Source organism: Nonomuraea purpurea (genome assembly GCF_042650645.1).
Classification (GTDB): Bacteria; Actinomycetota; Actinomycetes; order Streptosporangiales; family Streptosporangiaceae; genus Nonomuraea; species Nonomuraea purpurea.
In genome coordinates, this window is record NZ_JBHSBI010000041.1 from 1 (window position 1) to 57,457 (window position 57,457).

47 protein-coding genes and 1 pseudogene (1 of these 48 cut by a window edge) are annotated in these 57,457 nt (G+C 71.2%); 33 read left to right on the forward strand and 15 right to left on the reverse strand.

The window, feature by feature from the left end; genetic code table 11:
* Positions 1-215 precede the first annotated feature (215 nt).
* Positions 216-2,888: a SpoIIE family protein phosphatase gene (locus ACFOY2_RS48580; RefSeq protein WP_379534965.1), complete on the reverse strand. Its 2,673-nt coding sequence runs from the start codon at positions 2,886-2,888 to the stop codon at positions 216-218.
* Between the two features lie 297 nt (positions 2,889-3,185).
* On the opposite strand from ACFOY2_RS48580, the gene ACFOY2_RS48585 reads away from it, so the two are divergent.
* The 23 genes and pseudogenes from ACFOY2_RS48585 (at position 3,186) to ACFOY2_RS48695 (ending at position 31,890) form a co-directional block, all read left to right on the forward strand.
* Positions 3,186-4,682, forward strand: coding sequence for a phage tail sheath family protein (locus ACFOY2_RS48585; RefSeq protein ID WP_379534966.1), 1,497 nt, complete (start codon positions 3,186-3,188; stop codon positions 4,680-4,682).
* Positions 4,683-4,707: 25 nt separating this feature from the next.
* A complete protein-coding gene (locus tag ACFOY2_RS48590) occupies positions 4,708-5,238 on the forward strand; it encodes a phage tail protein (protein WP_357831526.1) in 531 nt (176 codons plus the stop codon).
* An 11-nt stretch (positions 5,239-5,249) separates the two neighbouring features.
* Complete coding sequence (locus ACFOY2_RS48595) at positions 5,250-5,888, forward strand: hypothetical protein (RefSeq protein ID WP_379534967.1); 639 nt, start codon at positions 5,250-5,252, stop codon at positions 5,886-5,888.
* Positions 5,885-6,547 carry a hypothetical protein gene (locus ACFOY2_RS48600; protein ID WP_379534968.1) on the forward strand — a complete coding sequence of 221 codons (663 nt, stop codon included), beginning with the start codon at positions 5,885-5,887 and terminating at the stop codon, positions 6,545-6,547. The genes ACFOY2_RS48595 and ACFOY2_RS48600 overlap by 4 nt, the downstream gene beginning before the upstream one ends.
* Positions 6,548-6,605: 58 nt before the next feature.
* Complete coding sequence (locus tag ACFOY2_RS48605) at positions 6,606-7,787, forward strand: DUF4255 domain-containing protein (protein WP_379534969.1); 1,182 nt, start codon at positions 6,606-6,608, stop codon at positions 7,785-7,787.
* A complete protein-coding gene (locus ACFOY2_RS48610) occupies positions 7,784-9,793 on the forward strand; it encodes an ATP-binding protein (protein ID WP_379534970.1) in 2,010 nt (669 codons plus the stop codon). Before ACFOY2_RS48605 ends, ACFOY2_RS48610 begins: the two co-directional genes overlap by 4 nt.
* Entirely contained in the window at positions 9,790-10,038 is a 249-nt protein-coding gene (locus ACFOY2_RS48615) for a hypothetical protein (protein WP_379534971.1), read from the forward strand. The genes ACFOY2_RS48610 and ACFOY2_RS48615 overlap by 4 nt, the downstream gene beginning before the upstream one ends.
* On the forward strand, positions 10,035-10,715 hold the full coding sequence (locus ACFOY2_RS48620) for a hypothetical protein (protein WP_379534972.1): 681 nt from the start codon (positions 10,035-10,037) through the stop codon (positions 10,713-10,715). The genes ACFOY2_RS48615 and ACFOY2_RS48620 overlap by 4 nt, the downstream gene beginning before the upstream one ends.
* The gene (locus ACFOY2_RS48625; protein WP_379534973.1) at positions 10,715-11,029 is read left to right on the forward strand and encodes a LysM domain-containing protein; all 315 of its coding nucleotides are present in this window, start codon (positions 10,715-10,717) and stop codon (positions 11,027-11,029) included. The genes ACFOY2_RS48620 and ACFOY2_RS48625 overlap by 1 nt, the downstream gene beginning before the upstream one ends.
* The gene (locus ACFOY2_RS48630) at positions 11,019-12,128 is read left to right on the forward strand and encodes a hypothetical protein (protein WP_379534974.1); all 1,110 of its coding nucleotides are present in this window, start codon (positions 11,019-11,021) and stop codon (positions 12,126-12,128) included. Before ACFOY2_RS48625 ends, ACFOY2_RS48630 begins: the two co-directional genes overlap by 11 nt.
* Before the next feature lie 9 nt (positions 12,129-12,137).
* A complete protein-coding gene (locus tag ACFOY2_RS48635) occupies positions 12,138-12,725 on the forward strand; it encodes a phage baseplate assembly protein V (protein WP_379534975.1) in 588 nt (195 codons plus the stop codon).
* Between the two features lie 14 nt (positions 12,726-12,739).
* Positions 12,740-13,084, forward strand: coding sequence for a hypothetical protein (locus ACFOY2_RS48640; RefSeq protein WP_379534976.1), 345 nt, complete (start codon positions 12,740-12,742; stop codon positions 13,082-13,084).
* The gene (locus ACFOY2_RS48645; protein WP_379534977.1) at positions 13,081-13,449 is read left to right on the forward strand and encodes a GPW/gp25 family protein; all 369 of its coding nucleotides are present in this window, start codon (positions 13,081-13,083) and stop codon (positions 13,447-13,449) included. The genes ACFOY2_RS48640 and ACFOY2_RS48645 overlap by 4 nt, the downstream gene beginning before the upstream one ends.
* On the forward strand, positions 13,446-16,088 hold the full coding sequence (locus tag ACFOY2_RS48650) for a putative baseplate assembly protein (protein WP_379534978.1): 2,643 nt from the start codon (positions 13,446-13,448) through the stop codon (positions 16,086-16,088). Before ACFOY2_RS48645 ends, ACFOY2_RS48650 begins: the two co-directional genes overlap by 4 nt.
* A 6-nt stretch (positions 16,089-16,094) precedes the next feature.
* A complete protein-coding gene (locus ACFOY2_RS48655) occupies positions 16,095-18,617 on the forward strand; it encodes a putative baseplate assembly protein (RefSeq protein ID WP_379534979.1) in 2,523 nt (840 codons plus the stop codon).
* Positions 18,614-20,680: a hypothetical protein gene (locus tag ACFOY2_RS48660; RefSeq protein ID WP_379534980.1), complete on the forward strand. Its 2,067-nt coding sequence runs from the start codon at positions 18,614-18,616 to the stop codon at positions 20,678-20,680. The genes ACFOY2_RS48655 and ACFOY2_RS48660 overlap by 4 nt, the downstream gene beginning before the upstream one ends.
* A 10-nt stretch (positions 20,681-20,690) precedes the next feature.
* The gene (locus ACFOY2_RS48665) at positions 20,691-22,013 is read left to right on the forward strand and encodes a DUF6519 domain-containing protein (RefSeq protein ID WP_379534981.1); all 1,323 of its coding nucleotides are present in this window, start codon (positions 20,691-20,693) and stop codon (positions 22,011-22,013) included.
* Positions 22,014-22,020: 7 nt separating this feature from the next.
* Complete coding sequence (locus ACFOY2_RS48670; RefSeq protein WP_379534982.1) at positions 22,021-25,770, forward strand: eCIS core domain-containing protein; 3,750 nt, start codon at positions 22,021-22,023, stop codon at positions 25,768-25,770.
* Positions 25,771-26,088: 318 nt separating this feature from the next.
* Entirely contained in the window at positions 26,089-26,784 is a 696-nt protein-coding gene (locus tag ACFOY2_RS48675; protein ID WP_379534983.1) for an AfsR/SARP family transcriptional regulator, read from the forward strand.
* Between the two features lie 531 nt (positions 26,785-27,315).
* A complete protein-coding gene (locus tag ACFOY2_RS48680) occupies positions 27,316-27,654 on the forward strand; it encodes a histone-like nucleoid-structuring protein Lsr2 (protein ID WP_379534984.1) in 339 nt (112 codons plus the stop codon).
* Positions 27,655-27,969: 315 nt separating this feature from the next.
* Positions 27,970-28,743, forward strand: a complete 774-nt coding sequence (locus tag ACFOY2_RS48685) for an HAD family hydrolase (protein WP_379534985.1) — start codon at positions 27,970-27,972, stop codon at positions 28,741-28,743.
* Positions 28,740-30,953: pseudogene (locus ACFOY2_RS48690) on the forward strand (glycoside hydrolase family 65 protein); the annotation flags it as partial. The gene ACFOY2_RS48685 and the pseudogene ACFOY2_RS48690, both read left to right, overlap by 4 nt.
* Positions 30,954-31,047: 94 nt before the next feature.
* Entirely contained in the window at positions 31,048-31,890 is an 843-nt protein-coding gene (locus ACFOY2_RS48695) for a universal stress protein (RefSeq protein ID WP_379535033.1), read from the forward strand.
* Between the two features lies 1 nt (position 31,891).
* Here the strand turns inward: ACFOY2_RS48695 and ACFOY2_RS48700 are convergent, their stop codons facing one another.
* Complete coding sequence (locus ACFOY2_RS48700; protein ID WP_379534986.1) at positions 31,892-32,533, reverse strand: response regulator; 642 nt, start codon at positions 32,531-32,533, stop codon at positions 31,892-31,894.
* A 176-nt stretch (positions 32,534-32,709) separates the two neighbouring features.
* Here ACFOY2_RS48700 and ACFOY2_RS48705 point away from each other — a divergent pair, with 176 nt between their 5' ends.
* The gene (locus ACFOY2_RS48705; protein ID WP_379535034.1) at positions 32,710-34,380 is read left to right on the forward strand and encodes a sensor histidine kinase; all 1,671 of its coding nucleotides are present in this window, start codon (positions 32,710-32,712) and stop codon (positions 34,378-34,380) included.
* Positions 34,381-34,401: 21 nt separating this feature from the next.
* Here the strand turns inward: ACFOY2_RS48705 and ACFOY2_RS48710 are convergent, their stop codons facing one another.
* Positions 34,402-34,812, reverse strand: a complete 411-nt coding sequence (locus ACFOY2_RS48710; RefSeq protein ID WP_379534987.1) for a pyridoxamine 5'-phosphate oxidase family protein — start codon at positions 34,810-34,812, stop codon at positions 34,402-34,404.
* A gap of 169 nt (positions 34,813-34,981) precedes the next feature.
* Between ACFOY2_RS48710 and ACFOY2_RS48715 the strand changes: the two genes are divergently transcribed.
* On the forward strand, positions 34,982-35,959 hold the full coding sequence (locus ACFOY2_RS48715) for an Acg family FMN-binding oxidoreductase (RefSeq protein ID WP_379534988.1): 978 nt from the start codon (positions 34,982-34,984) through the stop codon (positions 35,957-35,959).
* Between the two features lie 89 nt (positions 35,960-36,048).
* On the forward strand, positions 36,049-36,963 hold the full coding sequence (locus ACFOY2_RS48720) for an SDR family NAD(P)-dependent oxidoreductase (protein ID WP_379534989.1): 915 nt from the start codon (positions 36,049-36,051) through the stop codon (positions 36,961-36,963).
* A gap of 9 nt (positions 36,964-36,972) precedes the next feature.
* Here ACFOY2_RS48720 and ACFOY2_RS48725 read toward each other — a convergent pair whose 3' ends face one another.
* On the reverse strand, positions 36,973-38,472 hold the full coding sequence (locus ACFOY2_RS48725) for a helicase HerA-like domain-containing protein (RefSeq protein WP_379534990.1): 1,500 nt from the start codon (positions 38,470-38,472) through the stop codon (positions 36,973-36,975).
* 106 nt (positions 38,473-38,578) lie between these two features.
* Entirely contained in the window at positions 38,579-39,442 is an 864-nt protein-coding gene (locus tag ACFOY2_RS48730; protein WP_379534991.1) for an aminoglycoside phosphotransferase family protein, read from the reverse strand.
* 73 nt (positions 39,443-39,515) lie between these two features.
* On the opposite strand from ACFOY2_RS48730, the gene ACFOY2_RS48735 reads away from it, so the two are divergent.
* Both ACFOY2_RS48735 and ACFOY2_RS48740 read left to right on the forward strand, forming a co-directional pair.
* Entirely contained in the window at positions 39,516-42,494 is a 2,979-nt protein-coding gene (locus ACFOY2_RS48735; RefSeq protein WP_379534992.1) for a WD40 repeat domain-containing protein, read from the forward strand.
* 129 nt (positions 42,495-42,623) lie between these two features.
* Positions 42,624-44,162 carry a serine/threonine-protein kinase gene (locus tag ACFOY2_RS48740; RefSeq protein ID WP_379534993.1) on the forward strand — a complete coding sequence of 513 codons (1,539 nt, stop codon included), beginning with the start codon at positions 42,624-42,626 and terminating at the stop codon, positions 44,160-44,162.
* A 9-nt stretch (positions 44,163-44,171) separates the two neighbouring features.
* On the opposite strand, the gene ACFOY2_RS48745 is transcribed toward ACFOY2_RS48740, so the two are convergent.
* Positions 44,172-44,858 (reverse strand): SDR family oxidoreductase, encoded by a 687-nt coding sequence (locus tag ACFOY2_RS48745; RefSeq protein WP_379534994.1) that lies wholly within the window; start codon positions 44,856-44,858, stop codon positions 44,172-44,174.
* Between the two features lie 96 nt (positions 44,859-44,954).
* On the opposite strand from ACFOY2_RS48745, the gene ACFOY2_RS48750 reads away from it, so the two are divergent.
* Positions 44,955-45,557: a TetR/AcrR family transcriptional regulator gene (locus ACFOY2_RS48750; RefSeq protein WP_379534995.1), complete on the forward strand. Its 603-nt coding sequence runs from the start codon at positions 44,955-44,957 to the stop codon at positions 45,555-45,557.
* Between the two features lie 38 nt (positions 45,558-45,595).
* On the opposite strand, the gene ACFOY2_RS48755 is transcribed toward ACFOY2_RS48750, so the two are convergent.
* Positions 45,596-46,867, reverse strand: a complete 1,272-nt coding sequence (locus tag ACFOY2_RS48755; RefSeq protein WP_379535035.1) for a M1 family metallopeptidase — start codon at positions 46,865-46,867, stop codon at positions 45,596-45,598.
* Complete coding sequence (locus ACFOY2_RS48760) at positions 46,864-50,703, reverse strand: Pls/PosA family non-ribosomal peptide synthetase (protein ID WP_379534996.1); 3,840 nt, start codon at positions 50,701-50,703, stop codon at positions 46,864-46,866. The genes ACFOY2_RS48755 and ACFOY2_RS48760 overlap by 4 nt, the downstream gene beginning before the upstream one ends.
* Before the next feature lie 13 nt (positions 50,704-50,716).
* Here ACFOY2_RS48760 and ACFOY2_RS48765 point away from each other — a divergent pair, with 13 nt between their 5' ends.
* Positions 50,717-51,385 carry a hypothetical protein gene (locus ACFOY2_RS48765; RefSeq protein WP_379534997.1) on the forward strand — a complete coding sequence of 223 codons (669 nt, stop codon included), beginning with the start codon at positions 50,717-50,719 and terminating at the stop codon, positions 51,383-51,385.
* Positions 51,386-51,433: 48 nt separating this feature from the next.
* Here the strand turns inward: ACFOY2_RS48765 and ACFOY2_RS48770 are convergent, their stop codons facing one another.
* Together ACFOY2_RS48770 and ACFOY2_RS48775 are read right to left on the reverse strand one after the other, a co-directional pair.
* On the reverse strand, positions 51,434-51,892 hold the full coding sequence (locus ACFOY2_RS48770) for an ATP-binding protein (RefSeq protein ID WP_379534998.1): 459 nt from the start codon (positions 51,890-51,892) through the stop codon (positions 51,434-51,436).
* Entirely contained in the window at positions 51,889-52,176 is a 288-nt protein-coding gene (locus ACFOY2_RS48775) for a hypothetical protein (protein WP_379534999.1), read from the reverse strand. The genes ACFOY2_RS48770 and ACFOY2_RS48775 overlap by 4 nt, the downstream gene beginning before the upstream one ends.
* A 277-nt stretch (positions 52,177-52,453) precedes the next feature.
* On the opposite strand from ACFOY2_RS48775, the gene ACFOY2_RS48780 reads away from it, so the two are divergent.
* From ACFOY2_RS48780 to ACFOY2_RS48790, 3 genes are all read left to right on the forward strand, one after another.
* Positions 52,454-53,281, forward strand: coding sequence for a helix-turn-helix domain-containing protein (locus ACFOY2_RS48780; RefSeq protein WP_379535000.1), 828 nt, complete (start codon positions 52,454-52,456; stop codon positions 53,279-53,281).
* The gene (locus ACFOY2_RS48785) at positions 53,272-53,478 is read left to right on the forward strand and encodes a DUF397 domain-containing protein (protein WP_379535001.1); all 207 of its coding nucleotides are present in this window, start codon (positions 53,272-53,274) and stop codon (positions 53,476-53,478) included. The genes ACFOY2_RS48780 and ACFOY2_RS48785 overlap by 10 nt, the downstream gene beginning before the upstream one ends.
* A 253-nt stretch (positions 53,479-53,731) precedes the next feature.
* Entirely contained in the window at positions 53,732-53,938 is a 207-nt protein-coding gene (locus ACFOY2_RS48790; protein ID WP_379535002.1) for a DUF397 domain-containing protein, read from the forward strand.
* Positions 53,939-54,200: 262 nt separating this feature from the next.
* On the opposite strand, the gene ACFOY2_RS48795 is transcribed toward ACFOY2_RS48790, so the two are convergent.
* From ACFOY2_RS48795 to ACFOY2_RS48815, 5 genes are all read right to left on the reverse strand, one after another.
* Positions 54,201-54,782 (reverse strand): MFS transporter, encoded by a 582-nt coding sequence (locus ACFOY2_RS48795; RefSeq protein WP_379535003.1) that lies wholly within the window; start codon positions 54,780-54,782, stop codon positions 54,201-54,203.
* 36 nt (positions 54,783-54,818) lie between these two features.
* Entirely contained in the window at positions 54,819-55,505 is a 687-nt protein-coding gene (locus ACFOY2_RS48800) for an MFS transporter (protein ID WP_379535004.1), read from the reverse strand.
* Positions 55,506-55,797: 292 nt separating this feature from the next.
* On the reverse strand, positions 55,798-55,950 hold the full coding sequence (locus ACFOY2_RS48805) for a hypothetical protein (protein ID WP_379535005.1): 153 nt from the start codon (positions 55,948-55,950) through the stop codon (positions 55,798-55,800).
* Positions 55,951-56,064: 114 nt separating this feature from the next.
* Positions 56,065-56,985, reverse strand: coding sequence for a hypothetical protein (locus ACFOY2_RS48810; protein ID WP_379535006.1), 921 nt, complete (start codon positions 56,983-56,985; stop codon positions 56,065-56,067).
* Positions 56,986-57,178: 193 nt separating this feature from the next.
* On the reverse strand, positions 57,179-57,457 hold the end of the coding sequence (locus ACFOY2_RS48815; RefSeq protein ID WP_379535007.1) for a DUF4145 domain-containing protein. 513 nt of this gene lie beyond the right edge of the window; only the last 279 of its 792 coding nucleotides appear in the window; its start codon lies beyond the right edge, outside the window; the stop codon is at positions 57,179-57,181.

Below are 57,457 nucleotides of genomic sequence, written 5' to 3' on the forward strand. Positions count from 1 at the left end.
AGTCGCTGTGTCTCAACGTCGAGGTGCTGTCCAGCGACGGCATGTCGATCGAGATGCGCGACACCGACGAGGACGTCTTCCGCGCCGCGGAAGAGCTCGGCATCGACCTGTCCCGGCGTGAGCCGAGCAGCGTGGAGGAGATCTGACCGCGACGACGACGGGGGCGCGCGCCTCGCACCGCCCCCGTCATCGGCCGTCCAGGGTGGCCGATCCGGCTACTCCTCCAGCAGGTCGTGCAGGTCGAGGTCGCTCTGTTCTGCGAACAGGCCGGGCTCGACGGGCATGAGCGGCTGCTCGGTCCAGATGCACTTGCCGGTGGGGGTGTAGCGGGTGCCCCAGCGATGCGAGATCGCGGAGACCAACTGCAGCCCACGCCCGCCCTCGTCGGTGTCGGACGCGCGGCGGATGCGCGGCGTGGTGAGGCTGCCGTCGGAGACCTCGCAGGTGAGCACGTTGGTGCGCAGCAGGCGGAGCTGGATGGGGCCCTTGGCGTGCCGGACGACGTTGCCGACCAGTTCGCTGGCCAGCAACTCGGTGGTCATGGACAGGGCGTCCAGGTGCCAGACGCCGAGCTGGGCGCGGACGTGCTCGCGGGCCTGGCCGGCGGCCTTGGGGTGCTCGGGCAGCGGCCACGAGGCCATGTCGTCGCACGACAGCGCGTGGGTGCGGGCGATCAGCAGGGCGGCGTCGTCGTCGCCGCTCCCCTGCTTTCCGGGGACCAGCGCCGAGGTGAGGTGGTCGCACAGGTCGTCCAGGCACTCGGCGCACTCGGGCTGATCCTCGTGCCGGCACGAGACCCGCGCGGAGGTGCCGTTGAGCGTCTCGGCGAGCTGGGCGATGCCCTGGTCGATGTCGAGGACGGAGGACTCGACGAGGCCGTCGGTGTAGAGCACCAGCAGGCTGCCCTCCGGCAGGTCCATCTCCACGGTGTCGAAGGGCGGGGTGGCGGCGCCGAGAGGCGCGTTCGGCTCGGCGTCCGGGAAGTGGACGGTGCCGTCCGGGTAGACGACCGCGGGCGGGGGATGGCCGGCGCGGGTTAGCACGCAGGAGCGGGTGGTGGCGTCGTAGACCAGGTACAGGCAGGTCGCGTAGAAGTCGTCGCCGAGCTCGCTGACCAGGTCGTTGAGGTGGGAGAGCAACTCGTCAGGAGGCAGTTCCAGATCGGCCAGGGTGCGGACGGCGGTGCGCAGGCGGCCCATGGTGACCGCCTCGGCCACCCCGTGGCCCATGACGTCGCCGATGACGATGGCGACGCGGTCGGCCGACAGCGGGATGACGTCGTACCAGTCGCCGCCCGCCTCCATGTCCTTGCCGGCGGGCAGATAGCGGGCCGCGGCGCTGATCGCGGGCAGGCTGGGCAGCCGGCGGGGGAGCAGCCCGCGCTGCAGCTCCTGCGCCCGCGTGTGCTCCCTGTCGAACAGGCGGGCCCGTTCCATGGCCTGGGCGACGAGTCCGCTGAGCGTGGTCAGCAGGTTGCGTTCCTCGCCGGTGAAGCGGCGCGGCTCGGCGAAGGAGACGACACAAGTGCCGACCGGACGTCCGGAGACGACCAGTGGGAGGAAGGCCCAGGCCTTCTTGCCGCCGGCCGCCGGCAGGTCGGCGTTCGTGGGGTAGCGCTCGATGAACTCCTCGACCGAGTTGATGAACATCGGGGTGCGTTCTCGCAGGGACTCCGAGATCGGCAGCCCGCTGGAGGCCGAAATGCGGGCGATCCGCTCGATGAACTCCTTCGAGTAGCCGGTGTACCCGACCGGCCGCAGGTGGTCGCCCTCCAGGAAGGAGAGCAGGAGCCCGGCGGCGCCGAACGACGGCAGGATGTGGTGGGCGGAGGCGTCCACGACGTCCCGCACGGTCACCGCCTCGGCCAGTGCCCTGGTGAGCTGCCCGATGCGAGAGGATCGGGCCACGGCGGCCGGCTCGGTGACCGCCTCCAGGTCCTCGTGGGTCTTGGTGATGTCCCACAGGGTTCCGATCATGCGTGCGGGCTCGCCGTTCTCGTCCACCACCAGCCGGCCGCGGGCCCGCACCCAGCCGGCCGTGCCGTCCGGGCGGCACACCCGGTACTCGGTGCTGTACATCCGCCCGGCGCGGATCGCCTCCTCGAGGTCGGCCAGCACCCACGGGAGGTCTTCGGGGTGGACGACGGCCGTCCAGTCCTCGATCCGGCCGTCGAAGGCACGCGGATCGACGCCCATGATGGTCATCATGGCGTCGTTCCAGATGACCTCGCCCGTACGGATGTCCCAGTCCCACGTGCCGACCCGCAGCTCCTGGCTCAGATGTGAGCCGGCGGGCTGCTCCTGCCAGCCCGCGAGCCCGGCGTTGGACGCGGGCGCGGAAGACCTGCTCAGCCGCTCGCCCGCCCAACGGCCCAGGGTGTCGAGGAAGGCCAGTTGCGTGGGCGACGGCTCCTGCGCGGAGGACGTGACGATCGACAGCGCGCCGATGGGGCCGGTGAGGCCGAGCAGCGGCACCGCAACCATGGCCGTGTCGACCGGCCAGGCCAAGGACTCCTCGGACGGCTCGTCTCCGCTCTGTTGCGGAATTCGGGCGCCAAGATTCGGCAAAGACACCCGGGTGAAGGCGGCGTCCCTGAACGCGCGGGCGGGGGCGAGCGGCCCGTTCCCGTCGAGCTGCTCCCACGCCTGGGTCAGGGTCGGAGGCAGCCCGCTGGCCACTGCCAGGCGCAGCCCGCTGCCGTGCCCCGGACCGCCCAAATGCAGCATGCCTCCCAGCCCGGCGAGGTCGGCCACCGCCTGCTGGACCACGAACCGCAGGAGCTCGATCCCCCAAAGATCGTCACCGACGGCCGCCAGCAGTCGTTTCCGCTCCTCAGAAAGCTGATCCGTACACCTGATCTGTGGATGTCGCGTCCGCTGTCCGCCCATCCCCTTCCCTTCCCCACGTCACCGGGAGCGCGCAGCCCGGTGACTACTCGGGAGAAATCTGCATTTATGGGCCATATGTACTAATTATAGCGATGTGGGTCATACGCGCGCGCTCATGTGACTGCGTTCCGTAATGGCGCCTTGGCCTGGCGTGTACGTGCACAAAAACCCTTCAGGCTCTACGGCCCCATGACCTTCACCGGGTGACGGTGCGGTGATGGCGGGGTGACGCGTGGGTCATGGCTGATCAGGACACTAACGCCAGAGGCTCTGCGGCTACAGGGACGAGGAAGGCCGATGGCGACAAGATTCACCTATCCCGGTGTCTATCTTGAGGAGATCGAGAGCGCGGTCCGGCCGATCGTCGGCGTCGACACGTCCGTGGCGGCCTTCGTGGGCCTGACCCTGGAGGGACCGCGCACCCCGACGACGGTCAACAGCTGGACCGAGTTCGACACCGTCTTCGGCGGGTTGTGGACCGGCAGTGAGCTGAGCTACGCGGTCTACCAGTTCTTCCTCAACGGCGGAGCCAAGGCGATCGTCGTACGGGTCGGCGGCGACACCCAGTACGCCACCATCGACCTCGGCGACGGCGTCAAACTGCGGGCCAGAGCCGCGGGCACGGCGGGCAACACGCTGACGGCGACCGTCAAGCACGACGCCGCCGACTCCAAGCACTACACCCTGACGATCAAGGTGTCCGGCACGTCGGCCGAGACGTACGAGATCTCCATCGACCCGGCCCTGCGCGGCAGGTGGCTGGACCGGGCGCTGGAGACCTCCCGGCTGGTCGAGCCGACCGACGGAAGCCCGGTCGACAAGCGGCCCCCCGAAGGCGACAAAACGGCCACTTCGGCGGCCGACGTGACGCTCAGCGCCACCGACGTGATCGGCGACCCGGTTCGGCGCACCGGCATGCAGGCCCTGCTCGACGTGCCGATCTTCAACCTGCTGGTGATCCCGCCGCAGCTGACGCGCTCCAGCTCCACGACCGACGACAGAGACGCCCGCTGGGCGCCGGTGATCGACGCGGCGGCCAGGCTGTGCGTGGACCGCAGGGCGATGCTCCTGCTCGACCCGCCCTTCGCCTGGGACAGCGTGGCCAGCGCGACGTCCGGGGCGGGCGCGGGGCTGCCGGTCACCGGCGTCGCCGGGCGCAACGTCGCCGTCTTCTTCCCGCGCATCACGATCTCCGACCCGGCCGGAGGCCCCGACCTGACCGTGGGGCCTATCGGCACCGTGGCCGGAGTGTTCGCCCGCACCGACACCCTGCGCGGGGTCTGGAAGGCGCCCGCGGGGGTGGACGCCTCCCTGGCCGGCGTACGGTCGGCGACCGTGGCGATGACCGACGCAGAGAACGGCGGCCTCAACCCGCTGGGCGTCAACTGCCTGCGCAGCTTTCCCGTCTACTCCCACGTGTTGTGGGGGTCGCGCACCTGCAGGGGCAACGACGAGGTGGGCGACCCGTGGAAGTACGTCCCCGTCCGCAGGCTCGCCCTGTTCATCGAGGAGACGCTGTTCCGCGCCACCAAGTGGGTGGTGTTCGAACCCAACGACGAGCCGCTGTGGGCCTCCATCCGGCTGAACGTCGGCGCCTTCATGGACGGTCTGTTCCGCCAGGGCGCCTTCCAGGGCAGAACGGCCCAGGAGGCGTACTTCGTCAAGTGCGACAGGGAGAACAACCCCCAGGCCGACATCGACGTCGGCGTCGTCAACATGGACGTCGGCTTCCAGCCGCTGAAACCCGCCGAGTTCGTGCGCATCCGCATCCAGCAGAAGCGTCCCGACGCCTGATGACCGGCTAGGCCCGAGGAGCGACATGGCCCAGTTCTCCGTCAACACCACCCGCCTGGACCCGTACAAGAACTTCAAGTTCCGGGTGAAGTGGGACAACAAGTACGTCGCCGGGATCAGCAAGGTCAGCGCCCTGCGCCGGACCACCGAAGTGGTCGAGCACCGCGACGGCGGCGACCACTCCAGCGCCCGCAAGTCGCCGGGCCGCACCAAGTACGAGCCGATCACGCTGGAACGCGGCGTCACCCACGACCCCGAGTTCGAGCTGTGGGCCAACAAGGTGTGGAACTACGCCAACGCCCAGGCGGGCCCCGACCAGCGCGACCGCGAGGTGGCGCTGGCCGCCTTCAGAAAGGACCTCATCATCGAGGTCTACAACGAGGCGGGCCAGAAGGTGCTGGCCTACCAGGTCTTCCGCTGCTGGGTGTCGGAGTTCCAGGCGCTGCCCGACCTCGACGCCAACGCCAACGCCATCGCGATCCAGCACCTGAAGCTGGAGAACGAGGGATGGGTGCGCGACCTGAGCGTCACCGAGCCCACCGAGTCGGACTCCTGAGGGGCGGTGCGGTGACAGTGCCGGCCGGTGCCGCCGAGTTGCTCGACGCGTGGGAGACGGGCTGGGACCGCACCCCGCTGGAGCGGGGCCTCGCCCTGCTCTCTGCCGGTACGGGCCGCCCCTCGGCCGAGCTGGCCCGCCTGACCATCGGGCAGCGCGACCGGGCGCTGTTCGAGCTGCGCGCGGCGCTGTTCGGCTCCGGCCTGGACGGGGTCTCGACATGCCCGGAGTGCGGCACGGACGTGGAGGTCTCCTTCGACCAGGGGCAACTGCTCGGCCCGCCGTCCCCGGCGCCGTACCGGCTGCCCACGAGCGCCGACGTCGCCGCCGCGCTGTCCGACCCCGACCCGTGCGGCGCGCTCGTCGACGGCTGCTCGAAAGGAGCGGGCGCCGAGGAGACGGCCGCGTCCTGGGCCCAGGCCGACCCGCTGCTGGACGTCGAACTGTGCCTGTCGTGCCCGGACTGCGGCCATGAGTGGGCCGAGTCCTTCGACATCGTCAGCTACCTGTGGTCGGAGCTGGACGGCTGGTGCCGCAGGACCCTGCTGGAGGTGCACGACCTGGCCACCGCCTACGGGTGGAACGAGCCGCAGGTCCTCGCGCTGAGCCCCTGGCGGCGACAGTGCTACCTGGGCCTGGTGAGATCATGAGCGGCCTGGTCCAGCGCCTGATCGCGCGCAGCCAGGCGCCGGTGAACGGCATCCGCCCCCGCCCGGCCTCGATGTTCGAGGACCGCCGGCCTGGGGCCCACGCGCAGCCGCCTGCCTTGTCCGACCCGCAGGAGGAGGCCCCCGCGCCGGAACTTCCCGCGATCGGGCAGGAACTCCGGCAAGGGGAACGATCCAGGACTCGCTCGACGGCACGACCGCCGACCAGGCCAGACGCGCCGGAGCAAGCCGTCGCCGCGCCGCCCGCCGAGCTCCGCGCCGCCACGCCGCCGCGGCTGCACGCCCATGCGCCGACACCCGCGGCTCTCCGGCTCCCGGGTCACGAGCAGGAGCCGTCAGGCCACCAGGCGGAACCCTCGGAGCACCGGCGGCCGGAGCTTCGCCTCCCGGCCGTCGCGGACGCCGGGCGCGGAACACCGCTGTTGCGGGTCGCCGCGGGCCCCGTGCTCGCCGCGCCGACGCGCGCCCAGGCGCCCCAGGACGCCGCACCCGCGCCCCCGGTGGTCGAGATCTCGATCGGCCGCCTGGAGGTACGCACCCCGCAGGTCCAGCCCGCCCCGCAGGCCAAGCCGGCGCGCAAGGACCACGCCACGGTGCTCAAGGCGTACCTGCGCGGGCGCGGCAAGGGAGAACTGGCATGAGCGAGCTTGTCGAGGTCATCAATAGGCAAGGAATCATGAGGCCGACGAAGGAGGCCGCATGAGCAACTCCCTGGCCATCGCCGCCGTCACCGCCGCGCTGCGCGCCCGGGTCTTCAACCGGCTCGGCGGCCCGCAGGTGACCATCGTGCCGCCGGACCGCGCCCCCGACGAGGTCAACGGCGACCATGTGAACCTGTTCCTGTACCGCACCGACGTACACCCGTCCTTCCGCAACGCCGACCCGCCGGGCTCGCCGCCGGGCGAGTCGCCCAAGCCGCTGCTGCCGCTGGTCCTGCACTATCTGCTGGCCGCCTACAGCAACGACGAGGGCACCGCCCACGAGCTGCTCGGCGCCGCGATGCTGGCCTTGCACGACACCCCGATCCTGCCGCGCGAGGAGATCCTGGCCGCCACGGCGATCCCGCTGGCCGGCAGCGACCTGCACCTGCAGCTCGAACACGTGAAGGTCAGCTTCGAGTCGCTCAGCCAGGACGACATCGCCAAGATGTGGACCGCGTTCGCGACGCCGTACCGGGTCTCGGCCTCTTACCAGGTCTCGACGGTGCTCATCGACAACCCCGCGCCGGGCCTCGCGCCGCTGCCCGTGCTCAAACGCGGCCCCGACGACAGGTCGCCGGTCGCCCACCCCGACGTCGTCTCGCCGTTCCCCGCGATCACCGGCATCCGGTACGGCGTGCCGGGCAGCCCGGTGGCGCTGCCCGGCGAGGCCGTCACGCTGACGGTGCGCAACCCGCCCGAGGGCGCCCTGGTGGCCCACCTGCGTCATCTGCGGGTGCCGGCCACGGCCGAGGTCCAGCTCGCCACCCCGGGGAGCGCCGAGGTAAAGGTCGTACTGCCCGTCTCGGGGCTGCCCGCGGGGCCATGGGCGATCTCGCTCGCGGCCGGCGGCACCTCCACGAACGAGGTCCCCCTGGCCGTCGCCCCCGAGACCGCCGCCCTGGCCGCCATCCCGGCCGGCGGCACCCCGCCCAGAACCACGGTGACCGCCACCGTCTCCCAGCCGGTGCTGGTCGGCCAGCAGACGGCCGTCCTCGTGGGCGGCCTGCACCTGCCGGTGCCCCTGCTGACCGCCGACAGCTACACGCTCTCGGTCACCGCCGAGATCCCGCCGGGCGTCCACAAGGTCCGCGTCCGCGTGGACGGCGTCGACACCGACATCGTCGACCGCGCCACCGGCACCTTCAGGACCGGGCCCACGGCGGAGGTGGTGATTTCGTGATCTGGGAACAGGCCAACGGCGCCTACCTGAAGGCGAGCCTCGACTGGCTGGCCGCCCGTCTCACCGCGCTCGCCCCCCAGCCCGCGATCCCTCCTGCCTCCGCCGCCGAGCCGTCCAAGAGATGGCGCAGAGCCCGTGACCACTCCGGCGCACCCCACGCCGGCGACGCGGACGCGCGGCAGGCCGCGGCTGTGGCGATGGCGGAGCTGGGCGCGCCCGCCCTGGTGCAGGTCGCCGAGCGGCTGGGGCTGAGCGACTTCGAACGGGACGTGCTGCTGCTGTGCGCCGCGCCCGCGATCGACCCGGGGATCGGCGAGCTGATCGCCGCCGCGCAGGGCGAGCCCGACCCCACCTTCGCCCTGGCGCTGCGCCTGTTCGACGACGCCCGCTGGGACGTGCTCTCGCCCGAGCGGGGGCTGCGGTTCTGGCGGCTGGTGGAGCCCGTGGGCTCGGGGGCCCAGCCGCTGGCCGTGGTGCCGCTGCGGGCCGACGACCGGATCGTCGACCTGGTCAGAGGGCTCAACCGGCTCGACGAACGGCTGACGGCGCTGGTCGGCCATCGCCCCGACCCGGCGCGGGGGCTCGCTCTGCCCGCCTCGTCACAGGCCGTGGTGGAGGCCCTGGTCGAGGCGGCGCTGACCGACACGCCCGACGGGCGCTTCCCGGTGATCCAACTGCTCGGCGGTGACGAACCGAGCTGCGAGCTGGTGGCCGTACGGGCCATGGCCCTGCTCGACCGCGAGGTCTACCACCTGCCGGTCGGCGCGCTCATGGGATCCGACCAGGACCTGGTGGCCAGGTTGTGGCAGCGCGAGAGCCTGCTGCTGCCGATGGCCCTGCTGATCGACGCCGTGGACGCCGACCCGGGCGATCCCGTCGTGGCCACGGCGCTGCGACGCTTCCTGTCCCAGGTGGGCGGGCTCGTCCTGCTGTCCACCCGCGAGGTGTGCCCGGTCACCGACCGGGCCACCGCGGTGGTCGACGTCGTCAGGCCGACCGCCGCCGAGCAGGCCGAGCTGTGGGCGGCCGCGACCGGACTGCCCGTGGAGGGCGCGCCCCGGACGCTGGCCGGCCAGTTCCGGCTGAGCGTGCCCGCCATCCACCGCATCGCCACCGCCCTGCGGTCCGGGTTCGACGCCCCCGGCGGGCGGGAGCGGCTGTGGGCGGCCTGCCGCGCGTCGGCCAGGCCGAGGCTGGAGGCCCTGGCGCAGCGGACCGTGCCGCAGGCCAGGTGGGACGACCTGGTGCTGCCCGGCGAGCAGACAGACCTGCTGCGCGCGCTCGTGGCGCAGGTACGGCACCGGGCCACGGTCATGTCCGCCTGGGGCTTCGGGGAGCGCAGGTCGCGCGGCAACGGGGTCACCGCGCTGTTCAGCGGCCCCAGCGGGACGGGCAAGACGTTCGCCGCCGAGGTGCTCGCCCACGAGCTCGGCCAGGACCTCTACCGCGTCGACCTGTCGGCCGTGGTCGACAAGTACATCGGCGAGACCGAGAAGAACCTGCGCAGGGTCTTCGACGCGGCCGAGGACGGCGGCGCGCTGCTGCTGTTCGACGAGGCCGACGCGCTGTTCGGGCGGCGCAGCGAGGTGCGTGACAGCCACGACCGCTACGCCAACATCGAGGTCAGCTACCTGCTCCAGCGCATGGAGGCCTACGAGGGGGTGGCGGTGCTGGCCACCAACCTGCGTGCCGCCCTTGACCCGGCCTTCCTGCGGCGGCTGCGGTTCGTCGTCGACTTCCCGCTGCCGGCGCGGGAGGAACGCAGGCGGTTGTGGTCGGCGGCTTTTCCCGAGGGCGTCCCGCTCGGCGACCTCGACCTCGACGCGCTCGTGGACCTGCCGGTCACGGGCGCCGCCGTGCAGGCGATCGCGCTGGGCGCCGCGTTCCTGGCCGCCGGCGCCGGCACGCCCGTCGACACCGCGACGGTGCTGAACGCCGCCAGGACCGAGTTCCGCAAGCTGGGCCTGCCGCTGACCGTCCCGCAGTACGAGCGGGTGGGCCGATGACGCGCATCGTGCTGCACATCGACCGGGTCGTGCTGGACTCGGCGGGACATTCGAGGCAGGAGCTCATCGACGCCCTGACCGAGGCCGTGCGCCGCGACCTGGCGGCCGGCCTCGGGAGCGTGGCCAGCGCGCAGGCCGTCCAGCGGCGGCGGCTGCGCGTGGAGGCCGCCGACGGCTCCGCGCCGGGGCTGGCCCGCGCGGTGGTCTCCGGGATCCAGGGGGCGGCGGGAGGTGGGCAGCGGTGAGCGCGCGGTTCGCGCCGGGGACGCCCGTGGTGCCGAGGGGCGGGCTCGTCCTGCTGAACCCGGCCGACGGCACGGTGCTCAAAGTCATCACCCTGCAGTACAACCCCGACACCATCACCCGTACGCTCCAGCCGCAGGGCGTGGGCATGGAGCCCGGCGACCGCAGCGAGGCGCTGCGGCTGCGCGGGCCCGCGCACGAGACCATCAAGCTCGACGCGGAACTCGACGCCACGATCCAGCTCGAGGACCCGTTCGCGCCGGGCAACGACGCCGTCGCCGCGCACGGCCTGCTGCCCGTCCTGGCCACGCTCGACATGCTGGTGAACCCGACGGCCGACGCCCTGCTCGCGCAGGACGAGGCGGCGCGCAACGGCGCCTTCGAGATCGTCCCCGTCGAGTCGCCGCTGACGGTGTTCGTGTGGAGCCGCGACCGCGTGGTGCCGGTCAGGCTCACCGAGTTCACCGTCACCGAGGAGGCGTTCGACTCCAACCTCAACCCGATCAGGGCCAGGGTGTCGCTGTCGCTGCGCATCCTGACCGTCGACGACCTGGGGTTCACACACCGGGGGAGCGGCCTGTTCATCGGCCACCAGCGGCGCCGCGAGCAGCTCGCCGCGCTGCACCCGTCCGACCAGCTTCGCGCCCTCGGCCTCGACGGCCCGCCAGGAGGCACCTGATGTTCACCGTGACCAGCCGCTACCACGGGATCGAGACCGCGCTCCACCGGCCGGACGGCGGGGAGCCGATCCCCTATGTCCGCCGCAGGTTCCTGCCGGACCCGCGCACGCTCACCGTGATCGCCGTGCACGTGGTCCGCGACGACGACCGGCTGGACAGGATCGCCGCGCAGCACCTCAACGACCCCGAACGCTTCTGGCAGGTCGCGGACGCCAACCCGGTGCTCGACCCCGCCGACCTCACCGCCCGCAGGGGGCGGCGGCTGGACATCGCGCTGCCCACCGCGACCGCGGGACGCCCGCATGGCTTCTGACCTGCTGCTCTCGCTCAGGCTCGGCCCGCTGCTGGCCGAGCAGGTGCCCCGCGAGGTCGTGGACGCGCTGCTGTCGGTGCAGGTCAGCGAGGGCGTGGGCCAGCCGGGCGGGTTCCGGTTGTCGTTCGGCACCGGCAGGCGGTCGCTGCTGTTCCGCGAGCTGCTGCCGTCGGGCGCGCTCGACCCCCCGGCCAGAGCCCAGATCGTCGTGACGATCAGAGGCCAGGCCACCGTGCTGATGGACGGCGTCGTCACCCGGCACGAGGTGACACCGTCCGCCGAACCCGGCCAGGCGCGCCTCACCCTCACCGGGGAGGACGTCTCCCGGATGATGGACGTGGTCGACTTCACCGGCGTGCCCTTCATGGGGCTGCCGCCGGAGGCGCGGGTCGCGCTGATCTGCGCCAAATACCCGATGTACGGGCTCGTCCCGCAGATCGTGCCGAGCGTCTACCTGGCCGACCCGAACCCGCTGGAGTCCGTGCCCGCCCAGCAGGGCACCGACCTGGCCTACCTCAAGGCGCTCGCGGCGCAGGCCGGCTACCAGTTCTACGTCGAGCCGGGATCGGTTCCCGGCGTCAACGTCGCGTACTGGGGGCCGCTGGTCAGGGCCGGGACGCCGCAGCCCACCCTGTGGGCCAACGCCGACACGGCCACCAACGTCGAGACGCTGACGTTCACCTTCGACGGGTTCTCCGCGACGCAGTACGTCGTCCTGGTCCAGGAGCCGATCACCAAGTTCCCCGTCCCCATCCCGGTCCCGGACATCACCCCCGTCAACCCGCCGATGGGCGCCCGCAGGCCGACGCCGCTGAAGGTGTCGGCGATCAGGGGCCTGGCCAAGCTGTCGGCGATGCAGGCGACGGGGGTGGCGCTGTCCAGGGCCGCCGACAGCTACGAGGTGATCAGCGGGCAGGGCACGCTGGACGTGCTGCGCTACGGCCAGCCGCTGCGTGCCCGCCGCCCCGTCACGGTGCGGGGTGCGAGCCTCGGCTACGACGGCGCCTACTTCGTCAAGAGCGTCACCCACGACATCAAGCGCGGCGCGTACACCCAGCACTTCACCCTCACCCGCAACGCGTTCCTGCCCCTGCCCTAAGGACCTGCCATGAACATGGACGAACTCGGGTACGTCGAGTCTCCCGGCTTCTTCAGCCCCGCCGAACGCGAAGACGCGGAACCGCCGGGCACCAAACGTTTCTACGGCAAGTACCGGGGCGTGGTGCTGAACAACATCGACCCCCTGGGCAAGGGGCGGCTGCTGGTCAGTGTTCCCGACGTCCTCGGCGTGCTGCCTTCGACGTGGGCGATGCCGTGCGTGCCGCTGGCCGGGCTGCAGATGGGCTTCTTCGCCGTGCCGCCGCCGGGCGCCGGGGTCTGGGTGGAGTTCGAGCAGGGCAGCCCCGACAGCCCCATCTGGGTGGGTTTCTTCTGGGGCAGCAGGAAAGAGGCGCCCGCCACCGCCGAGCTGCTGCCCCCCGCCGCGCCCGCGCTGCTGATCGAGACCGTCGGCAAGAGCAAGATCGCCCTGTCGGACGTCCCTGTGGCGCCGATGAAGGGCAGCGGCGTGCTGCTGCAGTCCCAGTCGGCGGCCATCACGGTCGACACCTCCGGCGTGACCATCAGCGCGCCGGCCATCAACCTCGTCGGGCTCGTCAACATCAACAACGGCGCGCTCGTCGTGAAGCCGGCCTGAGAGGGGATCCGACGATGCCGGGTTTCTTGCTGACCGTCGCATCCCAGGTGACCTGCCTGCACCAGGGCAAGGCCACGATCGTCCCCGGTCAGAGCGTGGTGCTGGCCGGGGGCGCGCCGGTGGTGACCGTCGGCGACGTCGTCGCGGTCGCGGGCTGCTCGCTGTCGGGGGCGACGCCGCCGAGCCCCTGCGTCACCGTCGACTTCGCCCTGGCCGCCTCCACCCGGGTCTTCGTGCTCGGCAAGCCGGTCGTGCTGGAGCCCACGGGGCCCGGCGCGGGCCTGTGCCAGTCGGCGGCCAAGGCCCCCCAGGGCACGCCGATCACCACCTCCGTGCAGCTCAGGGCGGCGGGATCATGAGCATCCACCTGGACTTCCCCTTCCACATCGACGCGCACGGCAACTCGGCCACCACCACCGACGAGGACCACGTGCGCGACATGGTCGAGCAGTTGCTGTTCACGATCCCGGGGGAGCGGGTCAACCGGCCCGACTTCGGCACCGGCGTGCTGCGGCTGGTCTTCGCCCCCAACAGCCCCGAGCTGGCCGGGGCCGTGGAGTACACCCTGCAGGCCGCCCTGCAGCAGTGGCTGCCCGACGACCTGCGGGTCGAGCGCGTGGAGGTGCGGGCGGAGGAGGGGGCGCTGCTGGTGTCGGTGGCCTACGTGCTGGTGCTGACCGGGGAGCTCAACTCGGTGACCGTCGAACGGAGGACCGGGCCATGACGGCCGAGGAGGGCTGCCCGCCCCGCGAGCGGCGTGAACGGGACCGCGCCTGCGGCTGGGGCGGCATCGCGGGGGTGCGGGTCGACAACGCGGCGCGCACGCTGCGGCTGTTGCTGTTCGGCAAGGCCCCCGTGCCCGCGCCGGAGGCGGCCGACATCGCCATCACCGGCCCGGGGCGCGCGGTCCGGGCCGTGGACGTCGAGGTGGTCGCCTCGCGCCAGGCCGGTCGCCACGACGAGCTGGTCGTCCGGCTCGACCGGCTCGGAGACGACTCGCCGTATGAGGTGGCGCTGGCAGGAGCGGACGACTTCGACCCCCGGTACGCGCGGGCGGCCTTCACCTTCACCGGCGACTGCGGCGAGGAGGCCGACTGCGGCCTGACGACGCCCTGCCCGCCCGCCGACGAGGACCGGGCGGTCATCGACTACCTGGTCAAGGACTACGCGAGCTTCCGCAGGCTCATCCTCGACCGGCTCGCGCTGATCTCGCCCTCCTGGACCGACCGGCAGATCCCCGACCTGGGCGTCACGCTCGTCGAGCTGCTCGCCTACGTCGGCGACCAGCTCTCCTACAGTCAGGACGCGGTCGCCACCGAGGCCTACCTGGGCACGGCCAGGCTGCGCACGTCCGTGCGGCGGCACCTGCGGCTGGTCGACTACCGGATGCACGACGGCTGCAACGCGCGCACCTGGGTGCACCTGGAGGTCGAGGAGGCCGGGGTCCTGCCCGCGGGCGCCTACCGGTTCGTGACGGCGCTGCCCGCGCTGGAGGGCCGCCCGATGATCTCGGAGCGGGAGCTGCGCCGTTTCCCGCCCGGCGGCCACCAGGTGTATGAGCCGGTGCTGGAGCACGACCTGGCCGTCAGCCCCGCCCGCAACCGCATCCGGCTGTGGACCTGGGGCGGCGAGGAGTGCTGTCTGCCCCGTGGCGCGACCTCCGCGACGCTGGTGGACGGCTGGTGCGACGAGGAGCGGTCCGGCCGGCTGCTCGGCCTGTGCCCGGGAGACGTGCTGATCTTCGAGGAGGTACGCGGCCCGCTGACCGGCGTCCCCGGCGACGCGGACGTCACCCACCGCCAGGCCGTCCGGCTGACCGAGGTCGTGGAGCTCGACGACCCCGTGTACGACCAGCCGCTGTTGCGGGTGAGCTGGGCGTGCGCCGACGCTCTGACGTTCGAGCTGTGCCTGGCCTCCATCGGCGGCGAGGAGTGCTGCCTGTTCGAGGACGTGAGCGTCGCCAGGGGCAACGTGGTCCTCGTCGACCACGGCGGCACCGAGACCGGGTCGCTGACCGTGCCCGAGGGCGACCCGGGCGCCGTGCGCTGCCAGGGACACGGCCGCCCGGAACGCGACCAGGCACGCCTGCGCTTCGAGCCGGAACTGCCGCTCGCGCCCCTCACCCGCCGGGCGCCCTACCCCGCTCCCGAGACCGTCGCGGAGGGCCAGGCCCTGACGCTGGCGGGCCTCCTCGCCGGTGGCGCGCGACGTCCAGGCGAGGGCCCGGCGTCGGCCGACCTCCCCACCGGCGCCGCGCCGAGCCCGCGCCGGCTCGCCAGGCTGGCCACGCTGACCGCGCGGGCCCGGCTCGGCCTGCCACTGGACGCCGCCGACGCGGCCGAGGTGGCCGCCACGTGGGGCGTCGGCCCGCCGCTCGACCCCGCGGAGCCGGTCGTCGCAGGACCCGCCGCGGCCGCGCTCACCCAGGACCCGCGCACGGCACTGGCCCAGCTCTGGCTCACCTCGGAAGAGGAGACGTGGACGGTGCGGGCCGACCTGATCGGCAGCGGCCCCGAGGACCGGCACGTCGTCGTCGAGGTGGACGACGAGGGCAGCTCCCACCTGCGCTTCGGCGACGGCAGATACGGCCGCGCGGTCCGGCCGGGCCAGCGGTTCGACCTGCGAACGCGGGTCGGCAACGGCACGGCGGGCAACGTCGGCGCAGAAGCGGTGGCCCACCTGGTGGCCTCGCGTCCCATCGCGGTGCCGGTGACCGGCGTACGCAACCCGCTGGCCGCCACCGGCGGCACCGACCCCGAGCCGGTCGCCGACGCCCGCCTGCTCGGCCCCACCGCCTACCGGCACCGCCTGGTACGGGCGGTCACCGCCGACGACTACGCCACGATCGCCTCGGCCCGGCCCGGAGTCCAGGGCGCGGCCACCGATTTGGCGTGGACCGGCGGCTGGTACGAGGCCGACGTGGCGATCGACCCCCTGCGGGGCCGCTGCGGACAGGAGTTCCCCCTGGAGGGCGTGCGTACCCGGCTGGAGCAGGTCCGGCGGATCGGGCACGACCTGCGGGTCGACCCGCCCCGGCTGGTCCCGGTCGACGTGGGGCTGCGCGTCTGCCTGACATCGGGCGCGCCCCGCTCGGCCGTCACCGTCGCGCTGCGGGCCAGGCTCGGCGACGCCCCCGGCGGCATGTTCGACCCCGACCGCCTCACCTTCGGCACCGGCCTGTACGTGAGCCGGATCGTGGCCGAGGCCATGGCCGTGCCGGGGGTGGTGTCGGCGACCGTCGTCCGGCTGGCCCGCACCGTCTCCGCGGGCCCGCCCGTGCCCGACGGTGGCGCGCCGGCGTTCGGCCCGCTGGAGATCCCCTCGGCGGGGACGTTGACGCTGGATCTCGTGGGAGGGCGGTGAGCCGGTATGAGCTGCGGTGACGTGGGATGTTGCGGGCGGTGCGCGCCGGGGGCGAGGCAGGCTGCGGCCAACCCGCCGGGGCGGTCGAGCCTGACCGTCCGGGTGGGCACCCGGGCGACGTTCCTGGCCAGAATGATCGGACGGCTGGCCTCGTCCGACCATCCCGAGCTGGCCAGGCTGACCACGCGCGCCCCCGGCGACCCCGCGCTGGCGCTGCTGGACGCGTGGGCGTGCGTCGGCGACGTGCTGACCTTCTACCAGGAACGCATCGCCGACGAGGGTTACCTCGCCACGGCCAAGGAGCGGCGGTCGCTGGTGGAGCTGGCCGCGCTCGTCGGCTACCGGCCCAGGCCGGGGCTGGCGGCGTCCGCCTGGCTGGCCTACACGCTCGACCCCGACCCCGCCGACCCGCTCGTGCGGGTGCCCGCGGGCGCCAGGGTCCAGAGCGTGCCCGACCCCGGCGCCAAGTCGCAGATCTTCGAGACGGCGCAGGAGCTGGTGGCCCGCGCGTCGTGGGGCGCGCTGCGGCCCCGGCTGCGCCGCCCGACCCGGCTGACTCTCTGCGGCATGAACTACCTGCGGGTGGTGCACGTCGAAGGGGTCGCGACCGGGCTCGCGCCCAACGACCGGCTGCTGTTCCACTTCACCGAAGGCTCGCCGGTGCTACGGGTCGTCGAGTCGGTCGAGATCGACCTGGACGCCCAGGTGACCGCCGCCTTCCTGCAGCCGCTCCCGCTCAATCTGGCCGAGGACGGCACCGAGGCGGAGTTCGTCCGGCTGGAGGTGTTGCGGGTCAAGGCGGCCACGTTCGGCGCCGCCGCCCCGCTCAAACCGGGGACGTCCGACGACTGGGAGCTCGACGAAGACCTCTACGACTCCGGCGAAGGACAGCGCACCCTGCTCCCGCTCGACGCCGACCACCCGCGCATCCTCCCGGAGAGCTGGATCGCGGTGGTGTCCGGCGACGGCAGCGTGGAGGTCAACTTCGTCAAAGACGTGCGCACGCTGGGCCTGGCCCACTACGGCATCTCCGGCAGGGTGAGCGCGCTCGTGCTGGCGCGGGCCTGGTTCCCCGAGCAGTCCGGCGACGCCGCGCGCTCCCTCGCCGAACTGCGCGGCTACACCTTCTACGTCCAGGCCGAGCCGCTCGTCCTGGCCGACACGCCGATCACCGCGCCCGTCGAGGGCCGCTCGATCGACCTCGGCACGGTGATTGAGGACCTGCCCACCGGCCGGACGATCGTCGTGTCGGGGATGCCGCAGGAGGCGGGCCCGCTCACCGCGCCGGGCGGCGAGGTCGCGCGGGTCGTCGGCACCCGGAGGGTCTCCTCGTCGGGCACCGTGCCGGACCACACCGTCCTGGACCTCGCGGCCCCGCTGCGCGGCTCCTACCGCCGCGCCAGCGTCACCGTCTGGGGCAACGTCGTGCGCGCCACGAACGGCGAGACCAAGCTCGAACCCGCGGCGGGCAGCGGCGACGCCGGCACACCCGGCCAGCGCTTCACCCTGGGCCAGCGGCCGCTCACCTACCTCGCGACGCCCGACGCCGACGGCGAGCAGGCGGAGCTGACCGTCAGGATCGGCGGGATCGCCTGGCACGAGGTCCAGGAACTGGCCTGGGCGGGGCCGTCGGAGCGGGCCTACCAGGTGAACGTGGACGCCGAGGGCAGCGCGACGATCGAGTTCGGCGACGGCAGGCGCGGATCCCGGCTGCCCACCGGCGCCGGCAACGTGGCCTTCACCTACCGCGTGGGCATCGGCAGGGCGGGCAACGTGCGGACGGGACAGCTCAACCAGCTCCAGACCAAGCCGCTGGGCGTCACCGCCGTCACCAACCCCCTGCGCGCCAGTGGCGGCACCGACCGCGACGCGGACCCGGCGCTGCGCGAGCGGGCGCCGCTGCCGACCCTGGCCATGGACCGGCTGGTGGGCCTGCGCGACTACGCGGACTTCACGCTGGCCCGCGCGGGCATCGGCAAGGCCGCGGCGACCCGCCTGATCGCGGGCGGCGGGGAACTGGTCCACGTGACGGTCGCGGGCGTGGACGACGCGCCGATCGAGCCGGACTCCGACGTCCTGCGCAGCCTCGTGGCGGCCTGCCGCCGCTACGGCGACCCCGGCGTGCGGGTCGCCGCCGCCCCGCGCGCCCTCTGGAACGTCGTGGTGGAGGCCGACGTGCGGATCGACGCCGACCGCGCCCCCGACCTGGTCGGCCCGCAGGCCCGCGCGGCCCTGGAGGCGGCGTTCGGGTTCGGGGCCCGCGCGCTCGGCCGCGGCCTCTACCTGGCCGAGGTCGTCGCGGCGCTCCAGAGCGTGCCCGGCGTCGCCTTCGCCGACGTCGTACGGTTGGGCGCCACCCAGGGCACGACCGCCGCCGACGCCGCCGCGGTGACCGGCGTGGCCGGCCGCATCCCGGCGAAACCGGCCAGGACGAGAGCGGACGGCGTGCACGTCGACCCCGCCGACCTCGTCATGATCACACCCGGCCTCGACGGGTTCGTCGTCCTGCACGTGGAGGTGGTCCGATGACCCGCGACGAGCTGGCCGCGCTGCTGCCCGCCATACACCGCAGCAGGGACGAGGAACAGGGCCACCCGCTGCGGGCGCTGCTGCGCGTCATCGAGGAGCAGGTGCGCGTCATCGAGGACGACCTCGACACCTGGTACGCCAACTGGTTCGTCGAGACCTGCGACGAGTGGATCGTGCCGTACATCGCGGCGCTGGCCGGCATCGAGCGCGAGGACGTCTCCCGCGCCGAGGCGGCCGACGCGGTGGCCGTACGCCGCCGCAAGGGCACCGCCGCCGCGCTGGAACAGCTCGCCTTCGACAGCGCCCGCTGGCCCGCGCGGGCCGTGGAGACCTACCGGATGCTGGTGCGTGAGCAGCATCCGCGGCATCTCCACCCGGACCGGGCGGCCACCTTCGACGTGCGCGACCTGGTCGCCTGCGAGCGCGTCGGCGGGCCCTTCGACACCGCCCCCAGGCTGCCCGACGTGCGCCGGATCGACAGCGAGCTGACCAAGGGGCTGCACAACATCCCCGACCTGGCCCTGTACGTGTGGCGGTTGGCGTCCTTCCCCGTAACCCGCGCCCCGGCGTTCTGCGTCGACCAGCGCTACAGCCGATACCTGGTCAACGTGCTCGGCATCGACACCCAACTGTTCGCCCCGCAGGGGAGCGGGCCGAGCGCCGCCCACCTGTCGGGACCCGCCGACGTGCCGCAGCCGATCGGCCGCGAGGAGTTCGCCTCCGCCGTGACCGAGTACTACGGGCCGGGCAGGGCGTTGCGGATCTGGCGCGACAGCCTGGACAACCCCGTCCCGGCGAGCCGGATCGTCGGCGCCGACCTCAGCGAGTGGCGCTACCGGGCCCAGCCGGGCCAGGTGCTCGTGGACCCGGTGCTGGGCAGGATCGCCTTCCCTCCGGACGAGGCGCCGGAGGAAGGGGTGTGGGTGAGCTGGTGCTACGGGTTCAGCGAGCGCATGGGCGGCGGCGCCTACGCCAGGCCGACCACCCCGGTCGGCGGGCGCCGCCGGTACGTCGTGGGCGGCGACGGGTTCGGCTCCATCACCGCCGCGCTCCGGCAGTGGCAGGAGGACAAGGAGGCCGACCCGGCCCTGCACGACGTGCTCGTGGAGATCGTCGACTCGTCCGACTACACCGAGGCGCTCTGCGTCGACCTCGACCTGGACGACCGGCTGGAGCTGCGGGCGGCGCCGTACCAGCGGCCCGTCATCAGGCTGCTCAATCAGCGGGCGAACCGCTTCGACGCGCTCTCGGTGCGGGCCCGGTGCAAGACCCCGCCGCCGGGCACCCCCGCCGACTGCCCGCCGCCGTCCGCGCGCCGCCCGCGCCTGCTCCTCGACGGGCTCGTGATCTCGGGCCGCAGCGTCGACATCACCGGGCAGGTGGGCGAGGTGACCATCAGGCACTGCACCCTCGTGCCCGGCTGGGAACTGGACGAGCGGTGCGCGCCGCGCCACGGAGAGGAGCCGTCGATCGAGCTGCGGCGCACCACCGCCAGGCTGCGCGTGCAACGCTCGATCGTCGGCACGATCCTGATCGACCAGGACGAGACCTCGGGCGAGCCGCTCATCGTCGAGGCCGACGACTCGATCATCGACGCGACCGACCGCGAGCTCGCAGCCGTCACGGGCGTGGACGCCAGGAACGCCTACGCCGAACTGACCCTGCGCCGCTGCACCGTGCTCGGCCAGGTGCACGTCTACCTGCTCAGGCTCGCGCAGGACAGCATCGTCACCGGCCGCGCGCACGTGGCCAGGCAGGACGCCGGCTGCGTGCGCTACTCCTCCGTCTCCTACGCCTGCGAAGGCGGCCCGCCACGTTATCGGTGCCCGCCCGATTCGGACAACCGGCTGCGGCCCAGGTTCACCGGCGTCAGGTACGGCGTGCCCGGCTACTGCCAGTTGCACGAAACCTGCGCCGACGCCATCCGCACCGGAGCCGAGGACGGATCCGAGATGGGCGCCTTCCACGACCTGTTCCAGGCGCGGCGACTCGCCACCCTCGTCGACCACCTGAACGGGTTCGTCCCCCTCGGCGTCGACGCCGCCGTCATCACCGCCACCTAGGGAGACCGCTGTGCACGGGGACTTCTCCAACATCACCTTCTCGCCGGACCGCGGCTACTCGGCGGTCTTCGACCTGCAGGGCAGGGTCGGCCTCGACGCCGACCGCAACGAGCAGACGGCGATCCTGCTGCACCAGTTGCGCGGCGCGCTGGCCGACCTCATGGGCCCGCACGCGGGACCGGCGGGTCCCGGGCTGGGCTTCGCCATCACCGATCCGGCCGCGGCCGACTTCACCATCGGAGCGGGCCGCTATTACGTGGACGGCATCGGGGTCGGCGACTCCGCCGAGACCACGTACGCCAAACAGCCGCACGCCGTACTGGACGTCGCGGGCGCCGACAAACTGCCCAGGGGCCGGTACCTGGTGTACCTGAAGGTCTGGGAGCGGCACGTCACCGAGGTCGAGGACCCCCGGCTGCACGAACCCGCCCTCGGCCTGCACCACCCCGACACCAGCAGCCGCGCCCAGGTCGTCTGGCAGGTGCGCGCCGTCCCCGTGCCGGCGGGCGAGGTGTCGCTGGAGGGCTGGGTGGAGGAGTGGATCGCCGCCGCCGCGTCCATGGACCACAAGGGCGTGCTCCAGGTGCGGGCCAGGAGGCCGCAGGACGCCGACGACGACCCGTGCGCCGCACCGTCCGACGCTGGCTACACCGGCGAGAACCAGCTCTACCGGGTGGAGATCCGCAGCGGGGGCACGCCCAAGGACGGGGCGAGCTTCGCCTGGTCGCGCGACAACGGCTCGGTGATCTACCCGATCCTGGCCACCGACGGGCCCGTGGTCCAGGTGAGCGGCCTGGGCCGCGACCGGCACACCACGCTGGAGATCGGCCAGTGGGTCGAGGCCGTGGACGACGCCGTCTCGCTCCGACGCGAGCTGGGCTGGCCGCGCCCGGCCGCGCCGCTGCGCCAGGTGGTCGACCTCGACGTGGAGCTGTCGACCGTGACCCTGGACGCGCCGCCGCCCGCGATCGACCTGGAAGGCCACCCCTACCTGCGGCGCTGGGACCACACCCCGCCCGGCAAGTCCCCCGATGGGGCCATCCCGGTGACCGAGGCGCAGGCCGCCAGGAAGGACATGGGGTGGATCCCGCTGGAACGGGGCATCGAGGTGCGTTTTCTCGCGGGCGAGCGCGGCAAGCCGCAGCGCTACCGTACGGGCGACTACTGGGTCTTCCCCGCCCGCCGCACGCTGGGCGACGTCATCTGGCACCACCCGCAGGGCAGCGGTCCGCACGGCGTCGTCTACCACTACGCGCCGCTGGCCGTCGTCCAGGGCGAGGAGGTCACCGGCTGGCGGACGGCGTTCGCGCTTCCCCTCACCCACGGACTGTGACGCCGCCATGGACAGACGTGCCGAACGCGCCCAGGTTCCCGCAGCCGCCCGCAGGGAGCTGACGCGCAGGGGAGCGCCGCTGGACCCGGTGACGCGCACGTCCATGGAACGGCGGTTCGGGCAGGACCTCAGCCAGGTCAGGGTGCACTCCGACGGGCCGGCCGCGAAGTCGGCGCGTGAGCTGGGCGCGCGGGCGTACACCGTGGGCGAGCAGATCGTGTTCGGGGCCGGCCGGTTCGCGCCGCACACTCCCGACGGCAGGCACCTGCTCGCCCACGAGCTGGCCCACGTCATCCAGCAGCGTGGCGGCGCGGGGCCTCGGCCGACCCGCCACGCGGGGCTCGAAGCCGCGGCGCACACGGCGGCCGACGCGGTGGCCCGTGCCGGGGCGGGACCGGTGTCCGTGGGCGGCGGCGCGTCGGTCGGGCTGGCCATGGCGGAGGAGACGGGCGGGCCCGCGAGCTCGGAGGACGTCGAGGCGCTCGCCCGGCTGCGGGAGTTCCAGGACGCCGCCGATCTGCGGGCGTACGAGCTGATGGAGGGGGTCGTCAAGAAGAGGCTCGCCGAGAAGGACAAGATCCAGGAGGCGAAGGCGGCCCAGGCGGCGAAGGAGGGCAAGGAACTGCCGCCCTACAACCGTGCGGCGATCGAGCGCAGCATGTGGGGTGACCTGACCGTGGCCGTCACCTACGCCGTGGACGAGGACGGCAACCAGCACACACTCATCACGACCTCCAAGGGCAAGTACCGCAAGTACCTCGACCTGAAGCCGGATGAGCAGTGGGTCAAGGCCGTACGCGGGAAGCGGCAGGCCCCGGATCCCGGGGCTTCCGGAGCCGCGCCCGATCCGGGCGTGGGGCTCGCGGACCAGCATGAGGGCGGCGGCGCCGACGAGGCGACGCCGGAGGCGCCGAAACGCAAGCGTACGGCGGAGGGGGCGCGCGCGGACGCGGAGGCGAGGCTGGTCGCCCACGGGGCCAAGTACGGGCTCAAGCTGGTCGCGGTCGGCGCCAGCTCCTACGTCTGCCCCCATTGCGCGGCCAAGCTCGGGGCTGCCGGTGCCGTCGCCGGCACCCCACGGGCCGAGGATCCGCAGGGCGAGCACGTCCCCGTGAACATCGCCCCGGCGCTGGATGAGATCAAGAAGCTGCCGCCCAGGCGGCCGAGGCCCGAACCCGTCGTCGAACAGCGCCGCCCGGCGCCTCCCACAACGCCTTCACCAGCCCCGAAGACGCCGACGCCCATCCCCGCCCCGGTCGCCGCGGGAAAGGAGGGCACCCAGCCCCTCCAGCAGGCGCGGTCCCAGCCGAAACCGGAGCCCGCACCCCAACCCGCCAAGCCCGCCCCTGCCACGCCCACCGCACCTCAACCGGCCGCGACTGAGCGGAAGGTGACCTCGGTGAGGCCGGACGAGGTCACGTCCAGAAGAGAGCGCACCCAGGAGAGCGGCGGGACCACGGCCAAGAGCGCGACAGGGACGTCGGTGACCCGGAAAGAGGGCAGCCTGACCGTCACCCGGAGCAAGGAGACCAGCCAGGGGATCTTCGACGAGGAGGGCAGGCTCAAGCAGGGAAGCCAGAGCAGCGCTCAGGCGGCGGCCGGCATCCTCGCGGGTCCCGAGGGAATCGGGGCGCAGGGGACGGCGAGCGCGCAACGGACCACCGCGTACGGCAACGGCTTCACCACGACCAGGTCCATCGCCGGCAACACCAGTGTGGTGGTCAAGGCCGCGCGGGTGCCAGGGTCGGAACCGCCCGTCTACCAGGTCAAGGTGACCATCACGATCGGCGCGTCCGGCACGCTGGGCGGCGGGGCGGGAGGCAGGGTTTCCGCGAGCGGGTCGCTCACGGGGTCGGTGACGGGCGAGTTCGTCCACCAGTTCTCCGCGGAGGAGACCAGGCGCTACCTCGGAGACCTGGACGGCAACGGGGCCGGGGGCGTGGCGAAGGAACTGGGGGTCGTCAACCTCGTCGCGCGCGGCAGCTTCGCCGACGCGCGCAAGCTGCTCACCCTCCTGACCGCCCCTCGGTCGGCCGCCGAGGCGGCGAAGCTCGCCGAGGGCGAGGAGGCGAGCCTGGAGACCAAGCGGGGCGCCGGTGTTTCGCTGACCGCGGGCACACCCTCCCTCAGCGCGGAGGTCTCCTTCAGCAGGAGCAGAGCGCTCAAGCGTACGGTGGCGCGCAGGCAGGGGGCCTTGTTCGTCACGGTCGAGGTGGTGTCGGAGGCAGGCAGGACGCTCGGGGCGTCCGGCTCGTCCGGGTTCGTGGGCGGCGGCCTCAGTTTCGGCAGGACGGCGGCGGAGACCAGGGCCGTCACCTTCCGCCTGAACCCCGGCGACCCGGACTACCAGACCATGGTCGACCGCGTTCTCGCGGTCGACAGCGCGGCCGAACTGGCCGCCCTGGCAGCGGCCGAGCCCACCAGGGTGGCGGGCAAGGTGAGCGGCGACCGGTTGTCGGAGACACAGACCGCCAAGGTGAGCCTCGCGGGGCTGGAGGCGTCGGTCTGGGACTCCCATTCCTACGGTGAGAAGACGGCCGTCGACGAGACGGGCACGCGCAAGCTGTTCGAGGGGGGATCGGGCGGCGGCGCCGGCGTCGGGGTGGCGGGCGGGCCGAAGCTCGCCTACCAGAGCGAGCAGGCCATCGCCGCCGAGGTCGGCCCGGACGGCAGAGCCAAGGCCGACGTCAGCGCGACGACCTCGGAGAGCGACCTGGGCGCCTGGGCTCGCGGCCTGGCCTCCGCCGCCGATCAGACGCCCATCAGCAGCGCGCTCAAACTGGCCACCGGCAAGCTGCTTCAGCCCTTCACCGAGCGGGTCGGGATGAAGCTGTCGGATGAGGAGTACACGACCATCGAGGCCGTCTCCAGGGAACCTGCCAGGTGGAGCCGCGCCTTCCGCGGCTTCAGGAACAGGAGTCACCAGAACTGGCAGCGTCTGGGCCGGACGATCGCCGCCGGCGGCGGGGACAGGGAGGCGATGAGCCGCGCGCTGGCTCGGTACGCCGACGAGAACTACGGCGCGGCCGACGCCGTGCAGGCGGTGGTCCGCTCGCCGGGTGAGGCGGAGGGCGGCATCCGCTACGACTGGCCGGCCGAGCTGGTCGAGGAGAAGGAGACGTTCGAGACCATCGTGGTGGGTGACCGGATCGCCCGGCTCAGGGCCCATGCCGCGGCGGGAGCCGTCGAGGAGGCCGAGGCGGGCCTGCGCGCCGACGACCTCAGGCTCGGCAGGGCGGTCAAAGCCATCATGACCGGCTCCAAGAACTTCACCGACGCCGCGGCGGTGGCCGAGATGTTGCGCAGGATCGGCAACAGGCAGGCGGAGATCCGCGCCGAGCTGCGCAAGCTGAAGGCGGCGCGTGCGCAGAGCGTGACGACGGTGCCCACGAAGGAGGAGGCGGCGGCACTGTCCGCCGCGGCCGACGCCGAGGCCAGGCAGGAGCGCGACACCAGGATCGAGGGCATGATCTCCGCCATGTCCGCCCTGCGCAAGAGGGAGAGCGCGATCTTCGCCGAGGTGCGCGAGGAGCTCGACCACACGCCGTGGTACAGGAAGCCGCGGGTCATCGACGTCATCCAGAAGCTCGACACGCTCATACCGCTGTACGCGGATTGGGACAGGCAGGTCGCCGATCTTCGCGCGGTCCTGCGCCAAGGCGGCGAGGACGGCTCGCGCGCCGACGCCTACGGCCCCGACCGCAAGACCTACGGCGAACTACGCCGCCACCCGGAACTGAGGAAGTGGACGGGCTGATCCGAATCGCTTTAAGGAGGTCTCGGACTTTCGCCCCGATGCCGGGCTGGATAATGTAGATGCTCCTATTTTGAATGGGGCTTCCTTCGTTCAAAGTCCCAGCTCATAGCCGGTCGAGCGGCTCCGGTTCGCTTCTTGACCGTTTGGTGGAGCGAACCGGTGAAAAACCAGCAGAATCGCCGTGCGGGGTTACCCTCTATTGACAGATCTTCTGCGGAGGACATAAAAAACCCAGGGGAATCTGTTCGTGCATAGGAGGGGCGCCCGATGGGCAGCACAACTGCTGTCGCGGGGGATGATGCACGGCCGGAGAAGTCGGTGAGCCTGCGTCTGCTGGGCGCCTTCGAGGTGTCCGCACGCGCTGAAACGGGCGGTGCACAGTGGGGCGAGCTCCCGCACAGCGCTCGGCGGCTGGTCGCCTTCCTCGGTCTGCACGGCACCGCGACCCGTGACTTCGCCGCAGGCAGCCTGTGGCCCGACTCCACCGAGGCCCACGCGCTGGCCCACCTCCGCACCACCCTGTGGCGGGCGGCCAGGGCCTGCCCAGGGCTGATCGTCACCGGCGGAGCGGCCATGCGGCTCGACCCCCGGGTCTCGGTCGACGTCGACGAACTGGAGGCGTTGAGCAGACGGCTGCACGCGGCCCACGCCGAGGACGACGGCTCGTGGGTGCCGCCGCGCGGCGTGCTGCTGCCCGGCTGGTACGACGAGTGGGTCGTGGCCGTCCGCGAGCGCGTCCGCCAGCTCCAGTTGCACACCCTGGAGGCGATGGCAGAACGCCGGCTCCTCCAGGGCGCCTACGGCCGGGCCCTGGACCTCGCGCTGGGCAGCGTCGAGTACGAACCGCTGCGCGAGAGCTCTCAGCGTCTGGTCGTCCGCATCCACCTCGCCGAGGGCAACCTGGTCGAGGCGGTCCGCGCCGTGCGGGCGTTCGAGGAACTGCTGTGGCAGGAGATCGGGGCCCGGCCGAGCCCGGAGTTCATGCGCCTGATCGATCTGTCCGTGCCGGGCTGACGGCACGTCATGGCTTGATCAACCTTCTTTCCTGAAACGGCGCGGGATTGACGTCGCCGGCAGTTGAGCATTGTCCGGCCGAGGGGCTCGGCGCCTTGCGGATTTGACATTCCGTTCCGCTGCCGCCCACTGCGCCGCCAGGCGCGGCGGGCTTTGAATTTGACTTCAACGTAGCGGGTTCATTGCTTTTGGTTGCGGGACGGGGTGCTGTTCCACTTGAATGTGCAGGGTGAAAGATCGGCGTGGCTGCTTCCGCGCCCACAGAGGGCCGCCGTGAGCCGGAAGCCGGGCCGCTCAGTGTCGTCTGCCTGTGACGATGCCGTCCGTGCACGCAGGCAGGCGACAAGGGCGCGCACCCCGGCCGCGGGCCGAGCCGCCGCCGATAAATGCCCGACTCGGGGTTCGAGGGGCTCGTACAACAGAGGGTGTCCGGTGAGGTTCGTTTGTACGGACATGGCACATCCGGAAGATGTACGATGAGCTGAAGCAGGCTACAGTACGTGCAACCATAACCCTAACTGGAGTGCCATCATGGCGAAGCGCATTGTTGAGTCCTTTGTCGATGATATCGACGGCAGCGGCGCCGACGGGACCACAAGGTTCGGTCTCGACGGCACGACCTACGAAATCGATTTGTCGGGACCGAACAGGGAGAAGTTGGAGAAGGCGCTTGCTCCCTTTATCATCAAGGCCCGCGCGGTCCGTGCCGACCGGGGTATCCGCGGTCGGCGCGGCGGTGGCCAGGCTCGGTCCGTCAGCCGTGAGAGGTCCACGGAGATCCGGCGCTGGGCCAAGGCCCAGGGCCTTCCGGTGAGCGAGCGCGGCCGTATCGCCGCCACCGTCGTAGAGCAGTACGAGGCGGCCCACTGAGCGCCGGGCTCACGGAGTTCTCCATGAGTCGCGCGCCTGCCGAGGCAGAGGCACGGGCCTGATCACGGCAGGCGCACCGGTCAGTTTTCGCTGATGATCGTCCCGCCGGTCGCGGAGGCGGGCGCCGCGAACGACGCGGACAGGGCGAAGAGGGTCGCAGCGGTGATCGCCACCGCGATGATGGCTTTCCTCATGGTCCGGCAGGGTATCAGTTACTGAACTATTCTCGGGTGCTTCCCAGTGGGGCGGCCGTTCGCCGAATTTTGGGCTGCTGGGGTCAGGCCTGGCTGGGGGTTGTGCGGGTAGCGCCCGGTTATGGGCGGCTTCGATCTGACCAGGCTCCGGGCGGTCGTCTTCGACACCGACGGGGTGGTCACAGACACGGCGCGCGTGCACGCGGCCTCGTGGAAACACGTCTTCGACGCGTTCCTGCGCGGGCGCTCGGCCCCGTTCGACGTGTGCGCCGACTACCTGGCCTTCGTGGACGGGCGGCCCCGGCTGGACGGGGTGCGCACGTTCCTGGCCGCGCGCGGGATCTCGATTCCCGAGGGCGGCCCGGGAGACGAGCCGGGGGCGGCGACCGTGCACGGGCTGGGGCGGGCCAAGGACGCGCTGTTCGCCGAGGCGATCGAGCGGCACGGGGTGGCCGCCTTCCCCTCGACCGTCGCCCTCCTTCACGAGCTGCGCAGGCGCGGCTGCCGTACCGGCCTGGTCTCGGCCAGCAGGCACTGCAGGGCGGTGGCGGCGTCGGCCGGCGTGCTGGCCCTCTTCGACGTGCTGGTGGACGGTAACGACGCCGCGGAGCTGGGGCTGGCGGGCAAGCCGGATCCGGCGCTGTTCCTGGAGGCCGCGCGCCGCCTGGACCTGCCTCCCGCCGAGGTGGCGGTCGTGGAGGACGCGCTGCCTGGCGTCGAGGCGGCGCGGCGGGGCGGGTTCGGGCTGGTCGTGGCGGTGGACAGGAGCGCCACGCCGGACGGCAGGGACCACGTGGACAGGGCCCCGGCGCTGCTGGCGGCCGGGGCCGACGTCGTGGTCGGCGACCTGGCCGACCTCACGGTCTCCGGACGCGTGCCCGTGGGGCGGCATTGAACGCCTGGACGCTCGTCTACGACGGCTTCGACCCGAGCGGGGAGGGGGTGCGGGAGGCGCTGTGCACGCTCGGCAACGGCAGGTTCGCCACGCGGGGCGCCACTCCCGACGGCGGGCCGCGTACGCCGGGCACCTACGTGGCGGGCTGCTACGACCGGCTCGACTCCACCGTCGACGGACGCAGCGAGACGAACGAGGACATCGTCAATCTGCCCGACTGGTTGCCGCTGACGTTCGCCACGCCGGGCTCGGAGTGGTTCCGCCCTGAGCGGGTCGCGCTGCTGTCCTACCGGCACGAGCTCGACCTGCGCCACGGTGTGCTGGTACGGGATCTGCGCTGGCGCGACGGCGAGGGCAGGAGCACGCGGGTGCGGCAGCGCCGTCTGGTGTCGATGGCGGACCCGTACGTGGCGGCTCTGGAGACCACGTTCACCGCGGAGAACTGGCAGGGGCCGATGCGCGTGCGCGGCACGCTGGACGGCCGGGTGTCGAACCGGGGCGTGGCCCGCTATCGAGAACTGCGGGGGGACCACCTGACCGCGCACGCCACCGGCTGCGCGGACGATCTGGCCTGGCTGACGGCCCGCACCCGCTGCTCGCACGTCACCGTGGCCCTGGCAGAAAGGATCGACACCGTCCCCGGCCGCTCCTCGCGGCTGACGTCGGTGCCCGACCACGTCTCCTCCGATCACGTGCTCGACCTGGCCAGGGGAGAGCCCGTCACCCTCACCAAGATCGTGGCGCTGACGACCTCGCGCGACTTCGCCGGCCACGACCCGTGCTCATCGGCGCTCAGGCACGTACGCAGGGCGCCGTGCTTCGACGACCTCCTGGCCCGCCACGCGGCGGCGTGGGAACGCCTGTGGCGGCGGGCCGGGATCGAGGTCGACGGCCCTGAACTGTCGCGCATCGTCCGCCTGCACGTCTTCCACCTGCTCCAGACGCTCTCCCCGCACACCGCCGACCTCGACGTCGGGGTGCCCGCCCGCGGCCTGCACGGGGAGGCGTACCGGGGGCACGTGTTCTGGGACGAGCTGTTCGTGCAGCCGTGGCTGAGCCTGCGCTTCCCGGAGGTGGCGCTCGGGCTGCTGCGTTACCGCTGGCGGCGGCTGCCGGAGGCCAGGGACGCGGCAGGAGAGGCCGGGTTCGCCGGGGCGATGTTCCCGTGGCAGAGCGGCAGCGACGGCCGTGAGGAGACGCCCGTCACGCACCTCAACCCCGCCTCGGGACGCTGGCTGCCCGACCGCTCCCGCCTGCAGCGCCACGTCGGGCTGGCCATCGCCTACAACGTGTGGCAGCACTACCTGGCCACCGGCTCCATGCCGCCATGGTGCGCAGAACTGCTGCTCGACATCGCCAGGTTCTTCGCCTCGCTGGCCGTGCTCCACGGCGACCGGTACGAGATCCGCGGCGTCATGGGGCCCGACGAGTACCACGACGGCTACCCGGGGGTCGCCACGCCGGGGCTGGCCAACAACGCCTACACCAACGTCATGACCGCCTGGCTGCTCATGCGCGCCCGCGACACCGCGCTGATGGCGCCGGACCTGGCGCCGGCGGCGGGGGAGCTGGCCCGCTGGGACGACGTCAGCCGCCGCCTGCGGGTGGACTTCCACGACGGCGTGATCAGCCAGTTCACCGGGTATGCGGACCTGCGCGAGCTCGACTGGGCCCGCTACCGGGGCGTGCGCCGCCTCGATCGGGCGCTGGAGGCCGAGGGCGACGACGTCAACCGCTACAAGGCCTCCAAACAGGCCGACACGCTCATGCTCTGCTACCTGCTGCCGGCGGCCGAGCTGACCGGCATCCTGGAACGGCTCGGCTACCGGGTCGAACCCGACCTGATCTCTCGTACCGTCTCCTACTATCTGGAGCGCACCAGCCACGGTTCGACGCTCAGCGCGGTCGTGCACGCCTGGGTGCTGGCACGTTCCCACCGCGCACAATCTTGGAGATTCTTCACCGAAGCCCTCTACAGCGACATCAAAGACGTCCAGGGCGGCACCACCGCGGAAGGCATCCATCTGGGTGCCATGGGCGGCACTCTCGACCTCCTCCAACGCTGCTACCTGGGCCTGGAACTGCGTCCTGACGGGCTGCGGCTGGATCCCCAGGTGCCCGATCGGCTGGGCGTGCTGTCGATGACGATCCTCTACCGGGGGCGGAAGATCGTCATCGACGCCGATCACGGTGAGGCGCGCGTGAACGGCGCCGCAGGGTCTTTCGTCCCGGGCGAGGCCGACCTCCGGCCCTGCCGCGAATTAGGGCAGGCGCGGTCCGATGAGGGAGAAGGGAGGAAATATCATGATCATCGTAGGCGTGGATGGGTCCGTGGCCGCGCGAGCCGCGGTCGAATGGGCGGCCAACGACGCCTTCCGCGCGGGGGAGCCGCTGCGGATCGTGTACGCGGTGGACCGCTCGCCGTACCAGATCGGCAGATATCCCGACGCGGCCCTGCCGGACGTGCTGCTCGGCGAGGGCAGCCGGATCCTGCGCGAGGCCGAGACGCTCGTCCACGAGCGCCTGCCCACGATCGAGGTCACGACCGAGGACGTCGAGGGCAAGCCCGCCGAGGTCCTGAGAGAGCAGGCCAAGGACGCCACCGAGATCGTGGTCGGCAGTCGCGGGCTCGGCGGGTTCACCGGCGCTCTGCTGGGCTCGGTCAGCGCCCATGTGGCCGGCCACGCCCACTGCCCCGTCGTGGTGGTACGCGGCGAGCCCCGGCCTGCGGGCGGAGAGGTCGTGGTCGGCGTCGACGACTCGCAGGAATGCCTGCCCGCGCTGGCCTACGCCTTCGAGCAGGCGAAACTCCGTCACCGTCCGTTGCGGGTGATGCACGCCTGGCAACTGCCCGTGCACGCGTTCGCGCCGGAGATCAGCTACGACATGGACGAGGTCCGCGCGGCGCAGCACCGGACCGTCCGCGATCATGTGGCGCTCTTCAGCGGTGACTACCCGCATGTGGAGGTGGTCGAGGACGCGCAGTGCGCGCATCCGGTGGAGGCGCTCACCGACGCCTCGCAACGGGCGGAGCTGCTGGTGGTCGGCTCGCACGGGCGCGGCGCGCTGACCTCCATCCTGCTCGGCTCCGTCAGCCGGGGCGTCCTGCACCACGCCCACTGCCCGGTGGCCGTGGTCAGGGCCTAGATCATCGGCGGCGGTCGTCACGCAGCCGCGCGGCCAGCGCGGCCGCCTGGGTGCGGCGCTGCATGTCGAGCTTGGCCAGCAGGTTGGAGACGTAGTTCTTGACCGTCTTCTCCGCCAGGAACATCCGCTCGCCGATCTGCCGGTTGGTCAGCCCCTCGCCGATCAGGTCGAGGATGCTGCGTTCCTGCTCCGACAGCGCCGCCAGCGGGTCCTTCCTGGCCGCCTGCTCGCGCAGGCGGTGCAGCATGGCCGTGGTGGTCTGCGGGTCCAGCAGCGACTGCCCCGAGGCCACCGTGCGGACCGCGCCGACCAGGTCGGAGCCGTGGATCTGCTTGAGCACGTAGCCGGCGGCCCCGGCCATCACCGCGTCGAACAGCGCGTCGTCGTCGGCGAACGAGGTCAGCATCAGGCAGGCCAGCTCCGGCACCCGGGAGCGCGCTTCCCGGCACACGTCCACGCCGCTGCCGTCGGGCAGGCGCACGTCGAGCACCGCGACGTCGGGCCTCAGCGCGGAGATGCGGGCGATCGCCGACGCGGCCGTGGCCGCCTCGCCGATCACCTCGATGTCGTCCTCGGACTCCAGCAGCGCCGCGACCCCCCGCCGGACGACCTCGTGATCGTCGACGAGGAACACACGAATCATGTCCACGACGTTAGCGAAGCGGCATCGGGACCGGAAGGAACGGGGGCAAGCCATGACGTTGCCATTTCTACGGTTTGAAAGCCTTTTGTCCTTGGGGCGGCTGAGACCCGGTGAGAGCACGTCTACCTCCGCCCAGTGCGACACTGAAAGACGTGGAGAGCGAACGTCATCCGCTGATGCCGCAAATGCGGCTCGACGAACTGCTGTCCGAGCTGCAGATGCGGCTGAACGCCGTACTGGCCACCCGGGACCGGGTGCACACGCTGCTCGAGGCCGTGGTGTCGGTCGGCAGCGATCTCGACCTGGAGACCGTGCTGCGCCGCATCGTGGAGACCGCCACCACGCTGGTGGACGCCAGTTACGGGGCGCTCGGCGTGGTCGGCCAGGAGAACACGCTCGTCCAGTTCATCCCCGTTGGGCTGAGCGAGGAGGAGATCGCCAGGATCGAGCACTGGCCGCACGGCCTGGGGCTGCTCGGGTTGCTGATCAAGGACGCGCGGCCGCTCAGGCTGGCCCGCATCTCCGAGCATCCGGAATCGTACGGCTTCCCGCCCGGCCACCCGCCGATGGGGACCTTCCTCGGCGTCCCCGTACGGGTGCGTGACGAGGTTTTTGGAAACCTTTACCTGACCGAGAAGCGCGGCGGCGGCGAGTTCGATGAGGAGGACGAGGCCATCGTGATCGCGCTGGCCACGGCCGCCGGCGTCGCGGTGGAGAACGCCCGCCTGTATGAGGAGACGCGGCGGCGCGAGACCTGGCTGCAGGCCTCCTCGGAGGTGACCACGAGTCTGCTGTCCGGGGCCGATCGCCGGCAGGTGCTGAGCCTGCTGGCGGCCCGTGCCCGCGAGATGAGCGACGCCGACCTGGTCCAGGTGCTGCTGCCGGACGCGTCAGGAAAGTCGCTGATCGTCGAGGTGATGGACGGAGAGGGCGCGCCGGAACTGGTGGGCACCGCGTTCGACGTGTCGGCCACGCTGGCGGGTGACGTGTTCACCCAGGGGGAGCCGGTGTCGGACGCCGACATGCAGAGCGTCCCCTACCCGAAATCGCCGTTGGCGCGGCTGGGATACGGGCCAGGGGTGATGGTGCCGCTGGGGGCGGCTCCGGCCGTACGCGGCGTGCTGGTGCTGGCCAAGCGGACCGGGCGGCTGCCGTTCAGCGGGGGGAACGAGCAGATGCTGCAGTCGTTCGCCGGCCAGGCGGCGATCGCGCTGGAGCTGGCCGAGGCGCGCAGGGACGCCGAGCGGCTCGGGCTGCTGGAAGACCGCGACCGTATCGCCAAGGACCTGCACGACGTGATCATCCAGCGGCTGTTCGCGACCGCGATGACCTTGATGAGCACGATCCGGCTGGTGGAGCGGCCGGAGGCGGCCAAACGGGTGCAGCACGCGATCGACGAGCTGGACGAGACGATCCGGCAGATCCGCTCGACCATCTTCGCCCTGCAGGGCCCGCGCGAGGAGGCCGGGCCCGGCCTGCGGGGGCGGATCGTGGAGTTGGTGGAGGGCGTCGGGGCGCATCTGGGGTTCATGCCGGGGCTGCTCATGGAGGGCCAGATCGACACGCTGGTGCCCGATTCCGTGGCCGAGCACCTGCTGGCGGTGCTCCGTGAGGCCCTGTCGAACGTGGTCCGCCACTCCCGCGCGGGCCGGGCAGAGGTCGCCGTCGAGGTCGCGGGCGGGGAACTCACCCTCACCGTCACCGACGACGGTGTCGGCGTCGGCGAGGCACGGCGCCGCAGCGGGCTGCGCAACATCGAGGAACGCGCCGCGCGACTGGGCGGCACCGCTTCGCTGGAGTCGCCGGAAGGCGGCGGCACCCGGTTGCGCTGGCACGTCCCGGTGTGACGGAACGCTTTGGAGAAAGTTTTACCGGCCGTGTATGCGGCGGCCGGACACCTGCTCGGCCTCGACCACGATGAAGTGGTTCCGCCCGCCGGGCGCCCAGACCGGCAGGGGCAGCGAGGCCAGCCGGTCGATCTCGGCCGGGTCGGTCACGGCCTGCGCGTGTCCCACAGCGGTGACGGACCAGCCGGTACGCAGCTCGGAATCGAACTCGTCGGCCTCGAAGGCCACCACGGCCCGCCGGGTGGCGGCGGCCAGCTTCGACCCGATCGCGGTCCTGATCACGATGGACTGGCCGTCGAGGTGGAAGTTGACCGGCTGGACGGCCGGCAGGGCGTGATCGGTGAACACGATCCGCCCGATCGGCGTCGTGGCCAGCAGGCGGAGGCACTCCTCGCGGGAGAGCACCTGAAGTCCGGACGAATCGAGTTTCATATTCTTACCGTCCCTGCCGGAGGATAGTGGGCGTTAGAGGCGAAAGTCCTTTTTCTCCCTGAAAGCGTGGTCGCGGGGCCGATGGCCCCGGCGGCAGGGGACTTTCGGCCCTGACCGCGCCGCCCGGATCGTGCTGAGCTGGACGTGAGGCCCCCGGGAGGTGGACGTCATGGGCGTTCTGTCGGCCAAGCACGCGATCGACGTCGCGGTGGAGGCGGCGCGCTGGGCGCCGTCCATACACAACACCCAGCCCTGGACCTTCTCGGTGTCCGAGCAGGAGATCAGGCTGAAAGCCGACCCCGACAGAAAACTACGCGCCGCCGACACCTCGGGCCGCGAGCTGCTGATCAGTTGCGGCGCAGCGCTCTTCACCCTGCGTACGGCCATGCGGTGCGAGGGGTTCGAGCCGGTGGTGCGGATCCTGCCGGACCCGGATCGCCCCTCGTTGCTCGCCACCCTCCACCCGGGCGCCGAAGTACGGCCCGACGAGTCCACCAGGAGCCTCGGCTGCCAGATCGAACACCGCCGCACCCACCGGGCCGGGTTCGCCGACGTCCCGGTGCCGGAGACGCTGGTCGAACGGCTGGTGCGGGCCGCGATGGAGGAGGGGGCCAGGCTGACCCCGATTCGCTCACCGGAGGCGGTCAGGGTCGTCGCCGCGCTCACCCAGGCCGCGCAGGCCGTCCAGGCGCAGGACCAGCGCTTCAGCCTGGAGCTGATCCGCTGGTCGCAGCCGCCCGGCAGCCCCCGCAGGGACGGGGTCCCCGCCCAGGGCTACCCGCGCAGGAGGGTCCCCACCGACCCGGATTTTCCCCAGCGTGACTACGCCTGGCGGCACGACTGGGGCAGCCAGGCCGACCAGCGCGCCGCGACCGCCGTCGGGATCGTGGTGGTGCTCACCACGCCGGGCGACAGCCGCCAGGAGTGGATCAACACCGGGCAGGCGTTGCAGCACGTCCTGCTCCGTGCCGCCGCCTACGGCGTCAGCGCCGCCTTCCACACCCAGGCGCTGGAAATGGCGCTGCTGCGCGAGTTCCTCCGCCACGAGCTCTGCTCGGACCAATACCCGCAGATGATCATGCGGCTCGGCGTCACCCTCGACGACAAGGAGATGGTCCGCCGTTCGGTGTCGGAGATCACGGAGTGAGGCCGCGAAGCCGCTGTGGCAGGTACTGCCGGTCCCAGGGACGGGCGCGGCACTGGCAGACGGTGGCGGGAGCCGCCACCGTTGACTTCATGCGGTCCACCCTCGTGATGACCGGCGCCGGCCGTGGGATCGGCCGCGTGGCCGCCGAGCACATCCTGCGCCGGGCGCCCCTGACACATCTCCTCGTCGTCGCCCGCGGCTCTTCAGGCGCCGGGCTCGCCGTGGGCGGCCACGCGGTCTCCCACGTCGCCGCCGACCTGGGCTCACTGGAGAGCGTCCGGTCGGCGGCCCTGGAGATCCGCAGGCGGCTCGACGACGGTGAACTGCCCCCGTTGCGCGGATTCGTGGGCAACGCGGGCATACAGCTCACGAACGCGCTCACCGAGGGCCCCGACGGGTTCGAGTCGACGTTCACGGTCAACGTGCTCGCCAACCACCTGCTCATCCGCATGCTCCAGACCCGCTTCGCCGCCCCCGCCCGGATCGTGATCACCGTCAGCGACACCCACTTCGGCGATTTCCGCCACAACCTGGGCATGGTGCCCGGCCCGGTCTGGCGGTCGCCGGACTTCCTCGCCCGCACGGGCGCCTTCCGCAGGCCGGGCACCACGACCGCGGGCCGCACGGCGTACTCGACGAGCAAACTGGCGGCCATCTACCTGGTGCACGAGCACGCGCGCCGCCTGCCGTCCTGGATCGACGCCGTCGCCTACAACCCGGGGTTCGTGCCCGGCACCGACCTCGCCCGCGACGCCGACGCCTTCTCCCGCTTCGCGATGCGCCGGCTCCTGCCGGCGCTGACCCTCACCCCGTTCGCGATCTCCCGCGCCGCCGCCGGACGACACCTCGCCGACGTCGTCCTCGGCACGACCGAGGCGCCGACGGGATCGTACGTGGACCGCGACCGTGTGGTGCGCTCGTCCGACGAGTCCTATGATCCGCGGCGCGAAGCCGAACTCTGGGACGCCGCGGAACGCTTCACCGGCGCGGCGGCCTTCGTCTGAGCGCCAAGGTCAGCGTCGCCCTCGCCGCGCGGTGCCGAAGATGGATCTGGTGATCTCCCGGCCGAGGGCGGAGGCCGCAGAGCGCGCGAACGAGCGAAACTCCTTCGACTCCAGCACGTTTGCCAGCACCGTCGGCTCCGGCTTGCGCTCCCGCTGCGCCCCGGGCTCGTGCGGGGCTTCGGCGGCCGGCGTTTCCGCCAGCTTCGCCGACAGGATCTCGTAGGCCGACTGGCGGTCGACCGCCGTGCCGTACTTCTGCTGCAGCGGCGAGGCGGCGATGACGTTCTGGATCATCTCCGGGCTCGACGGCGTCATGAGCGTCTGAGGGGCGCGCAGGCGCGTCCAGGCCACGGGGGTCGGCGCGCCCGTCTCCGACAGGACCGTCACGACCGCCTCGCCGATGCCGAGCTCGGTGAGCAGCCGTTCCAGGTCGTAGGAGGAGGCGGGGAACGTCGACACGGTGGCCTTGAGCGCCTTGGCGTCCTGGGGGGTGAAGGCGCGCAGAGCGTGCTGCACGCGTGCGCCGAGCTGGGCGAGCACGTCGGCCGGCACGTCCTTGGGCGTCTGGGTGACGAAGAACACGCCCACGCCCTTCGACCGGATCAGCCGCACGGTCTGGGTGATCGACTGCAGGAACGCCTTGGACGCCTCGTTGAACAGCAGGTGCGCCTCGTCGAAGAAGAACACGAGCTTCGGCTTGTCGACGTCGCCCACCTCGGGCAGCTCGTGGAAGAGATCGGCGAGCAGCCACATCAGGAAGGTGGAGAAGAGCTGCGGCCGGTCCTGCACGGCGGGCAGTTCGAGCACGGAGATCAGCCCGTGGCCGTCCGGCGTCACCCGGAGCAGGTCGCGCACGTCGAACTCCGGCTCGCCGAAGAACGCCTCCGCCCCCTGCGCCTCGAACGTGGTCAACGCGCGCAGGATGACTCCCGCCGTCGCCGCCGACAGCCCGCCGATCCCGCTCAGTGCCTCGGGATTGCCCGTCAGGTACTGGATGACCGCGATCAGGTCCTTGAGGTCCAGCAGGGGCAGCCCATTCTTGTCGGCGAAGTAGAAGATCAGCCCGAGCGACGACTCCTGCGTCTCGTTGAGCCCGAGGACCTTCGAGAGCAGGGTCGGCCCGAAGGCGGTCATGGTCGCGCGGATCGGGACGCCCTCTCCCAGACCGCCCAGGGAGAAGAACTCCGCAGGACGGGCCTCCGGCTGCCACGTTTCCCCCACGTCGGCCGCACGCTGGGTGACGCGCTCGGAGGGCGTGCCGGGGGAGGCCAGCCCCGACAGGTCGCCCTTGACGTCGGCGAGGAAGACGGGAACGCCCTGGGCCGAGAGCTGCTCCGCCATGAGCTGAAGGGTCTTGGTCTTGCCCGATCCGGTGGCCCCGGCCACGAGCCCGTGCCGGTTGAGCGTGCTCAGGGGGATCCGGATCTGCTCCGAGGCGTCGGCGGCGCCGTCCTCGCGCACCAGGGCCCCGAGCTCAAGCGCCGGCCCTTCGAAGTCGTACCCCTTCATCACATCTCCCCGATTTTGCTGCCTCGCTCACGGATCTGCGCAGGTCAGTGCTGGTTCCATTCCCCAGACCGCGCGGATGAACGCCAGGTACCCGGACGAGGGGGGATCAGTCGTGGAGCACGCGGAGGAGGACCCGGTTGTGGAAGCCCTCCGGGTCGGGGCTGGACAGGCCGGCCATGCTCACCAGGGCCTTCCACAGCGCCCACCCGCGTGCCCGCCGCCAGGTGTCGTCGTCCAGCCCGGCGGCCTGCCTGAAGACCTGCCGCTCCTCGCCCCCGAAGTAGGTCCAGGCCATCACCAGGTCGCAGGCCGGATCTCCCACACCGCAGGTGCCGAAGTCGATGACCGCGCAGAGCCGGCCGTCGGCGGCGAGCAGGTTGCCGGCGGAGACGTCGCCGTGGAACCAGGCAGGCGGGCGCGGCCAGGCCGAGGTCAGGGCGTCCGCCCAGACGGCCGCACAGGCGGCGGCGTCGACCTCGTCGCCGAGCTGTTTCAGCGCGAGCTCGACCTGGTCGCCGTAGACACTGGGGTGGCAGCCCCGGAACCACGAGTGCCGGCCTGCGGCCGGGCCCCGCTCGGCGGGGACCTTCCGCAGGGCGGTCAGGAGGCCGCCCAGGTCGCGGGCCAGCTCCGTGCGGTCGATGCCCTCGGTGTTCTCGACGGTGTCGCCGGGGAGCCAGCGCCGTACGGACCAGGGGAACGGGTAGCCGCCGCCGGGGAGTCCTGTCGCCACCACCTCGGGCACGGGCAGCGGTAGATGCGCGGCCAGTATGGGCAGGCTGTGCTCCTCCTTCTCGACGCCGACGACGTAGCCCTCCGCGCTGGGCAGCCGGACGCTGAGGTCCTCGCCGAGCCGGAAGGTTCGATTGTCCCAGCCCTGGCGCGGCACCGGCCTGACCGGGAGGTCGCCCCACTGCGGAAACTGCTCGCGAATCAGGGAACGCACGAGCTCGGCGTCGATGTCGATCACGGGCAGAGCCTAGGGGACGAGCTTGGCCGAACCGCAGGCGAAATGTCGGTCATTTCCATTACGGTCGCTTCGCATGATCATCAGTGGCAGGCAGATCGTGCTGGCGGGGCGGTTCAGCAAGCTCTCGAAGGACGAGGCCAAACGCGCCCTGGAGGCGATGGGCGCGAAGGTGACCGCGTCGGTCTCGGCGAAGACGGACCTGGTCTTCGCCGGGGCGAAGTCGGGGGCCAAGGCCGGTCCCGCGGCCGTGCGCGGCATCCCGATCCACGACGAGGACGCGCTGGTGGCCGTGCTCAGCGAGCCCGGCACCCCGCTGTCGTTCACCGGCGTCCCCGACGAGCGGATGGGCCCCGACGAGGCCCTTGACGCGCTCAAGAACGCCGACTGGTCCGCGTTCGTCCCGCAGCGCGACACCGTGCCGCTGCGAGAGGCACTCCAGGCGCTGGAGCGCGCGCACGGCGTCACCGACGCGCATCGCCTCGCGACCGTCAGGCTCCGCGACGCGGGCGCGCTGCTGCTGCGCCACTCCGACGTGCACCGCCGCCAGGTGAACGGCCACGCGCTCAGCCCGGACGGCCGCCACCTCGCGGTCGGCAGCTCGCCCGGCGACGACTATGAGCGGGGCGGAGTCCTCCAGATCTTCGAGGTCGCCACCGGCCGCTGCGTGCACGCGATCGACGGCATCATGGGTGGCGTCGGCTTCCCGGACTACGCGCGCAGCCTCCAGTGGTCGGCGGACGGCAGGCGGATCGCGCTGGAGTACAACATCAACGCGACCGGCGTCTGGGAGGCGTTCGGCACCGCCAAGGAGCCGGCCGCCCACGCGTACTTCCTCGGCTCCGGCAGACCGCTGGGCATGGCCCTGGCCCCGGAGGGCAGGCGCGCGGTCGTCTACGGCGGTCAGTCGGACTTCCTGGGCAACGTCATCGTGGCGATGCACGAGGGCTCGGTCACCGGGCCCCCCGACGCCCACCCGGAGGGAACCCCGCCGATCGAGTTCGCCGGGCCGCAGAGCTCGGACGACGAGCCCGGATTCATCCTCGACCGGGCGTTCTGGTCGCGCGACGGCTCCCGTATCTACGGAGAGGCGTCGAACGAGTGCGCGGCGATCTCTCTCGACGTGGACAAACGGCAGGTCTCCTGGATCCTGAGCCTGGAAGCGGACCAGGATTGCGCGCCGCCCGAGTGGAGCAGGGACGAACGGCTCCTGGCCTACCAGCGCGAAGGAAAGCTCGTCATCGCCGACGCGCTGACGGGCCAGACGACGGCGGAGCTTCCCGGCTACCCGGGTGCCGACGTTCTGTGCTGGGGGCCGGGCGGACGGCTGGCGGTGGTGAATGCGGCGGGCGCGACCGTCGGGATCATCGACGGGACGGCCGGCGAGCACCGCCACGACCTCAACGTTCGGGCAGCCGCCTCCAACCCGCGTGGCTGGGACGCCCGGCCGTGGGCGTGGTCGCCGGACGGCGAGCGGGCCGCCTGCGTCACCGCCGAGGGGCGGATCGAGATCTGGTCGCTCGGCGACCGCCCCGAGCGGCTGCGCGTCATCGACGACGGGGGTGACGGCTTCGGCCTGGAATGGCCCGCCGACGACATGCTGATCGCGATCGGCGCGCACGCGGTGCGTTTCCTGCGCCCCGGGACCAGCGAGATCGTGGCCGACCACCCCTTCCATCACACCCCGTCCGCCCGGCGCCCGCTCTTCTTCACCGGCCGCGACGTCGGCGACCGGCTCCGGCTCAACCCCACGTTCGCGCTGGACGAGGAGACCTGGGCGGTGGCGTTCGAGGACGGCACGGTCATCGCGCCGTCCGGCTGGGAGGGCGATCTGGACAGTCGGCTCTGCTGGTCTGTCGACCGCCGTTTCGCCTGGCCGTTCCGCTGGGGCGAGCAGAAGGTCTTCCCAGACCCCGTCCACGCGGGCGCGGCTTCTCCGGAGATCGAGCGGCTGCTGGCGCCGTTCAGGGGACGTGGCAGCACGGCGGAGCCGACGGGGACGTGGCCGCCACCCGACACCGCCACCGTCACCGACCTGATCACGGTGGTCCGGGGCACGCTCGTCGACCTGTCCGCAAGGGACTCGGTCGTCTTCTGCGACTGGATCGCCGACACGCTCCAGCAGCTCGCGATGGTCTGCGTCCGGCAGGGAGAGGCCGCCGGAGCCCGCGAACTGGCCCTCGCGATCCCGCAACACCAGCGACGTCTCGGACACCGCGCGCGGATCGCGCTCGCGCTCGGCGCGTCCGGGTTCGACGCCGAAGCCGCCGCCGTCTTCCCCTACGCCGACGACGAACTCGCGGACGTGAGCCACGGGGCGGACATGGCGGCGGTGGCCGGGGCCTGCGCGGTCCTGGGGCAGCAGGAGTGCTCCGAGCGGTGGTTCGCCTCCGCGCGGGAGATCGCGGACGCCCGCCGGTCGAACTGGGGCGTTCGCCTGCCGCTGGTCTGGGCGCTCACCGAGTCCGGACGGGCGCAGGAGGCCCGCACCGTGCTGGATGAAGGCAGGGGCAGGCCGGGGGACCGGAATTCCGGCGTGCCCTGGTTGGTCTGCCTGCTCAGGCGGGGAGAGACCGAGCTGGTGCGCGAGCTGATCGGGGTGCGCAGCAAGCCCAGGGACCCGGAGAAATCGCACAGTTACAGCTGGCGCTGGTTCGACGACTGGTCGGCGGCCCGCGCGCTCACCGTCTACGGGCAGCCGGATCTGCTGCGGTTGTGGGGCGAGATCAACGGGGCTTCGGTGAATGACTCCGTGTCGGAGGCCGAGCAGATCGCGGCCGAGGGCAGGCCCACCGGCCCGACCGCCGCCCAGCTGACCGATCTGGCCACCCTGTACGCCGGGCTCGCCAAACTCCCCAAGGCGACGAAGCGTCGACAGTCCGCGTACGTGGCCAAGCAGGCGGCGGAGTACAGCCACATCGGCGCCGTGCTCGACCTGCTGCCCTGGCTGGGCGAGCCCGGCAAGTACGGCATCCTGGACAGCAACATGCGGACCTGGGTCGCGCTCTACGCCCTGCGGACCATCACGATCGGCGTGGATGTCGACGTGTGGTGATCAATCAGGCGCGCTTGCATCGATCTTCGCTTACTGTGCAACTCAGGGGAAACGCTGCGGGAGAATGTCCCGGGCCGGTGCGCACGCAAGCACGGCGTGGTGGGGGAATCACGGAGGATGACGTCGGGAATGAGCACTCAGGCGCAGGAGCATCTCGGCCCTTACCGGGTGATCCGGAAGATCGGCGAGGGCGGCATGGGGGTCGCCCACCTCGGTCTCGACGGCGCGGGCCGCGAAGTCGCGATCAAGGTGCTGCACCCGCACGTGGCCGCCGACCTCAAGGCGCGCGACCGGCTGTTCCGCGAGGTGGAGACCATGCGCCGGGTGCGCAGCCGGTACGTGGCCGAGGTGATCGACGCCGAACTCGTGGGCGGGCAGCCCTACGTCGTCACCCGCTTCGCGCCGGGCCGCACGCTGGAGGACACCGTGCTGACCCAGGGCCCGCTGGAGGCACGCGAGATCATCAGGCTCGCCCAGGGGCTCTGCCAGGCGCTGGTGGACATCCACGCGGCCGGAGTGATCCACCGGGACCTCAAGCCGTCCAACGTCATGCTGGTCGACGGCGAGCCGCTGGTCATCGACTTCGGCATCGCGCACCTGGTGAACGCCTCGCGGCTGACGCAGACCGGGATGTTCGTCGGCACACCGGGCTATCTGGCGCCGGAGATCATCCGCGACTCGCAGATCACCCAGGCGGCCGACGTGCACGCGCTGGCCTCCACGGTGTTCTTCGCCGCCACGGGGCTGCCGCCGTTCGGCACGGGGACGTTCGAGGCGGTCTGCTTCAACACCATGGAAGGCCGGGTGCAGATCGACAAGGCGCCGGCGTGGTTGCGCGACTGGCTGAGCCGGGCGCTGCAGGTCGATCCGGTGGCGCGGCCCCATGCGCGAGAGCTGCAGCGGCTGGCCGGGGAGCTCGATCCCGCGGAGCGCCCGGCCGCGACCAAGAGGCTCGGCGAGCGCACGCTGACCATGGACATCGTCGCCGACCTGCTCCCGCCCGTCGACTACGCCGCGAGCCATCAGCATGCGGCCGACTACGCCGACCGGATCGATTACACCGACAGGCACCATGCGTCGGTCGATTACGCCGACGGGCGCCGGCAGGAGCAGCCGCCGCCTTACGTACCCGCCCCGGTGCCGACCCTGCACACCGGCCGGTCGGCGGAGCCCCGTCGGGTTCCGGCTCCCGCCGAACCCTTCGACCTGCGGCGGTTCCTGGCCGGCAGCGGGTTCGTCGGGGTGCTCATGCTCGTGACGCTGATGGCGTTAACCGTCATGATGCCGGTCGCGATGGGCCTGGTGGCGGCGGCGATCTCGCTGGCGTTGCGCGCCGTCGACTACTTCTACTACGCCGAGGACCGGCCGCAGTGGATCACGGCCGCGCTGGTCGCGGTGGGTCATCTGGTCGCGGCGCTGGCGTTCGGCGTCGTCGCCGCGAGCCTGCTGCACTGGTCCGGGTGGTTGAACTCCGGCCACGCGGAGTCCTTGGCCGCCGGCGCGTTCACGCTGGGGCTGTTCGTGCTGCCGGGCGCGGGGGCGGTGCGGCGGGTCGTCTCGGACAACCTCGCCCGCCTCCTGCCCGGCCGCAACGCGACCGTGGTGTCGGTCGCCGTGATGGGCCCGGTCGCGCTGACCTCGGTGATCGTGGCCCTGCTGGGGATGTAGCCGGGCGGGTCAGGTGGCCAGCAGGCCGCCGTCGACGTGCAGGTTGTGGGCGTTGATGCCGGTGTTGCGGAGCAGGAAATCGGTGGCATCGGCGATCTCGGCCATCGTCACCAGCCGTCCGATCGGCGTCTGAGCCGAGTGCGGCGGGTTGGGGACCTCACGCCATTTGGGGCTGTCGCCGATCAGGCCCGGGTGCAGGGCGTTGACGCGGTGCGGGGCGATCTCCACGGCGAGGGTCTTCACCAGGCCGGTGATTCCGGCGTTGAAGGTGGTGACGATCGTCGAGCCCGGGTACGGGCGGTCCTTGGAGAGCCCGCCGAACAGGACGACGGAGGCGCCCGGGTTGAACCGGCCGCGCAGCACGCGGACGGTCTCGGCGTAGCCGACGAGTTTCATGGTCACGGCCGTGACGGCGTCGGTGACGTCGAAGTCCGCCAGCGTGTTCGCCGCCTGGCCGACCGCGGTGATGACGAGGTTGTCGACCTCGGTCACCTCGGCCAACGCGGCACTGATCGTTTCGGGCCGGGCGAGGTCGAGGGCCAGCCCTCGGGCGCCGGAGCCGACCCGCGCGGCGACGGTCTCGGCCCGTGCCCTGTCCGTGCTGGTGATGATGACGTCGTCGCCGCGTCCGGCGAAGCGCTGGGCGATCACGCTGCCCAGGCCGCCGCTGCCGCCGACGATGAGTGTGCTGGTCATGCGATGGCCGTCCCTTCTGTCAGCCTTAATGGCCAACTGGATATTAAGCGTACAGCAGCCGCCGGCGGCCTCGGCGTACGGCAGTACAGTGATCACATGAACGACCAGGAACCGTCTGGGGAGCCGCGGCGCAGGCACCGGCGGGATCCGGAGGGGCATCGGGCGGCCATCCTGGAGGCGGCCCGCCACACCTTCGCCGAGCGCGGCTACGCCCGCACCACCCTCCGCGAGATCGCGCGCCGGGCCGGCGTCACCCACGGCCTGATCTCCCGGCACTTCTCCTCCAAAGAGCGGCTCTTCCTCGCGGCGGTGCCGGGCAACCGCGACCTGGAGCAGGTGGCGGCCGGAGACCCGGCGACGCTGCCCGAGCGGATCGCGCACGGCTTCGTCCAGCGGATGGAGACCGACGCCGTCAACGACCCTCTCGTCGCCCTCGTCCGCAGCGCCGCCTCCGACGAGCGCGCCGCCGCCCACCTGCTGGTCGCGATGCAGGAACGCAGCCTCACCGTCTACCGGTCCGTGCTTTCCCCGAACGTGCCCGGCGACGACCTGGACACCCGCGTCGCCCTCCTGGGGGCACAACTGATCGGCGTGACCTTCAGCCGGTACATCGCGCGCACCGAACCGCTCGCCTCGATGTCACCCGATGAGCTCACCGCCCACCTCACCCGGACACTGCGCCACATTCTCTTCGACTGACGACATGAACGACGCCGGCACACCCGATGGCCACGCGTTCAGGGCATCGGGGGCAGTGGCTTGTCGTGCAGCCAGGCCGACATCAGCGGGCCCACCGGCTCGGCGGCGTGCCGCTGGACGTGCTCGGCGAAGTCGTGGCTGGTGACGTTGGCGTGCCGCCGCTCGGCCGTCCAGCCGCGCAGGATGGAGAAGAAGAGCTCCTCGCCCAGCGCCCGGCGCAAGGCGTGCACGGTCAGCGCTCCCCGCTTGTACACGCGGTCGTCGAACATCGTGCCCACCCCGGGGTCGGCCAGCACGAAGTCCTGGGGGAGGGCGGCCAGGCGCTCGTGCCAGAGCCTGGCGTGCTCCGCGGCCGACGGCCCGCCCGAGGACTCCGACCAGAGCCATTCGGCGTAGGTGGCGAAACCCTCCTGCAGCCAGATGTCGCTCCAGCAGGACACCGTGAGGCTGTTGCCGAACCACTGGTGGGCCAGCTCGTGCGCGACCAGCCGCTCGGACCCGCGCCGCCCGTCCACGTGGTTCCTGCCGAAGACCGACATGCCCTGCGCCTCGACCGGGATGTCCAGTTCGTCGTCGACCACGACGACGACATAGCCTCCGAACGGGTAGGGCCCGAACCGGTCGGTGAACAGCGCCATCATCTCGCCTTGGCGGCCGAAGTCGTGCCGGACGCGGGTGGCCAGGCGCGCCGGATGGGCCACCTGGGTCCCCGAGACCTCCGCGAGCCGGTAACGCCCGATCTGCACGCTGGCCAGGTAGCTCGCCATGGGCTCCGGCTGGTCGTAGATCCACGTCGTGGTCCCGGCCCCGCGGCGCTGGGCGGTGAGCACCCCGTTCGCGACGACGTGGTACGGCGACGCGGTCGTCACGGAGATCCGGTACGACGCCTTGTCCGCGGGCCGGTCGTTGCACGGGAACCAGGAGGGGGCGCCGATGGGCTGACCGGCGACCAGCGCGCCGTCGGTCAGCTCCTCCCAGCCCAGCCCGCCCCACGGGCTCGACACCGGCGCCGGGCTGCCGGAGTAGCGGACCTCGACACCGGCGACGGCTCCCGCCGGCAGCGGCCAGGGCAGCGTCACCCGCAGCTTGCCCTGGCCGTGCAGATGGCGGGCGGGGACGCCGTCCACGGTGACGCCCAGGACCCGGAAACGGCCGAGGTCCAGGTCGAGCACGCTGAGGGGTTCCGCGGCCGTCACGGAAAGCAGCGCCGTGCCGTCGAGCCGGTTGTTCGCCACCCGGTACTTCAGCGCCAGATCGTAGTGCGACACCATGTAGCGGTGGTCGCCGTGCCCGGGGAAGTACGGTGTCATCGCCACGCCGAGATGGGGTTGCCGAACCATCGTGTGCGGCCGGGCACCGACTCCCCGCGCATGACGAGCGAGGCCGGCCCGACCGTGGCGTCGGCGCCGACCCGCGCCGCGGGCAGCACCACACCGTGCGGGCCCAGCGACGCGCCCGCCTCCAGGGTCACGGTGTCGATGTTCATGACCCGGTCATGGAACAGGTGGGTCTGCAGGACGCAGCCCCGGTTGACGCAGGCGCCGTCCCCCAATGTCACGAGATCTGCCTCGGGCAGCCAGTACGTGTCACATGAGACCCCATGCCCGATTTGTGCCCCGAGGGAACGCAGCCACGCGTTCAGCGGCGCGGTCCCCAGCCACGGCTGCGCGAACCAGGGCGCCGCCAGCACCTCCACGAAGTTGTCCGCGAGCTCGTTGCGCCACACGAACGAACTCCAGAGCGGCCTGCTGCCCGCCTGGATCCGTCCGACCAGCACCCATTTGGCGGCCGTCGCGACCAGAGCGGCGGCCACGCCCGCGAGCAGCAGCACCACGCCGCCCAGCGCGAGCGTCACGGCGAAGCCGTAGCCCGCCGCGAGCCACTCGAAGGCGGCGGCCACCAGGACGGCCAGCGCGACCGCGCACATCGCGGGCACCACGCGGAACGCCTCGACCAGCGCCCTGGCCGCCTTGTAACGGGCGGGCGGGTCGTAGGTGCGGCTCCGGTCGGCCTCCTCGGCGGTACGGCGCAGCTCCATGGGCGGCATGCCCACGTACGACGAGCCGGACCTGGCCTTCTTCGGCGTCGCCGACAGCACGCCGACCAGGCCGTCCTTGGGGACCTTGCGGCCGGGCGCGGTCATCCCCGAGTTGCCGAGGAAGGCCCGCTTGCCGATCCGCGCCGAGGCGATGCGCATCCACCCGCCGTCCAGCTCGTACGGGGCCACCATCGTGTCGTCGGCCAGGAACGCGCCGTCGCCGACGGAGGTCATCGTGGGCAGCGCCAGAACCGTGGACAGCTCGACGCCGCGGCCCACCTTCATGCCGAGCGCGCGCAGCCACATGGGCGTCAGAACGCTGGCATACAGGGGGAAGAGCCAGACACGCGCCGAGGCCATCAGCCGTCCCGTCGCCCACGCCTGCCACGCCTGGCGGCTGTGCACCGGATGGCGGCCCGCGCGCAGGCCCAGCCCGAGCAGCCGCACGCTGACCAGCGTGACCAGGGCGAAGGCCGCCATGCCCGTGAGGGTCGCCACCGGCACACCCGGCAGGGCGGCGGCCAGGGCCGCGCCGATCGTGCGCGCGTCCGAGGCGAACGCGGCCAGGACCGCGAGCCCGGCGGCGGCCGCGACGGCGGGAAGCAGGCTGAGCACCATGGCGCTCAGCCCGTACACGACGGCCCACAACCGGGAGCGGGGCGGCCGCTCCGCCGGACGCGACCGGCGTGACTTGCCCTGCTTGAACGCCGGCGCGCCCGCCCAGAGCCGTCCCGCCGGCACGGTGCCGGCGACCGCGGATCCGGGAGCGATCTGGGCGTTCTTTCCGATCTTCGTGCCGGGCAGGAGCGTCGAGCGGGAGCCGACGGTCGCGCCCGCGCCGATCCTGATCTCGCCGACACGCAGCAGGTCGCCGTCGTACCAGTAGCCGCTGAGATCGACCTCCTGCTCGACCGAGGCGCCCGCGCCGAGCTTGAGCAGCCCCGTGACGGGCGGCGGCGAGTGCAGGTCGGCGTCGTCGCCCACCTGGGCGCCGAGCAGCCGGGCGTACCACACCATGTACGGGGCTCCGGCCAGGTCCGGCACGCCCAGCCGCTCGGCGAACCGCTCGGCGAACCACACCCGCAGGTGGACGCCGCCACCGCGCGGATAGGCGCCGGGCCGCACACCACGCAGCAGAAGCCGGGCCACGGCCGCCGACAGCCCCATCCGCCCCGCGGGCGTGACGAACAGCAGCGCGCCCAGCGCCACCCACCACCACGACAGGGCCGGAGCCCACGGCGGCGCGAGCACGTTGCCGAGCGCGGCGAGCAGCACGATCCAGCGCGTCGCACCGGCGCCCAGCAGCACGATCATGAGCGCGGACTGGGCCAGCGCCGCCCGCCTGGGCATCGGGGTCACGGGCGGCCGCTCCGGCTCGGCCTCGCCTCTGCCGGACAGCAGCCGGGCCAGACCGCCAAGGGTCGGCTCGGCGTACACGTCGCCCACGGCCACGTCGGGATGGTCGGCGCGCAGGACCGACACCAGCCGGGCCGCCGCCAGACTGGTGCCGCCCTCGGCGAAGAAGTCGGCGTCAGGGCCGCTCGGCGGCACGCCGAGCACGGCGGTCCACTGCTCGGCCAGCACCGCCTCGGCCGGACTCAGCACGTCCTGTGCGGCCGCCGGCTCGGCCAGCGGCCACGGCAGCGCGGCCCGATCGATCTTGCCCGACGTTCTCGTGGGCAGCGAGCCGACCGGCGCCAGGCGCGGCACCAAGGCCGCGGGCAGCGTCTTGGCGAGCCGTTCGCGCGCCCCCTCGACGTCGAAGCCGGGCTCGGTGACCACGTAGCCGACGAGCACCTGGTGGCCGCCGCCTGCGGTACGGACGGCGGCGGCCGCGCCCACGACCCCGGGCAGCGACTGAAGCGCGGCATCCACCTCGCCCAACTCGATCCTGCGTCCGCCCAGCTTCACCTGGTCGTCGGCCCGGCCGGCGAAGACGAGCCCGTCTGCGTCGGCCCGTACCAGATCGCCGCTGCGGTAGGCGCGCCGCCAGCCCAGCGACGGCAGCGGCGCGTACTTCTCCGCGTCCTTGACCGGGTCCAGATAGCGGGCCAGGCCGACGCCGCCGATCACCAGCTCGCCGGTCTCGCCCATGGCCACCGGCTCACCCGCGCCGTCCACGACCGCGAGATCCCAACCGTCCAGGGGCAGCCCGATGCGGACCGGGCCCTCGCCGGTGAGCCGCGCCGCCGTGGCCACCACCGTGGCCTCGGTCGGCCCATAGGTGTTCCACACCTCACGTACCGGCACGGCGAGCCGCTCGGCCAGCTCGGGCGGGCAGGCCTCGCCGCCGAAAATGAGCAGCCGGACGCCGTCGAGGTGCTCGGCCGGCCAGAGCGCGGCCAGCGTGGGCACGGTCGAGACGGCCGTGATCCGCTGGGCGGCCAGCCAGGGGCCGAGGTCCATCCCCGTCCGCACCAAGGCTCTGGGCGCGGGCACGAGGCAGGCGCCGTGCCGCCAGGCCAGCCACATCTCCTCGCACGAGGCGTCGAAGGCCACCGAGAGCCCGGCCAGCACCCGATCACCCGGGCCCAGCGGCCGCTCCCGCAGGAACAGCCCCGCCTCCGCGTCCACGAACGCGGCGGCCGAGCAGTGCGTCACCGCGACACCCTTCGGCTTGCCGGTCGAACCCGAAGTGAAGATGATCCACGCGTCGTCGCCCGGCTCCGGCGGCGCGGGGTCCCCGCCCCGCGTCCCGGTCACCGTGAGATCACCGGCGATGACCGCGTCCACCTCGGCCTCCTCGAACACCAGCTCCGCGCGTTCCGCGGGGTCGTCGGCGTCGACGGGCACGTAGGCGGCGCCGGCGGCGAGCACGGCGAGGATGGACACGTACAACTCAGCGGTCCCCGACGCGACGCGCACACCGACCCGCGCGCCGCGGCCGACCCCGGCCGCGCCCAGCTCTTCGACCAGCCGGTCCACCTCGGCCCGCAGCGAAAGGTAGTCGAGCAGCACGGTGCCGTCGTCGATCGCCGGCGCGTACGGGTGGCGGCGCGTGGTCTCGTCGAGGACGTCAATGAGGGTACGAGACGGCGGGGCCAGCACGCCCGCGGGGAAGATCGCGGACGCGGACCTCAGCTGTAAATCGATCGGATGGCTAGGCAAACGTGCTCCCTGGATGGGCGATGGCCGACATGCCAGCGTACGCGCCGCCCGCGCCGGAAAGCTCGGCCGGGCCTTGCGCAACGCCGATCGGAGCGTGATCCGCACCGATCGGATCAAGGCCGACAGGCCCCACTTTTTCGGCGAACTCCGGGTGCGTAGCATGAACGTTCACCGTAGACGTCCTGAGCACTGCAGGGAGCACATGTCTCGTCTTGAAGCGCAGGTCGAGGAGAGCATCAAAGTAGACGGCCATCAGTTCATGCTCGTCGATCCGGACGGAGCGCCGGGGCAGCCGGAGGGGGCTGTGAGCTTCCCCGATCTGGCCGATATGTCGGGCCCTGCCGCCTGGTTCGTCGCCACCGCTAATCTCGCCATCGTGACGAGCGCGCACCAGTGGCACCTGGCCGACGTGACACTTGAACTATGGGACGGCAAGCCGCCCGTTGACGACAGCGAATGGGCCAAGAACGCTACGGCCCGCCTCTATTCGAGCTCCGGCAAGGTTCGCCTGGCACAAATCCTTGGCAGCCCCTCGGAGAAGGTTATGAATCTGGGTCGCGAAGGCGGGACCTGGGCTGTGGAAGCCAGTTGCCGACCCGGATCGGGTTGGCGCCGGAGAGCCCCGCAGCCGCCAGAAGGCCTGGAATCGTTCCGCCTGCGACTCTGGCCGACAGCGGGCTGAAAGGCCGGCGCCCGCCCCGAACGTCGGTGCATCGGCAGGGATCAGCGGTCAATCGTGCTCGGACAGCCGGAACCAGACCGATCCGCCGGTGTCGTCGTGGTGGAATCCCCATTCTTCGGCGAGCAGGTCTACCAGCCACAGACCCCGGCCTCCGTCGTCATCGAGGGTGGGGACGCGTACGGCGGGTGCGGTGGTGGCGGAGCCGGAGTCGGTCACGTCCACCTGGATGATCGCGCCCATGCGGGTGATCTGGACCGTCACCTGGCCGTCGGGAGTGTGGCCGGAGTCGGAGTGGGTGATGGCGTTGGTGACGACCTCGCTCAGCAAGAGGAGCGCGTCGTCGAGGACCGGGGGCGGCGTGCCGGGGGACAGCAGGGAGCGCGCCCAGTCGCGGGCCTCGGAAACGGATATCTCCGTCGCCGGGAATCGCCTGTTCCAGGAGGGGCGTGGCGCCTTCGTGAATGTCGTTTGGGGCGATTCGTAGTAATTGCGAAGCGGTCCCTTCATGCGTTCACCTCCGCCGCGATGATGGCTGCGGCATTGGCCGCGTGGGCTATCACCCATTTGTCGCGCCGCCACAGCCGTGCCCACCACGGTCGCCAGGTGAAAACCCAGCCGCAGTAACGGCGGATGACGGTGATGTGGATCGTGGTGCCGTTCCCCGCGCGCATCTCCAGGACCGGTGGGCCGGTCACGGGAACGGCCAGCGAGATGGGAATGCCCAGGCTGTGCAGGTCCCAGCCCAGGCGGGCGAGGTGGTCGAATCTCTCATACTGTTCGCGCGCCGTCATGGTTCCCGCCTCCCAGGTGTTTTCCGATGGGGATGGCTGGACAGCGAATAACGCCGTCGCATTATTCGCTGCCAGGCTTCTAAACTGATGGGCTGACTTCTTCGCCTGCCGCCGGAGAAGAAGGTCTGCGCTCAGCCTGCCTTCTTGGCGTCGAGTCGGCGACCGCGTCGCCAAGCCAGGGCAGCGCAGGTAATGACAGCCGCTGGTCAGGTGTGGTTTAAATGGTGTCGTCGGGTAAAGAGGATTTCCGTTTTTCTCTGATTAGAGAGGAAATGCCATGCACCTTGTGCCGTCTCTCGACCCGGATTCCCCTCGCGTGCGATTCGGCACCGAGATGCGGCGGCTGCGGGAGGCCGCGGAGTTGTCGCAGGCGGCCGTGGCGTCCCGTCTCGGATGCACGCAGACGCAGGTGAGCAGACTGGAGAAGGCGACCCGTACGCCGTCGAGGTCCGATGCCGAGCGGCTGGACATGCTCTTCGGAAGGTCCGCGGGCGTCTCCTTCACCCGGATCTACCAGAGCATCGTGTCCCAGCCGGGAAGTCCGGCCTGGTTCCGGAACTGGGCCGAGGAGATCGAGCCCACCCTTGTCGTGTTGCGCTCGTGGGACCCCCTGCTCATCCCCGGCCTTCTCCAGACCGAGGCATACGCCCGTCACGTCTTCGGCCAGGGGCCGCTCGCCACACGTGAAGAGGTCGATGAACGTGTGGAAGCCCGCATGCGGCGGCAACACATCTTTGATCGGAAGAACCCGCCCACACTCCTGGTCCTCATCGACGAGGGCGTACTGCGCCGCAGAATCGGCGGTCCCGAGGTGATGCGTGATCAACTCGGCTATCTGCTGGAGATGGCCGAGCGACCTGCTGTCTTCATCCAGGTCGTCGATCCGGAGTGCGTAGCGGGGCTGGCCGGGGCCTTTATGATCGCCGAGCTTCCGAACGGTCAACCCGATGTCGTCAGTGCAGACTCACCGACACAGGCGCAAATCACGTCGGACCATGATGTCGTGACCTCGATTTGGCAGCGCTATGAGGCGATACGGCTGTGGGCTTATCCTGAGCGCGTATCCCTCTTGAAGATCGAGGAAGCGAGGCGCGAATGGACCTGAGTGGCGCCGTGTGGCGGAAGTCGTCGCGCTCTTCGGATAACGGCGGACAGTGCGTTGAGGTCGCCATGAATCTTCCCGGGGTGGTCGCCGTTCGCGACAGCAAGGACCCGGACGGCCCCAAGCTGATCTTCACACCCGCCGAGTGGAAGACGTTCGTCAACGGCCTCAAAGCCGGTGACTTCGACAGTCTGACCTGATTCTCGCGGGAGGCCACTAAACTTCCGCGACTGCCTCACCCCGCAGGGCCGATGCATTCGTCGCCAGATCCTTCTGGACGAGCTTCCCTGGCCCAACTGCGAACTTCCGCAGGGACCGCCCAACGTCATCAGCTCGGATGCAGCGGTGCAGGTGCAGATCATCGCCGACGTTGACGCTGTGACCTGAGACCAGACGACTATGGACCTATCCTGAGCGCGTATCCCTCAAGATGGTCGAGGAAGCGAGATGCGCATGGACCTGAGCGGCGCCGTGTGGCGGAAATCGTCGCGTTCTTCGGGCAACGGCGGACAGTGCGTTGAGGTCGCCATGAATCTTCCCGGGGTGGTCGCCGTTCGCGACAGCAAGGGCCCGGACGGCCCCAAGCTGACCTTCACACCCGCCGAGTGGAAGATGTTCGTCAACGGCCTCAAAGCCGGTGACTTCGACGGTTTGGCCTGACCCCGTTCTTGGCCAGCGGCGGCTTCGGCCGTGCCGGCGCCCGCCGTCGATCGCCGACGGCCTCGGGCCACGTGGCGATCAACGCGATCCAGCCGCCGGACGCCAGCCACACCGCGGCCCAGACGGACAAGGGCGCGACGGCAAAGGTCGCGGAACTCCGAAAGGCTCTGGAAACGGCCCCAAGGTGAGAACCTCGCACTACGACGACGCCTCGACCGCTACGAGTCGGCATGACCGGAGAGTAACCGCCATCAAGTTGGCACTAGGCGGGGGCGCGCGGGGCCTTGTCATCGGTTGAAGTGTCGTCTCCGGCCGTGGGGGCTTCTCCAGCGAAGTGGCGCAACTCCGGGCTGAGTGCGGCTACAGCGGCGGTCAGGCAGAGCAGCCCGCCTAACACGATGAGTGCCGCCGCGCCGCCCAGTGCCGCAGCCAGTGCCCCGCCGAGGACCGGCCCGAGGGGCTTGAGCGCCATCCCGCCCATGCTCAAGACCGCGCCCATCCGGCCGAGCATCGTTTCCGGCACCATTCGTGCGACCAGCACGTTCATCACCACGTTCAGTGAGGGCGTCGACAAGGTGATGAACACCAACGGAATCATCGGCCACCACGCCCCCCAGGGCAGTGCTGTGGCCGCCAGCGAAGCACCGAAGACCGTCACGACGGCCAGCAGTAGTCTGCCGGGAGGCAGGAGCTTGCTGATGCGGCCCGACAGCAGCGCACCGGTCAGTCCGCCGATACCGAGTCCTGCCAGGACCGTGCCGGTGATGCGCGCGTCACCGCCGCGCTCGCCGACGAGTACGATCAGCGGGATGAGGAACGCTCCGCCCAGCAGGTTGAGGATCATGACCGCTGCGGTGACCTCCCGCAGGCCATGTTGGCGCTACAGCCATGCGATGGCCTCGGCCGCTTCCCGGCGCATGCTACGCCGGTTTGGCCGTTGCTCCTGGCCATCATCTCGTGCAGGGGTTTGCGGTTCGTCCGCCGGGCGGCGCGGCACCTTTGCAAAAGCGTAGAAGAGCGTGGCGGCAAGGAAAGTGATGGTGTCGACGACGAAGGGCACGGTCCGCCCCAGGCCGTACAGCAGGCCGCCGAGCGGAGGGCCGATCAGCCCGGCCGCGTGGGTACGGGCCTCCTCCTGCGCATAGGCACTGTGCAGTTGGCCTGATGGGACGATGCCGCGGATCGCCGTGTCTTGGACGGGGCCGATGAACGCGGCGCACAGCCCGTCCAGCACTGCCAGCGTGATGAACTGCCAGACCTGTATCTGACCGGTGATGATGAGCGCTGTCAGCAGCGCGGAGACAACCGCCTGGAGGCCCTGAGCAGTGATGAGCATGCGGCGGCGGTCCCACCGGTCCACCCAGACACCGGCTGGTATCTGGACCGCAAGGAAGGCGGCGGTGCGGGCTCCAGCGACGACGCCCGTTAACCCAGGCGAGCCGGTGAGCGCCAGCACCAGCAGTGGCATGGCGAGCCTGGTGAGCTCCGACCCCAACTGGGAGACCGCGCTGCCGACCCACAGCAGTTGAAAACGCACGTTCTTGCGTAGCGGGACGATGTCGGTCACGAAGCGGCTTCCTTGGATGCGAGGCGCGGTCACCTGGCCTGAGGCGCACTTTCGGAGGTTAAGGCTGCGCCGGTTCCGGCTTCGGGCAGGTACGGGCGGGACCCGGAAAAGGTACCTACCGGAGATGACGCTGTCTACTGAATTGAACGGTCAGGGGCACACGTGTTTTCCATGTCGGAAGCGGACCCATGAAGACAGTTGTCACCCTTTGGCGCAAGACCAGCCAGTAGAGGCACTTGATCGCTATCTCTGTCAGCGGTATGGTGCCGACGTCTCGACCTGGATCTTCGCGTCACGCTCTCGCAGCAGGCACAGACACCATGTGGTCGACATCGAGCGCGGAGCCCCAGTCGATAGTGACGTCGTCGTAAAACGAGTACCAGCGGCCACCGCTGATTGTGCAGCATTCGCCGACCTGCGGCAGTTCGATCGCCTCGTCGATCAAAACTTCGCTGCGTGTGCTAAAGCCGTCCCGGTCGGCATCGATCCAGTGACGGAAGCTGCCGGGTGGTAGTGGATGTCACGACCTTTCGAGTGCCGCAGCCAGATCTCGACACTCCTAATGCTCATTGAGTAGAGTGCTGGCGCTGATGAAGACGTTGCCCGTGCGGGCGGCGTGTTGCTTCTTGCGGCGGATCAGGTCAGGTAGCGAGATGCGACCCTCTATTACTGCGTTCAGGTCTGCGCCGTCCATCAATATCAGGACGGCTCGGCCCTGCGAGTGGACCTCTATCGCGGTCTTCTGAAAGCCGTTCATGGACAGGAAGAGTCCGAGAGTGTTGTCGAGTTTCCGTCCAACCTTGCTCGCGAAAGAATCGAGCTCGGCAACAGCAGAGAGCTTTTTCTGCCATTTCGCTTCAAGAAGATACTCGCCTTCGAAGGTGAATGCGCCATCGATTTGCTCGCCCTTCTTTTTGAATGGCGCCTTGGCTTCAATATCATAGAGTGCGAAGAGCCCGTTGAGGAACTTTTCTAAGGCGTAACCGCGAGGTTGGGGCTCTAGCTGGTGGATCTCATAGAAAAGCTTTTTAAGCTCATCTAGTTTTTCATTGATTGCGCGTTGCATCTCTGCTTTGGCCTTGTCTGTGGCTCGTCGGCGCTCCGCCTCCTCCTCTTCGCTGCGTATTCTGCGGTAGGGGTCGACTACGGCTCGAAGACTATCCAAGGCCTCTACTGCGGCCGCGTACTTGGCTGTACCATTTTCCACCTTCTTCAGATGGCTTGGGTCTGTGATGTCAGCTGTGGCGAGGATCAGGTTGAGAAGTTCATCGAAATAGCGATGCTGGCTCGCGAATAAGCTGTCGACGAGTTGTGCAACGACCGACCGTTTATAGTCGGTCCAGTCCAATTGCGAGACCAATTCCCGTGTCTGTAAGCAGGATGTGAGGAACGCGCGCAGATCCGGCTTATACCAGAAAGCTAATGTGAGAGCTTCCTTGAGTGGGTGGAGGACTGCCGGGCTGATGCGTTTCACCGTCATGCCGTCATGGTAGACAGCCCGGATGGTCCTGTCACGAAGCAGTGGTGAGACGTCACACTATTCGTGCGTCTATTCGATTATTGTGCATTGCATCATTGCATGCCAGATGCACGGATGATCCCGACCCCTTGGGCTTGCGGGACCGCCGTAATCGTCTGACAGTAAGGCGTGGCCGCTCTATAGCCAACGGGTGTCAGAAGGGTGGCACCTCGCCCCAGTCGCCAGTCGTGCATGGGCACGCTCCCCTTGCCTGGTTGGGCGGCAGGGCCTTCAGCCTTTTGATCCGATGGCCGTGCGGCTCCAGCAGACGATCCAACTCGGGGATGTACGAGGTGATGACCTTGGCACGTCGGCCCACGTCGGGTTGGTCCCAATGCCGGGCTGTACTAAGGATCGGATGGCTCTTCAAACTGGCCGGTAGAGAGGGGCGAGAGGAGTTCATCGTTACGTGCGCCAGCTCCGCTGGCTTGAA

Coding starts and splice junctions, on each gene's coding strand:
- ACFOY2_RS48625 (WP_379534973.1), top strand. CDS start 10,715: ATGTTCACCGTGACCAGCCGCTACCACGGGATCGAGACCGCGCTCCAC.
- ACFOY2_RS48590 (WP_357831526.1), top strand. CDS start 4,708: ATGGCCCAGTTCTCCGTCAACACCACCCGCCTGGACCCGTACAAGAAC.
- ACFOY2_RS48755 (WP_379535035.1), bottom strand. CDS start 46,867: ATGACACCGTACTTCCCCGGGCACGGCGACCACCGCTACATGGTGTCG.
- ACFOY2_RS48745 (WP_379534994.1), bottom strand. CDS start 44,858: ATGACCAGCACACTCATCGTCGGCGGCAGCGGCGGCCTGGGCAGCGTG.
- ACFOY2_RS48630 (WP_379534974.1), top strand. CDS start 11,019: ATGGCTTCTGACCTGCTGCTCTCGCTCAGGCTCGGCCCGCTGCTGGCC.
- ACFOY2_RS48640 (WP_379534976.1), top strand. CDS start 12,740: ATGCCGGGTTTCTTGCTGACCGTCGCATCCCAGGTGACCTGCCTGCAC.
- ACFOY2_RS48810 (WP_379535006.1), bottom strand. CDS start 56,985: ATGACGGTGAAACGCATCAGCCCGGCAGTCCTCCACCCACTCAAGGAA.
- ACFOY2_RS48585 (WP_379534966.1), top strand. CDS start 3,186: ATGGCGACAAGATTCACCTATCCCGGTGTCTATCTTGAGGAGATCGAG.
- ACFOY2_RS48670 (WP_379534982.1), top strand. CDS start 22,021: ATGGACAGACGTGCCGAACGCGCCCAGGTTCCCGCAGCCGCCCGCAGG.
- ACFOY2_RS48765 (WP_379534997.1), top strand. CDS start 50,717: ATGGGCGATGGCCGACATGCCAGCGTACGCGCCGCCCGCGCCGGAAAG.
- ACFOY2_RS48680 (WP_379534984.1), top strand. CDS start 27,316: ATGGCGAAGCGCATTGTTGAGTCCTTTGTCGATGATATCGACGGCAGC.
- ACFOY2_RS48735 (WP_379534992.1), top strand. CDS start 39,516: ATGATCATCAGTGGCAGGCAGATCGTGCTGGCGGGGCGGTTCAGCAAG.
- ACFOY2_RS48720 (WP_379534989.1), top strand. CDS start 36,049: ATGCGGTCCACCCTCGTGATGACCGGCGCCGGCCGTGGGATCGGCCGC.
- ACFOY2_RS48615 (WP_379534971.1), top strand. CDS start 9,790: ATGACGCGCATCGTGCTGCACATCGACCGGGTCGTGCTGGACTCGGCG.
- ACFOY2_RS48600 (WP_379534968.1), top strand. CDS start 5,885: ATGAGCGGCCTGGTCCAGCGCCTGATCGCGCGCAGCCAGGCGCCGGTG.
- ACFOY2_RS48715 (WP_379534988.1), top strand. CDS start 34,982: ATGGGCGTTCTGTCGGCCAAGCACGCGATCGACGTCGCGGTGGAGGCG.
- ACFOY2_RS48605 (WP_379534969.1), top strand. CDS start 6,606: ATGAGCAACTCCCTGGCCATCGCCGCCGTCACCGCCGCGCTGCGCGCC.
- ACFOY2_RS48655 (WP_379534979.1), top strand. CDS start 16,095: ATGAGCTGCGGTGACGTGGGATGTTGCGGGCGGTGCGCGCCGGGGGCG.
- ACFOY2_RS48770 (WP_379534998.1), bottom strand. CDS start 51,892: ATGAAGGGACCGCTTCGCAATTACTACGAATCGCCCCAAACGACATTC.
- ACFOY2_RS48710 (WP_379534987.1), bottom strand. CDS start 34,812: ATGAAACTCGATTCGTCCGGACTTCAGGTGCTCTCCCGCGAGGAGTGC.
- ACFOY2_RS48780 (WP_379535000.1), top strand. CDS start 52,454: ATGCACCTTGTGCCGTCTCTCGACCCGGATTCCCCTCGCGTGCGATTC.
- ACFOY2_RS48740 (WP_379534993.1), top strand. CDS start 42,624: ATGAGCACTCAGGCGCAGGAGCATCTCGGCCCTTACCGGGTGATCCGG.
- ACFOY2_RS48790 (WP_379535002.1), top strand. CDS start 53,732: ATGGACCTGAGCGGCGCCGTGTGGCGGAAATCGTCGCGTTCTTCGGGC.
- ACFOY2_RS48725 (WP_379534990.1), bottom strand. CDS start 38,472: ATGAAGGGGTACGACTTCGAAGGGCCGGCGCTTGAGCTCGGGGCCCTG.
- ACFOY2_RS48795 (WP_379535003.1), bottom strand. CDS start 54,782: ATGATCCTCAACCTGCTGGGCGGAGCGTTCCTCATCCCGCTGATCGTA.
- ACFOY2_RS48645 (WP_379534977.1), top strand. CDS start 13,081: ATGAGCATCCACCTGGACTTCCCCTTCCACATCGACGCGCACGGCAAC.
- ACFOY2_RS48660 (WP_379534980.1), top strand. CDS start 18,614: ATGACCCGCGACGAGCTGGCCGCGCTGCTGCCCGCCATACACCGCAGC.
- ACFOY2_RS48650 (WP_379534978.1), top strand. CDS start 13,446: ATGACGGCCGAGGAGGGCTGCCCGCCCCGCGAGCGGCGTGAACGGGAC.
- ACFOY2_RS48750 (WP_379534995.1), top strand. CDS start 44,955: ATGAACGACCAGGAACCGTCTGGGGAGCCGCGGCGCAGGCACCGGCGG.
- ACFOY2_RS48580 (WP_379534965.1), bottom strand. CDS start 2,888: ATGGGCGGACAGCGGACGCGACATCCACAGATCAGGTGTACGGATCAG.
- ACFOY2_RS48785 (WP_379535001.1), top strand. CDS start 53,272: ATGGACCTGAGTGGCGCCGTGTGGCGGAAGTCGTCGCGCTCTTCGGAT.
- ACFOY2_RS48685 (WP_379534985.1), top strand. CDS start 27,970: ATGGGCGGCTTCGATCTGACCAGGCTCCGGGCGGTCGTCTTCGACACC.
- ACFOY2_RS48695 (WP_379535033.1), top strand. CDS start 31,048: ATGATCATCGTAGGCGTGGATGGGTCCGTGGCCGCGCGAGCCGCGGTC.
- ACFOY2_RS48775 (WP_379534999.1), bottom strand. CDS start 52,176: ATGACGGCGCGCGAACAGTATGAGAGATTCGACCACCTCGCCCGCCTG.
- ACFOY2_RS48635 (WP_379534975.1), top strand. CDS start 12,138: ATGAACATGGACGAACTCGGGTACGTCGAGTCTCCCGGCTTCTTCAGC.
- ACFOY2_RS48700 (WP_379534986.1), bottom strand. CDS start 32,533: ATGATTCGTGTGTTCCTCGTCGACGATCACGAGGTCGTCCGGCGGGGG.
- ACFOY2_RS48705 (WP_379535034.1), top strand. CDS start 32,710: ATGCCGCAAATGCGGCTCGACGAACTGCTGTCCGAGCTGCAGATGCGG.